Annotated in this window: 48 protein-coding genes, 2 pseudogenes and 1 CRISPR repeat array; of the genes and pseudogenes, 36 read left to right on the top strand and 14 right to left on the bottom strand. The window is 45.8% G+C overall.

All coding sequences use genetic code 11. The annotated features are described in order from the left end of the window. Positions 1-89: 89 nt before the first annotated feature. The gene (locus PMG25_RS06975) at positions 90-1,034 is read right to left on the bottom strand and encodes a hypothetical protein (RefSeq protein WP_283766180.1); all 945 of its coding nucleotides are present in this window, start codon (positions 1,032-1,034) and stop codon (positions 90-92) included. 112 nt (positions 1,035-1,146) lie between these two features. Here PMG25_RS06975 and PMG25_RS06970 point away from each other — a divergent pair, with 112 nt between their 5' ends. From PMG25_RS06970 to PMG25_RS24610, 4 genes and pseudogenes are all read left to right on the top strand, one after another. Further along, complete coding sequence (locus PMG25_RS06970) at positions 1,147-2,175, top strand: cysteine hydrolase family protein (protein WP_283766179.1); 1,029 nt, start codon at positions 1,147-1,149, stop codon at positions 2,173-2,175. A gap of 210 nt (positions 2,176-2,385) precedes the next feature. Continuing rightward, a CRISPR array of direct repeats spans positions 2,386-2,715; the repeat unit is 37 nt; unit sequence GTTGAAACACCCTTAAATCCCTATTAGGGATTGAAAC. Between the two features lie 47 nt (positions 2,716-2,762). Then, the gene (locus tag PMG25_RS06965) at positions 2,763-3,050 is read left to right on the top strand and encodes a DUF2470 domain-containing protein (RefSeq protein WP_283766178.1); all 288 of its coding nucleotides are present in this window, start codon (positions 2,763-2,765) and stop codon (positions 3,048-3,050) included. 119 nt (positions 3,051-3,169) lie between these two features. Beyond that, a complete protein-coding gene (locus tag PMG25_RS06960; protein ID WP_283766177.1) occupies positions 3,170-4,642 on the top strand; it encodes a carotenoid oxygenase family protein in 1,473 nt (490 codons plus the stop codon). Between the two features lie 82 nt (positions 4,643-4,724). After that, positions 4,725-5,618, top strand: a pseudogene (locus tag PMG25_RS24610) (glycosyltransferase family 2 protein); the annotation flags it as partial. Positions 5,619-6,169: 551 nt separating this feature from the next. Here PMG25_RS24610 and PMG25_RS06950 read toward each other — a convergent pair. After that, positions 6,170-6,493 (bottom strand): hypothetical protein, encoded by a 324-nt coding sequence (locus tag PMG25_RS06950; RefSeq protein ID WP_283766175.1) that lies wholly within the window; start codon positions 6,491-6,493, stop codon positions 6,170-6,172. Between the two features lie 120 nt (positions 6,494-6,613). Between PMG25_RS06950 and PMG25_RS06945 the strand changes: the two genes are divergently transcribed. The 13 genes from PMG25_RS06945 to PMG25_RS06885 all read left to right on the top strand — a co-directional run bounded on the left by PMG25_RS06945 (position 6,614) and on the right by PMG25_RS06885 (position 16,591). Then, positions 6,614-7,996 carry a D-alanyl-D-alanine carboxypeptidase gene (locus tag PMG25_RS06945; protein ID WP_283766174.1) on the top strand — a complete coding sequence of 461 codons (1,383 nt, stop codon included), beginning with the start codon at positions 6,614-6,616 and terminating at the stop codon, positions 7,994-7,996. A gap of 119 nt (positions 7,997-8,115) precedes the next feature. Then, positions 8,116-10,893 carry a PAS domain S-box protein gene (locus PMG25_RS06940; RefSeq protein WP_283766173.1) on the top strand — a complete coding sequence of 926 codons (2,778 nt, stop codon included), beginning with the start codon at positions 8,116-8,118 and terminating at the stop codon, positions 10,891-10,893. Between the two features lie 132 nt (positions 10,894-11,025). Further along, entirely contained in the window at positions 11,026-11,619 is a 594-nt protein-coding gene (gene hisB, locus PMG25_RS06935; protein WP_283766172.1) for an imidazoleglycerol-phosphate dehydratase HisB, read from the top strand. 102 nt (positions 11,620-11,721) lie between these two features. Further along, positions 11,722-11,985 (top strand): hypothetical protein, encoded by a 264-nt coding sequence (locus tag PMG25_RS06930; RefSeq protein ID WP_283766171.1) that lies wholly within the window; start codon positions 11,722-11,724, stop codon positions 11,983-11,985. 8 nt (positions 11,986-11,993) lie between these two features. Next, complete coding sequence (locus tag PMG25_RS06925; protein ID WP_283766170.1) at positions 11,994-12,224, top strand: hypothetical protein; 231 nt, start codon at positions 11,994-11,996, stop codon at positions 12,222-12,224. A gap of 36 nt (positions 12,225-12,260) precedes the next feature. Next, a complete protein-coding gene (locus PMG25_RS06920) occupies positions 12,261-12,527 on the top strand; it encodes a hypothetical protein (protein WP_283766169.1) in 267 nt (88 codons plus the stop codon). After that, positions 12,528-12,992 carry a type II toxin-antitoxin system VapC family toxin gene (locus tag PMG25_RS06915; protein ID WP_283766168.1) on the top strand — a complete coding sequence of 155 codons (465 nt, stop codon included), beginning with the start codon at positions 12,528-12,530 and terminating at the stop codon, positions 12,990-12,992. Positions 12,993-13,090: 98 nt separating this feature from the next. Then, entirely contained in the window at positions 13,091-13,354 is a 264-nt protein-coding gene (locus PMG25_RS06910; RefSeq protein ID WP_283766167.1) for a hypothetical protein, read from the top strand. Positions 13,355-13,362: 8 nt separating this feature from the next. Beyond that, a complete protein-coding gene (gene mltA / locus PMG25_RS06905) occupies positions 13,363-14,526 on the top strand; it encodes a murein transglycosylase A (protein ID WP_283766166.1) in 1,164 nt (387 codons plus the stop codon). Between the two features lie 53 nt (positions 14,527-14,579). Then, complete coding sequence (petG, locus tag PMG25_RS06900) at positions 14,580-14,690, top strand: cytochrome b6-f complex subunit V (protein ID WP_283752269.1); 111 nt, start codon at positions 14,580-14,582, stop codon at positions 14,688-14,690. A gap of 94 nt (positions 14,691-14,784) precedes the next feature. Further along, positions 14,785-15,378 carry a class I SAM-dependent methyltransferase gene (locus tag PMG25_RS06895; RefSeq protein WP_283766165.1) on the top strand — a complete coding sequence of 198 codons (594 nt, stop codon included), beginning with the start codon at positions 14,785-14,787 and terminating at the stop codon, positions 15,376-15,378. Positions 15,379-15,401: 23 nt separating this feature from the next. Next, positions 15,402-15,989, top strand: a complete 588-nt coding sequence (locus tag PMG25_RS06890) for a Uma2 family endonuclease (protein ID WP_283766164.1) — start codon at positions 15,402-15,404, stop codon at positions 15,987-15,989. Further along, positions 15,986-16,591 (top strand): Uma2 family endonuclease, encoded by a 606-nt coding sequence (locus PMG25_RS06885; RefSeq protein ID WP_283766163.1) that lies wholly within the window; start codon positions 15,986-15,988, stop codon positions 16,589-16,591. Before PMG25_RS06890 ends, PMG25_RS06885 begins: the two co-directional genes overlap by 4 nt. Before the next feature lie 336 nt (positions 16,592-16,927). On the opposite strand, the gene PMG25_RS06880 is transcribed toward PMG25_RS06885, so the two are convergent. Beyond that, positions 16,928-17,551: a hypothetical protein gene (locus PMG25_RS06880; protein ID WP_283766162.1), complete on the bottom strand. Its 624-nt coding sequence runs from the start codon at positions 17,549-17,551 to the stop codon at positions 16,928-16,930. Positions 17,552-17,571: 20 nt separating this feature from the next. Then, positions 17,572-19,725 carry a S8 family serine peptidase gene (locus PMG25_RS06875; RefSeq protein WP_283766161.1) on the bottom strand — a complete coding sequence of 718 codons (2,154 nt, stop codon included), beginning with the start codon at positions 19,723-19,725 and terminating at the stop codon, positions 17,572-17,574. 128 nt (positions 19,726-19,853) lie between these two features. Between PMG25_RS06875 and PMG25_RS06870 the strand changes: the two genes are divergently transcribed. The 3 genes from PMG25_RS06870 (at position 19,854) to grxD (ending at position 21,228) form a co-directional block, all read left to right on the top strand. Further along, entirely contained in the window at positions 19,854-20,468 is a 615-nt protein-coding gene (locus tag PMG25_RS06870; RefSeq protein ID WP_283766160.1) for a hypothetical protein, read from the top strand. 106 nt (positions 20,469-20,574) lie between these two features. Further along, positions 20,575-20,826: a BolA family protein gene (locus PMG25_RS06865; protein ID WP_283761424.1), complete on the top strand. Its 252-nt coding sequence runs from the start codon at positions 20,575-20,577 to the stop codon at positions 20,824-20,826. A gap of 78 nt (positions 20,827-20,904) precedes the next feature. After that, positions 20,905-21,228, top strand: a complete 324-nt coding sequence (gene grxD / locus PMG25_RS06860; protein ID WP_283766159.1) for a Grx4 family monothiol glutaredoxin — start codon at positions 20,905-20,907, stop codon at positions 21,226-21,228. A gap of 130 nt (positions 21,229-21,358) precedes the next feature. On the opposite strand, the gene PMG25_RS06855 is transcribed toward grxD, so the two are convergent. Further along, positions 21,359-21,607, bottom strand: a complete 249-nt coding sequence (locus PMG25_RS06855) for a DUF6761 family protein (RefSeq protein WP_347178764.1) — start codon at positions 21,605-21,607, stop codon at positions 21,359-21,361. A 337-nt stretch (positions 21,608-21,944) separates the two neighbouring features. On the opposite strand from PMG25_RS06855, the gene PMG25_RS06850 reads away from it, so the two are divergent. Then, a complete protein-coding gene (locus tag PMG25_RS06850) occupies positions 21,945-22,712 on the top strand; it encodes a response regulator transcription factor (protein WP_283766157.1) in 768 nt (255 codons plus the stop codon). Positions 22,713-22,774: 62 nt separating this feature from the next. Here the strand turns inward: PMG25_RS06850 and PMG25_RS06845 are convergent, their stop codons facing one another. The 3 genes from PMG25_RS06845 to PMG25_RS06835 all read right to left on the bottom strand — a co-directional run bounded on the left by PMG25_RS06845 (position 22,775) and on the right by PMG25_RS06835 (position 24,230). Beyond that, positions 22,775-23,338, bottom strand: coding sequence for a hypothetical protein (locus PMG25_RS06845; RefSeq protein WP_283766156.1), 564 nt, complete (start codon positions 23,336-23,338; stop codon positions 22,775-22,777). 16 nt (positions 23,339-23,354) lie between these two features. Then, positions 23,355-23,792, bottom strand: coding sequence for a DUF4079 domain-containing protein (locus PMG25_RS06840; RefSeq protein ID WP_283766155.1), 438 nt, complete (start codon positions 23,790-23,792; stop codon positions 23,355-23,357). A gap of 75 nt (positions 23,793-23,867) precedes the next feature. Then, entirely contained in the window at positions 23,868-24,230 is a 363-nt protein-coding gene (locus PMG25_RS06835) for a DUF1830 domain-containing protein (RefSeq protein WP_283766154.1), read from the bottom strand. A 320-nt stretch (positions 24,231-24,550) separates the two neighbouring features. On the opposite strand from PMG25_RS06835, the gene PMG25_RS06830 reads away from it, so the two are divergent. From PMG25_RS06830 to PMG25_RS06795, 8 genes are all read left to right on the top strand, one after another. Next, positions 24,551-26,152: a photosystem II high light acclimation radical SAM protein gene (locus tag PMG25_RS06830; RefSeq protein ID WP_283766153.1), complete on the top strand. Its 1,602-nt coding sequence runs from the start codon at positions 24,551-24,553 to the stop codon at positions 26,150-26,152. A gap of 168 nt (positions 26,153-26,320) precedes the next feature. Next, a complete protein-coding gene (locus PMG25_RS06825) occupies positions 26,321-27,682 on the top strand; it encodes a DICT sensory domain-containing protein (RefSeq protein WP_283766152.1) in 1,362 nt (453 codons plus the stop codon). A 67-nt stretch (positions 27,683-27,749) separates the two neighbouring features. Further along, the gene (locus tag PMG25_RS06820) at positions 27,750-28,391 is read left to right on the top strand and encodes a pentapeptide repeat-containing protein (protein ID WP_283766151.1); all 642 of its coding nucleotides are present in this window, start codon (positions 27,750-27,752) and stop codon (positions 28,389-28,391) included. A 124-nt stretch (positions 28,392-28,515) separates the two neighbouring features. Then, complete coding sequence (locus PMG25_RS06815) at positions 28,516-29,706, top strand: response regulator (RefSeq protein ID WP_283766150.1); 1,191 nt, start codon at positions 28,516-28,518, stop codon at positions 29,704-29,706. A gap of 38 nt (positions 29,707-29,744) precedes the next feature. Continuing rightward, a complete protein-coding gene (locus PMG25_RS06810) occupies positions 29,745-30,266 on the top strand; it encodes an RDD family protein (RefSeq protein WP_283766149.1) in 522 nt (173 codons plus the stop codon). 50 nt (positions 30,267-30,316) lie between these two features. Beyond that, on the top strand, positions 30,317-30,511 hold the full coding sequence (gene rpmG / locus PMG25_RS06805; RefSeq protein WP_283766148.1) for a 50S ribosomal protein L33: 195 nt from the start codon (positions 30,317-30,319) through the stop codon (positions 30,509-30,511). 38 nt (positions 30,512-30,549) lie between these two features. Further along, the gene (rpsR, locus tag PMG25_RS06800) at positions 30,550-30,768 is read left to right on the top strand and encodes a 30S ribosomal protein S18 (RefSeq protein WP_283761796.1); all 219 of its coding nucleotides are present in this window, start codon (positions 30,550-30,552) and stop codon (positions 30,766-30,768) included. Positions 30,769-30,911: 143 nt separating this feature from the next. Further along, positions 30,912-32,933 (top strand): ribonuclease catalytic domain-containing protein, encoded by a 2,022-nt coding sequence (locus PMG25_RS06795; protein ID WP_283766147.1) that lies wholly within the window; start codon positions 30,912-30,914, stop codon positions 32,931-32,933. Between the two features lie 126 nt (positions 32,934-33,059). On the opposite strand, the gene PMG25_RS06790 is transcribed toward PMG25_RS06795, so the two are convergent. Beyond that, a complete protein-coding gene (locus PMG25_RS06790) occupies positions 33,060-33,407 on the bottom strand; it encodes a hypothetical protein (RefSeq protein WP_283766146.1) in 348 nt (115 codons plus the stop codon). A gap of 286 nt (positions 33,408-33,693) precedes the next feature. Further along, entirely contained in the window at positions 33,694-35,067 is a 1,374-nt protein-coding gene (gene tftA, locus PMG25_RS06785; protein ID WP_283766145.1) for a hormogonium tapered terminus morphoprotein TftA, read from the bottom strand. Between the two features lie 68 nt (positions 35,068-35,135). Here tftA and dnaG point away from each other — a divergent pair, with 68 nt between their 5' ends. From dnaG to PMG25_RS06765, 4 genes are all read left to right on the top strand, one after another. After that, positions 35,136-37,061: a DNA primase gene (gene dnaG / locus PMG25_RS06780; protein WP_283766144.1), complete on the top strand. Its 1,926-nt coding sequence runs from the start codon at positions 35,136-35,138 to the stop codon at positions 37,059-37,061. 106 nt (positions 37,062-37,167) lie between these two features. Then, positions 37,168-37,563, top strand: coding sequence for a DNA sulfur modification protein DndE (gene dndE / locus PMG25_RS06775; RefSeq protein WP_283766143.1), 396 nt, complete (start codon positions 37,168-37,170; stop codon positions 37,561-37,563). Between the two features lie 290 nt (positions 37,564-37,853). Further along, entirely contained in the window at positions 37,854-38,915 is a 1,062-nt protein-coding gene (locus PMG25_RS06770) for a Fe(3+) ABC transporter substrate-binding protein (protein WP_283766142.1), read from the top strand. Between the two features lie 173 nt (positions 38,916-39,088). Beyond that, on the top strand, positions 39,089-39,709 hold the full coding sequence (locus PMG25_RS06765; RefSeq protein ID WP_430540952.1) for a GIY-YIG nuclease family protein: 621 nt from the start codon (positions 39,089-39,091) through the stop codon (positions 39,707-39,709). Here the strand turns inward: PMG25_RS06765 and PMG25_RS06760 are convergent. From PMG25_RS06760 to PMG25_RS06745, 4 genes and pseudogenes are all read right to left on the bottom strand, one after another. Beyond that, positions 39,690-39,857, bottom strand: a pseudogene (locus PMG25_RS06760) (toxin-antitoxin system HicB family antitoxin); the annotation flags it as partial. The gene PMG25_RS06765 and the pseudogene PMG25_RS06760 sit on opposite strands and share 20 nt — an antisense overlap. Positions 39,858-39,868: 11 nt before the next feature. Continuing rightward, positions 39,869-40,375 (bottom strand): PIN domain-containing protein, encoded by a 507-nt coding sequence (locus tag PMG25_RS06755; protein WP_283766139.1) that lies wholly within the window; start codon positions 40,373-40,375, stop codon positions 39,869-39,871. After that, positions 40,372-40,650: a hypothetical protein gene (locus PMG25_RS06750; protein WP_283766138.1), complete on the bottom strand. Its 279-nt coding sequence runs from the start codon at positions 40,648-40,650 to the stop codon at positions 40,372-40,374. The genes PMG25_RS06755 and PMG25_RS06750 overlap by 4 nt, the downstream gene beginning before the upstream one ends. A gap of 89 nt (positions 40,651-40,739) precedes the next feature. Then, the gene (locus PMG25_RS06745; protein ID WP_283766137.1) at positions 40,740-41,189 is read right to left on the bottom strand and encodes a GNAT family N-acetyltransferase; all 450 of its coding nucleotides are present in this window, start codon (positions 41,187-41,189) and stop codon (positions 40,740-40,742) included. Positions 41,190-41,317: 128 nt separating this feature from the next. On the opposite strand from PMG25_RS06745, the gene PMG25_RS06740 reads away from it, so the two are divergent. Genes PMG25_RS06740 through pbpC form a run of 3 tightly spaced genes read left to right on the top strand, consistent with a single transcriptional unit; the run spans position 41,318 to position 46,104 of the window. Continuing rightward, entirely contained in the window at positions 41,318-42,754 is a 1,437-nt protein-coding gene (locus PMG25_RS06740) for a DNA methyltransferase (protein ID WP_283766136.1), read from the top strand. After that, entirely contained in the window at positions 42,755-43,714 is a 960-nt protein-coding gene (locus PMG25_RS06735) for an AvaI/BsoBI family type II restriction endonuclease (RefSeq protein WP_283766135.1), read from the top strand. A gap of 20 nt (positions 43,715-43,734) precedes the next feature. Beyond that, positions 43,735-46,104, top strand: coding sequence for a penicillin-binding protein 1C (gene pbpC / locus PMG25_RS06730; RefSeq protein ID WP_283766134.1), 2,370 nt, complete (start codon positions 43,735-43,737; stop codon positions 46,102-46,104). Positions 46,105-46,337 lie beyond the last annotated feature (233 nt).

The following is a 46,337-nucleotide window of genomic DNA, read 5'->3' as shown; positions in this document are numbered from 1 at the left end:
TGGAATAAATTACAGCGATCGCGTTGCCCACAAAATTAAGCTTGCCAAGCCACTAGGAGGGGGATTGATGGCTGTTGCGCTGTAAAATCCTAATAATTGATCTTGCGAGGGGGAGCGGCGATCGCCCGCCCCTTGACGGGAGCAGAAGTAGAAGGGGGGAGTTGCGATCGCACCCAAGTCTTAATCTGATACTGAATCCGGTTGAGTAACACTTTCCACGCTGGATCAGTAGAAGGGGCGGGAGAAAGTAGGGGTAAAGAGGGTTGATGAGGTTTGATATAGGCGCGAATATGAATGCCGAAATAGATGCTCGGATCGCTACAGCGCGGACATTCCAGCCCTTCAAACACCACTCGACCCTGTTTTTGTGCCAGTTTTTCCGATCCAGTGAGATAGGCAAATAAATCTTGAGGGGGGAGGTGTTGAAGGGGACGTTTACACCCACTACACCAAAATCGAGGATGCGATCGCAGCCGTTTCATCACCACGGTGGAAAAGGGAATGCTGATTAATGCACCAGACATAAATGCTGCTAATGTGGCTAACCCGGAGGGGCCGGTTATCGATTGTACTAAAATAAAGACTAACGGCAAAGCGACTAAACTGGTAGACCACAGCACGACTTCTGCTAAATCGGAACTTAAGAGGACAAAACTAATAAAGGTGACGATACAACCGATCATCACTAGGATCGCCACCCCCACATAGGCCGTGGGAGAAACGGCGGCTACCAGTAACATGAGGGAAGAAACTAAGCAAAACGACCCCCAATAGACCTGTTGATAGGCTTGACGATATTTCGGTGTGCCTTTATACGGATACCAGAAAAAATCGATGGGCTTTTGGGAACGACCTTGGGGTTTAATCAGTACCGGGACTTGACCTATGCGATAGGCTTTAAAGTACATGAGTGCAGAGAGAACAAATCCTAAACTGGCCACTAGGCTAATCATCCCCAGTTCCAGGGGAACGGTGGCCATGAGGTGGGGCAAATTTTGAAGTCTGAATAATCCAGTGAAACTGAAATCGGTCATAGGAGGATTCTGGTATGGGGATCTGTTGGGGCCGTAGATGAATTTTAGGAGGATTTGGGAATCTGTGGCAAATTTTTAATCGAATTGATGTTGATTTTTAGGAATTTTAATTATGGTTGAATATCCTCTTCCAACTTTTTTTAACCCTGATAAAGTGTCTGAAGTTTGGCGAGTGCCTTATCAGGAACGGGCCGAGCAAGCCAGAAAGTGGGCGCAAGATCAGGGAATTGTGCCTGCGTTGGACGATCGCCTGCGGGTTTGCCTCTTGGCGATCGATGTGCAGAATACTTTTTGTTTACCAGGGTTTGAGTTGTTTGTGGGGGGTGCATCGGGACGGGGAGCGGTGGAGGATAACCAACGCTTGTGTGAGTTTATTTATCGTAACTTGGGAACCCTGACGGCGATCGCTCCCACCCTCGATACCCACACCGCGATGCAAATTTTCCATCCTCTGTTTTGGATCAATGAGGCTGGAGAGCATCCTACCCCTGCGGTGACTAACATTACGTTAGAAGCGGTTCAGGAGGGTTTATGGAGAGCGAATCCTGCTGTAGCCCAGTCTATCATGGGTGGCGATCGCGAGGCCCTACAAGCTTATGCCTTGCATTATGTGCAAACTCTCAGCGATGAAGGAAAATATCCGCTCACAGTTTGGCCCTATCATTCCATGTTGGGAGGTATTGGCCATGCTTTGGTTTCTTCTGTAGAAGAGGCGATATTTTTCCATAATTTGGCCCGCTATAGCCAAACCTTGTTTGATGTTAAAGGCAGTCATCCGTTAACGGAGAATTATTCAGCCTTGCGTGCGGAGGTGTTAACGGGAGCCAATGGAGAGAAAATCGCTTCTAAAAATGAGTCCTTTCTCAATACCTTACTCAGTTTCGATCGCCTGATTATTGCCGGTCAAGCTAAAAGTCATTGTGTGGCTTGGACAGTTTCTGACCTGCTGACGGAAATTTTAGACCGCGATCCTCAGTGGGCGCAAAGAGTCTATCTACTGGAAGATTGTACATCACCCGTGGTTGTCCCTGGAGCCGTAGATTTTACAGAACAAGCGGATGCCGCGTTTGCACGCTTTGCGGCTGCGGGAATGCATCGAGTCAAGTCTACTGAACCGGTGGAAAGTTGGCCCCAGTGGTGAGGAGATGAGAGGATGGGGAGGATGGGGAAGATTCCCTATTCCCTATTCCCCATTCCCTATTCCCTATTCCCTATTCCCCATTCCCCATTCCCTATTCCCCTAAAATCCGACGCTAGGGGGGTGTGAAAATCACTGTTGAGTCCAAAAACGCTGTATCGCTTACCCAGCCTCCCTTGCAGCGTTTTTTGTTTTCAAAGTAGCGTCGGACTAGTTGAAACACCCTTAAATCCCTATTAGGGATTGAAACTCTTCTTCTATTTGCACCATGCCCATTGCTAGGAGGGTTGAAACACCCTTAAATCCCTATTAGGGATTGAAACCACCTTCTCCGACAATCCCTGATATTTTTGAGGATGAGTTGAAACACCCTTAAATCCCTATTAGGGATTGAAACTCTTAAATATCTTGGTTGGTTCTTGTTCACCCAATATGTTGAAACACCCTTAAATCCCTATTAGGGATTGAAACCTGCATATCATAGCGCTGCCTATCCGCCATAGACAGTTGAAACACCCTTAAATCCCTATTAGGGATTGAAACAAAACGAAACGAAACTAGAATAGGTGAGGAAGTTTCGAGGGAATCTGATGTCTGATGTCATTACAGCTCAAGTGAGCGATCGCATATGTAAGCATATGAATGAAGACCATGCGGAGGCGATCGCCCTATATGCCCAAACCTTTGGGCAAATGCCTTTAACCAGTAGCGCTAAAATGGAGGCGATCGACCCTGACGGTATGGATCTTACCGCTCAAATTGAAGGAAAATCGGTTTCCTTACGAATTGCCTTCGATCATCAATTGGTGGACTCTGAAGACGCTCACCAAACTTTAATCGCTATGGTGAAACAAGCCAGGCAAAAGGCTTCGGCTTAAGCGTTGGCGCGATCAATCGGGTTCGGTGGGCAGGGTTTCTGGGTAGAATTTGAATGATATCGCCTATACTTCTGCCCACCCTACGATATCTATGATATCCATTGTTAATTGATATAATTATGCGACTCGATTCTAGCCCATCCTTATCCTACGATCTGCACCAGTGGAGTCAAGGATACCAATCTCAACCCCATGAATACGATTATTGGATCGAAGATATAGAAGGGGAAATTCCCCAAGATTTAGATGGAACCCTGCTACGCAATGGCCCCGGATTGTTAGATATTGGCGGCTATCCGATCGCCCATCCCTTTGATGGAGACGGGATGGTGAGTGCGATCGCCTTTAGGGAAGGTCGGGCCCACTATCGTAATCGTTTTGTGCGTACCCACGGATATGTAGAGGAACAAAAAGCCGGTAAACCTCTCTATCGCGGCGTATTTGGCACTCAAAAACCGGGGGGATGGTTAGCTAATCTCTTTGACCTGCGGATGAAGAATTTAGCTAATACCCATATCATTTATTGGGGCGATCGCCTTTTAGCGCTTTGGGAAGGAGCAGAACCCCACCGTCTCGATCCGCAAACCTTAGACACCTTGGGATTAGACCATCTTGACGGCCTCTTAAAACCCGGTCAAGCCTTTTCTGCCCATCCCAAAATCGACCCGTATGGCGATCGAGGTAACCCCTGTTTAGTCAACTTCTCCATTCAACCTGGCTTAAACAGTCAACTCACCATCTGGGAATTGAACCTTAAAGGTCAACCCCTACGCCAAAGTACCCATGAAATTCCTGGATTCTGCTTTATCCACGATTTCGCCATTACGCCTCACTATTATCTGTTTTTGCAAAATCCAGTATCCTTTAATCCCCTTCCCTTCTTCTTCGGACTGCGCGGCCCGGGAGAATGTATTGACTTCGATCGCCAAAGTTTAACAAAAGTTTGGGTAATTCCCCGCCAAGGAAATCAACCGATCAAAAAGATAGAAATTGAATCTGGATTTGTGTTTCACCATGTGAATGCCTTTGAAGCAGAAAACCAAATTATTTTAGATTCAATCGGTTACAACTCTTTTCCGGAAGTCGAACCGGGCAGTGATTTTCGTTACACAGATTTTAATCAACTTGCACCTAGCCAATTATGGCGTTTTCGACTAGACTTAACTCACCTAAGAGGCGATTGCCAACTTATAGAATCCCGATGTTGTGAGTTTCCCCAGATTCATCCTCAATGGGTGGGAAAAGACCACCGTTATGTCTATTTAGGAGCCGCTCATCACCATCAGGGTAGCGCTCCCCTACAAGGGATTCTCAAGCGGGATAACCAGTCTGGAGAATCCCAATTTTGGAGTGCTGCACCCCATGGTTTTGTCAGTGAACCCGTTTTTATTCCTCAACCGGGATCGGAGGGTGAAGATAGGGGTTGGCTCATCTCTATTGTTTACGAAAGCCAAAAGCATCGCTCTGATATTATTATCTTAGATGCCCAACACCTAGAACGGGGGCCTACCGCACGACTCCATCTGCAACATCATATTCCCTATGGATTACATGGGAGCTGGAGTCCTAAGCAACAACTGGGAATTGGTTGATCGGGGGTGCAAGTTAAGTATTAAATTAAGGTGTATTTAGGCGATCGCTCTTAATTGCTCTCCTTGAAACCCAGAACTACTGATGAAATTTAGCATCGTCATTTCTACATACAACCGTTTATCCTTGCTCAAGCGGGCGATCGATTCTGCTTTGAATCAAACTGTACCCTGTGAAGTGGTTGTCGCTGATGACTGTTCTCCAGACGATACTCAAGCTTATGTGGAAAGTCTAGGAGAGCAAGTCATTTACCATCGAAATTCAGTCAATAGTGGCCACTCAGCCACCGTCAATGCTGGAGTCGAAGCTGCATCGGGAGAATGGATTAAATTTGTTGATGATGATGATTATCTTGCACCCAATTGTATCGAAGAAATGATCGAGGCGATCGCCCTTCATCCTGAAGCCGTCATTTGTTCCTGTCAAGCAGCCCAAGTTAACCTGGAGGAAAAAGTATTAAGTATTACTCGAAAATCTGGCCCCGGTAAAGTCTTCTATATTCCTCAAGAAGATATTCATTATGGCATGTTACTTGAATTAGTCCCCTTTGGCACTCCCATTCAAGTGGCTTGTAAACGGGATGCTTTTATCCAATCTCAAGGCTGGGATTCGAGTTTAGATGCCAATTGCGATGATATTAATTCTTGGGTCAAGATTTCCCAATTTGGAGATGCCTTATTTATTAATGAAATGTTAGCTTACCGGACAGTTTGGCCCGGTGCTTATAATAAAAAAATCTCCCTGACCAAACGCTTAGAAACGAATCTTTTAATCAAAAGCCAAATTTATCAACGAGTTACGGCAAAACACCAACAAGAAATTCCTAACATGGAGCAAGTTGAATCTTATCTAAGTATTCATTGGGGATTGTCGGCCCTGAAACAGAAAAAAATAGGGGATGCCATGAACATGATAGTTCCCAATATTTTATCTTTTTTAGGTTGGAAATTGTTTGTTCAAGCTCAATTCCATCGTCGTCATCCCGATAAATTTACACCCCCCATTGAAAAGCAGGGGGTGAATACTATTCAGTCTTCTTCCTTGAAAACTGATGGACGTGAAACCCTTAAGCTTTTGCAAGCAAAAATTAAAATTCGAGCCAGTCGATTAGCTTGGCAGCAAGGAAAATTTATCATGGGAACTCAACTGATATTACCCATTCTTGCTCAACCCCGATTTTGGTATTTATTGAATGAAGATGAAACCTTAAATAAAAGTTTTAAGTTTTCTTTAGATCGACCCGAAAAAGATAATGATGCTTCAGTTTATCTTAAACAAAAAATTTATAAAGTTCTGCAAATACATCAGCGATCGCCTATTCCTGAACTGGCAGAAGTTCAAGATTACCTAAGACTGCACTGGGGAATCGTCGCCTTAAAAGAAAGACAGCTTAAGGAAGCCTATTCATTGATCCGTCCGAGTCTATTGTCTCCAGCCGCTTGGACAATTTTTTTGAATGCGTTTAGAGATCGGTTAGGACTCTCGAATAATGGAAAAGTTCGCAAAATTGTCTTGGTCAAATCGTCAATTTAAGCTCGATCTTCCTGAAGTTCTCCCTTCAGCAGTTCTAACAAACCCACCGTACCTACAAAAAAGGTATAAAGCGCTGTTTTTAGGGGCGGTTGCTGGTGGGAGGGGGCAAAATAGGCCGCAGCGATCGCCTCTACAATATGGACGATCACAGCCAGACGCTCTAAAATAATCAATCCAACGATCGCCGTCGGTGCAGACCAATCGATAAACGGGTGAATCAGATTATAGGATTCTAAAGCGATCGCCCCACTCATCAGCAGGGTCGCTCCAACTTTAATAGCTCCGATCGCAGCCGGAGGTAGGCCAAGAGGTTTACTCATCAGTCGATTTAACTCAATGGGTTCAAGCTTAACAAGTTCGGAGGAACTCAAGCAAGAACAGGGAATTCTATCCACTTTATGATAATGTTTTAAGGGGATATTGGAGAGGGTGTTGATTATATGATATTGCGTGTCGTTGCTCGTGCAAGTGCTTTAACCCTTTTACCGGCGATCGCCGCATTTGGGCTGATCGGCTGCGAATCAGAGGATGCCTTTATCCCTCCAGCGCCACCCCCCGATGTTTCTCAACCCGATGTTCCCCCAACTCCAGAGGTCGTCACACCCAGTCCCTCACCCAGTCCCACACCAGTCGCTCAACCCACAACTCAACTCGCAGCGCCAGAAAATCCCGATCCCCAGGTAAATGCCCAAGTCCAGCAAACCCTAGATACCATGGCGAACAAGGGTTATCCCAAAGCCAGTCAAGGGGTATGGATGCAGTCGGGAGAAACCTTACTCGCCAACCATCAAGGTACAACCCCATTACCAGCCGCCTCCTTAACCAAAATCGCCACCACCTTAGCCGTATTAGACACTTTCGGCCCCAAACATCAATTTGTCACCCAAATTGGCCATACCGGCACTCTGGAGAATGGAGTGATTAACGGTGATTTAGTGATTATCGGCGATCGCGACCCATTTTTTGTTTGGGAAGATGCGATCGCCCTCGGTAACGCCCTCACCAATCTGGGAATCAAACAAGTAACCGGAGATTTAGTCATTGTCGGTTCATTTTACATGAACTATGAAGACAACCCCAAAACCTCCGGCGCACTATTACGCCAAGGTCTAAACGTCCAACTTTGGCCCAACCAAGCCTATCTGCAATACGAAACCCTACCCGACGACACCCCCCAACCGGAAGTGAGCGCCAGTGGTTTAATCAAAACCGTCACCACAGCACCCGCGAACCTTAAACCCCTGCTGCGCTATTCCTCCCTCCCCGTAGCCGAATTGCTCAAAAAAATGAACCAATACAGCAACAATCCCATGGCAGAAATGTTTGCCAATATGGTCGGAGGAGCAGGACTCGTTTCCCAAAAAGCCGCCACTGTTGCCGGTATCCCCCCCGCCGAGATTAAACTGATTAATGGGTCAGGATTAGGCGAAGAAAACCAAATGTCCCCACGAGCAGCAGTCGGTTTATTCCTAGGCATACAAAAAATTTTGCAACCCCATCAAATGAATGTTGCTGATGTCGTTGCCATTGTCGGACAAGACGAAGGCATCTTAAGATCTCGCCCCTTACCCAAATTTGCCGTCGTCAAATCCGGCAGTCTCTACGTCGTCAGCACCCTTGCCGGAGCCTTACCCACCGCCCAAAACGATATCGTCTGGTTTGCCCTCTTGAATGGCGGTAGCTATTACGAAGATTTCCGTGAAGAGCAAGAAACCTTCCTCAACCAACTCGTCAGCCAATGGGGAGCCGTATCGAGCCTACCGGAAGACTTACAACCGGGCTTATCCCCAACTTCTGGCTCTCGCATTGAAAATGTGCAATAAGCCGATTAAAAAGATGGGGATTTCGCTATTCCTCAATTTTGTTAAATTGGATCGGGGTGATGGGGTGCAACGTACTGTAAGTTTCAATCAGTCAATGAGTTGGAGCAGGACAATACACCATGACTCATATTATCTCTTGGATTCAATCTAAAAAAGCATGGCGATTACCGATCGCGTTTTTCATGTTTATCGCCCCTATTGCTACGATTACCACTGTTATCTATATTCAAGAAGTCAAGCAAGCGAAAACCTTGTTAAAAATCCAAGCAACCCATAGCCTTAAAGGGCAAACCGATCGAATTTCCAGAGAATTTGAATTAATTGTATCCGATTTAAATATTTTAGCTGAACTGAACGATCTACAAATGTATCTTACGGAAGCAACAGTTCAGCAACAGAATGCTGTAGCCCTTGAATTCTTTCACTTTTCTGTCCATAAACAACTCTACGATCAGATTCGGTTTTTAGATGAAACAGGGCTGGAAAATGTTCGAGTTAATTTTAATGCCGGTCAACCCTCGATTGTGGATGTAGAACAACTCCAAAATAAAGGAAATCGTTATTACTTTCAAGATACCTGGGTACTTTCTGCTGGAGAAATTTTTATTTCTCCCTTTGATTTGAACATGGAAAACGGCACAATTGAACAGCCCTTAAAACCCATGATTCGGTTTGGGATGCCGGTGTTCGATCGGCAAGGAGATAAACGAGGCATCCTGTTACTGAATTATCTGGGAAATCAACTCTTAACGGAGTTAAAAAAGGATGCGATCCATGCTCCAGGCAATCTAATGTTATTAAATGGGGAAGGGTTTTGGTTGACCGGAGCTTCACCATCGCAGTTATGGGGGTTTATGTATCGCGATCGCCCCACTGACCTCCCGCAAACCTTCGCCGAACAGTTTCCCCAGGAATGGCAACGCATTAGTCAAGATAGTCAAGGTCAATTTTATACAGATAACGGCTTATTTACGTTTGTCACCCTCTATCCCTTAGTGGAGGGACAACGATCCAGCACCGGTGCTTCAGATGCCTTTAGTCCCAGTGAATTGGAGATCGGTGCATCGGAGTATTATTGGAAAGTGGTGTCCTATGTACCCCCGGAAGAGATTCAGGCAATTCTACTCCCCATTCAGAAAAAAATTACACTACCGTTTCTCCTGTTAGCAGCGATCATTTTAATCCTTGCTAGATGGTTAACGGATGCACAAGTTAAACATAGGGAAGCAGAAGTTAAGCTTGTGCAACAAAATGATTTTTTAAATAATGTTATTAACTCTCTAGCCGATTCTTTTTATGTCATTGATGTCACCAATCATAAAATTATTACAGCTAATACTGCGGCGAAACAAATGGGGACTTTTAAAAATACAACCTGTTATACGTTGACCCATAAACGGAACAGTCCTTGTAGTGACGACAGGGATCAGGCTCATCCTTGTCCGTTAGAAATACTGCGAAAAACGAAAGAGCCAACTGTGGTTGAACATATTCATTTTGATGCCCAAGGTAACCCACTTATTGTAGAAGTTCATGCCTATCCTATTTTGGATATTCAAGGAAACTTGGTACAAATGATTGAGTATAGTTTAGATATTACAGCTCGCCGCAAGGCAGAAGAGCAAGTGCGTAAACTCTCCCAAGCCGTTGAACAAAGTGCCAATGGAATTCTAATTACTGATTTAAAAGGGAGAATTGAATATGTTAATTCCCAGTTTACTGAAATGACCGGGTATACTGTGCAAGAAGTTCTAGGAAAAACACCGCGAATCTTAAATTCGGGAGAACAGAGCAAGGAATATTATCAGGAATTATGGCAAACGATTCAATCAGGAAATGAATGGCGGGGTGAGTTTCATAACCAACGCAAAGATGGTTCTCTGTATTGGGCCCATGCGACTATTTCTCCTATCTTCAATGCCGATCAAAAAATAACTCATTTTTTAGGAATTCAAGAAAATATAACGGCTCGTAAACAGGCAGAATCTGACTTGCGAGAGTCTGAATATAAATTAAGACAGCAAACTCAAGAGCTGGAGAAAACTTTAGCCGAATTACGTCAGGCTCAATCCCAACTTATCCAAACTGAGAAAATGTCGAGTTTGGGGCAATTGGTTGCCGGAATTGCCCATGAAATCAATAATCCTGTTAGTTTTATCTATGGAAATTTGGGCTATGCTGAAAGTTATATCAAAGACTTGATGAGTGTGATTGAAGCTTATCAGAACTCCTATCCAAATCCTGAGCAACAGGTTTCTGAAACTATCGAAGAAATAGATTTTGAATTTTTAGTGGAAGACCTAGCAAAAATTTTGCAATCGATGAAGGAAGGGGCAAATCGAATTGATGCGATTGTTTCTTCTTTGCGTACCTTTTCTCATATCGATCAGGTAGGGATTAAAGCGGTAGATATTCATCAAGGATTGGACAGTACGTTAACGTTATTACAATGTCGATTACAAGGAGATGAAAATCGTCGAGAGATTCAGCTCAAAAAACAATATGGTAAGTTACCCTTGGTAGAATGTTATCCCGATCAATTGCATCAGGTGTTTATGAATTTAATCATGAATGCCATTGATGCCATTGAAGAGCGCGATCGCTCCTCGGACAACGTTCAATCCTATCTAGGGGAAATCAGCATTATCACTCGAACGATCGGCGATCGCTCAGTGCAAATCAGTATTATTGATAATGGTATCGGTATTAAAGAGTCCATAAAACCTCGATTATTTGATCCATTTTTTACAACTAAAGATGTGGGTCAAGGAACAGGGTTAGGACTCTCCATTAGCTATCAAATTATTACAGAGCAGCATCAGGGAACCATTGAATGTTTGAGCAAAGTATCTGAAGGGATAGAGTGGGTCATAACATTACCGGTTCAGATGATCTAATACAGCGCTTCGCGTGGTAACGAGGTAATAGGTTCTCTTAAAAGTCCCCCTGAAGAAGTATAAATGCTATATCCAGCCACAAATCGCTGTATCATAAACTGATGTAATAAAGACAATCAGAGAACAATGGAAATGGGTGAGCGCACAGCTTCAGTTCATCGCGTAACCGGGGAAACCGATGTTACCGTATTCTTAAATTTGGATGGCCAGGGAAAATGTAGCGCCAAAACAGGCATTCCCTTTCTTGACCATATGCTCCATCAAATTTCATCCCATGGACTGATTGACCTGGAAGTAGAAGCACAGGGAGATTGGGAAATTGATGACCATCATACCAATGAGGATGTGGGGATTACTCTCGGTCAAGCATTAGCCAAAGCATTAGGCGATCGCAAAGGCATATTCCGCTTTGGCCATTTTATTGCCCCCCTAGATGAAGCGCTAGTGCAAGTGGCCCTCGACTTCTCTGGACGGCCCCATCTGAGTTACGGGTTAACTCTTCCCACGGAACGAGTGGGAACCTATGACACCCAATTGGTACGCGAGTTCTTTGTAGCAGTGGTGAACCATTCCCAAATGACCCTCCATATCCGTCAACTTGATGGGATCAACTCCCATCATATTATCGAAGCCACCTTCAAAGCCTTTGCCCGTTCCATGAGAATGGCCCTAGAAATCGATCCCCGTCGAGCCAGTGCTATTCCTAGCTCTAAGGGCGTATTGTAGTTGAAGACAACTAATTATCCATTCACCGATCGCCAAATCGTGATTTTAGTGCGATCGCGTCCCATAATAGTGTCTGGTGAGTTATTTTGAAATCCTACAATCATGCCTAGAACTCCAGATGAATATGCCGTCCATTTACTCATGAGTGGAGGACACCGAGAAATTGTACGCTTTCCGACCATCAAAGACTTTCAGAAGTGGTACGCGGCTGAGGTGGTGCAGAAAAAAGATAGTGACGACTTTGTAAGCGTCCCCATGAAAACCACTGAAGGGGAATACATGGTCATTCGCCCCAATAGTATACTGGCTATCCGGGTAGAACCAGTGTATACCAGCAGTATAGATCGAACTCCCATGGATGATTAGCACACTCTATGAAACCCCTCCTCACCTCCCTGATTTTAACGGTTGGACTCACTTGGATGCCTCCAGTTTGGGGGCAGACTCCTTCACCTTCTCCTGCGGTGGATGCGCTGGAAGTCACCCAGAGAGGGGAGGGGGATCTGGGTTGGGGCGATCGCCTGTTTGGCCCTTCTGGAGATAAGCGATCGCTCTTAAGGGCCATTGATTGTAGTTTGCAGTATTTCCCGATTAAGTCATGTTAGCATAATTGCAGAGGCTCTCAGCAAAATAGTCACACTATGACAGAAATTACTTTACCCCAAATCCTGGAACGATTGCAGACTTTAGAGATTGAAGATCTCTATCAGATCGAAGGAGCTGTTGCCAAGTCGATTGCCCAAAAAAAACCGAGTTCTGATCATCGAGCGGCTTTTCATCAATCTTTGCTTGATGCGGGTTTAGTTAAGCAAATAAAACAACCAAGCGTAATATCTACAAATGAACGATCGCTGATTCCAGTCAAAGGAAAGCCTGTTTCGGAAACCATTATCGAAGAACGGCGCTAGATGACGATTTACTTTCTAGATAGCAGCGCTCTAGTTAAACGTTACCTTAATGAGATCGGCTCGACTTGGGTGGTTAGATTATGTGATCGCAGTCTTAATCATGAACTGTTTGTTGTGGCAATTACGGCAGTAGAAGTGATCGCAGCCATAACCCGGCGATCGCGCGGTGGCAGTATCAGTATATCGGACGCTACCTTAGCTCGCGATCAATTTAGATTTGATTTACACAATCAATATCAAGTAATTGAAATTACAGAAATAATTATTAATTCGGCAATGACGCTATCAGAAACTTACGGATTGCGAGGTTATGATGCCATTCAACTTGCGGCTGGCTGCGCTGTTCATTCTGCCTGTATTACCAATCAATTGCCTGCATTGATTTTTGTTTCGGCCGATCATGAATTGAATCTTGCAGCCGCTAGTGAAGGCTTAAGGGTTGAAAATCCTAATGCTTATCCCTAATGATTTTCCTATTACCCATTACCCATCACCCAATCGTGATTTTAGTGCGATCGCGTCCCATAATAGTGTCTGGTGAGTTATTTTGAAATCCGACAATCATGCCTAGAACTCCAGATGAATATGCCGTCCATTTGCTCATGAATGGCGGACACCGAGAAGTAGTACGCTTTCCCACCATTAAAGACTTTCAGAAATGGTACGCGGCTGAGGTGGTACAGAAAAAAGACAGTGACGACTTTGTAAGCGTACCCATAAAAACCACAGAAGGGGAATATATGGTCATTCGTCCGATCAGTATCCTGGCGATCCGGGTCGAACCGGTGTATACCAGCAGTATCGATCGAACTCCTATGGATGATTAGCACACTCTATGAAACCCCTCCTCACCTCCCTGATTTTAACCCTTGGACTCAGTTGGATGCCTCTAGTTTGGGGGCAGACTCCCTTACCTTCTCCTGCGGTAGATGCCCTAGAAGTCACCCAGAGAGGGGAGGGGGATCTGGGTTGGGACGATCGCCTGTTTGGCCCTTCTGGAGATAAAAGATCGCTCTTAAGGGCCATTGATTATAGTTTGCAATATTTGCAAACGCCCAAGGCGATCGAAGACTACACCGAATTAAACCATCCAGAGATTACCCGCGATCGCGTCCGTCGGTCATTAATTCGCTTTCGCCAGATCCTCGTTTCTTCCCGCAGTGCCGCCGAACTCCAGAGAGCCGTGCAGCGAGAATTTACCTGGTATCAGTCCGTCGGAAACGATGGGCAAGGAACCGTCGGGTTTACCGGCTATTTTGAACCCACCTATGCCGGAAGTCGCACCCGAACCGCCCAATATCGCTATCCCCTCTATGCTCGTCCCGCAGACTTCGAGGACTGGGAGACACCCCATCCCACCCGTCGCCAACTGGAAGGGGAAGATGGACTAGGGTGGCAAAGTCCCCTACGAGGAACCGAAATCGTTTGGCTGGGCGATCGCCTAGAAGCCTTTCTCGTCCATGTCCAAGGTTCTGCCCAGATCCAACTTCCCAATGGCCAGGTGATGACTGTTGGATATGCGGGGAAAACCGATCATCCTTATACCAGCATTGGTAAAGAACTGGTGAACGCGGGCATCTTTCCCCTAGAGTCCTTAACCTTACCCAAACTCATCGACTATTTTCATCAGTTCCCCGAACAGATGAACGAGTATTTACCCCGCAATCAAAGTTTTATCTTTTTTAAGGAAACCCAGGGACAACCCGCCACCGGGAATTTAAGCGTACCCGTCACTGCGGGGCGCTCCATTGCCACCGATAAATCCCTCATGCCTCCAGGCGCTCTGGCTCTCATTCAGGCTCCCCTTCCCGAACGCAATGCACGGGGGCAGCTCGAACCCACTTGGGTAAGTCGGTTTGTCCTCGATCAAGATACCGGAAGCGCCATCAAAGGAGCGGGACGGGTGGATGTCTTTATGGGAACTGGACAAGAAGCGGGCGATCGCGCAGGGTTAACCCACTCCAACGGAGAGCTTTATTACCTGCTCCTGAAGCGATAGGATAGAAAACACACCGTTATCATCACACCAATTCAAAAGGAGAACCTAAACCCATGGTAGAACCCCTAGTTTCCGGCATCGTACTCGGCTTAATTCCCATTACCCTCGCTGGCTTGTTTGTAGCTGCCTATCTCCAGTACAAACGAGGCAATCAACTCGGTTAGATCTCCCTAGGAGCAATCAGTAGGTTGGAGGACGCAACCGGCGAACCCAACCTGCTGGCCAACGCATCAAGATCAATAACCTTACAGAAAAACCATGTCTAATAAAATTTCAGCCGAGCAGTTTTACGACAAGTTTGCACCTAAATATGACGAAACCTTAAAAGATCCAGATTGCAATGCTCAACAAGTGCTTGAAGCTCACAAAATCTTTCAAAAATATTATGGGACTCAAGCCACAGGCAAAATTCTCGATATCGGTTATGGAACCGGTTTCCTAAGTCAGCTTCTGGAAGGAGATTTTCAGTATACAGGAATTGATATTTCTGGCAAAATGCTAGAAATTGCCGCCCAAAGAGGCTACCAAGTCATTCACCAGCCGATTGAAACTGCTCTAGCAAGTGTTGCAAGTAAGTCTTACGATTTTGTCTTTTGCTTAAGTTCTTTATTGTTTGTTGAAGATATTGAAGCGGCTTTGAAGGAAATTCATCGAATCGCTCGCAAAGCAGTTTTTATCAGTCTTGATGAGACAACAGAAGAATATATCAAAAATTTTGCTTGTACCGTTTACAACCACTGCCAAACTCCTTTCCCCAATGCAAAAGAAGATTATTGGATTCTGGGATGGAAGTCTCCCACTCTGGGCATTTCCATTCAGACTCGGATGATTTACGAGCCATTAGTACCCTAAACATTAAACTCGACTAAGCAGTTATGACTCTGACGACCCAAAAAATAAGCTTTGAGGAATATCTAACCTATGAGGATGGCACAGATACTCGCTACGAACTGGTCAATGGAGAATTAGTAGCGATGAGTTTAGGAACAGGAAAACATGGGGCAATTATTCGTTTTTTACTGCTGCAATTTGAGCAGACTTTAGCCACATCCAAAGAACCCTTAACCGTCCTACCCGGTTTAGTTGCCGTTCGCTCCCCTCGTGGAGGTCGTTGGGATACCTGCCGCATTCCCGATATTACCCTCTTATCTCAAGAACAATGGGAAGACATGGCCGAACGGGAAGCCGTCATTAACCTGAATGAACCGCCCCCATTGCTCGTAGTTGAAGTTGTCAGTCCCTCCACCAAAATGGATGACTATCGCTCTAAACAATCTGAATATAGTGTGCTAAATATTCCTGAATATTGGATTGTAGACCCTCTGGAACAAAAAGTAACCCTTGGTCAATTAGATCATGGATTGTATAATCTAACCGAATTTCAAGGCGAACAACTCATCAACTCCCCCACATTCCCACAACTTCAGCTAACCGCCAGTCAAATTTTAGCTTCTAAATTATGATTTACACTTCGACTAAATTACTAACCTTTGAGCAATTCGTTGCTGAATACGGCGATGATTTTCGTTATGAATTAGCCGATGGAGAATTAGTCGATATGGAACCCACTGGCCCCCATGAAACGGTAAGTGGTAAACTAGCAACTAAAATTGGGATTGCGATTACCCATGCTCAACATCCCTGGTTCATTCCCCGCACCTGCTTAATTCAACCGTTTGCCGATATCGCTACAGCGCGTCGTCCTGATGTTCTGGTTTTAGATGAAACTCTATTAGACCGTGAACCCCTATGGCAAAGAGAACCGATTATTACCTTGGGGCGCTCGATTAAGCTGGTGGTAGAAGTGGTCAGTTCTAACTGGGAAAATGACTATGCTCGCAAAGTGGAAGAATATGCGCTGTTGGGAATTCCTGAATATTGGATTGTAGACTTTAGGGGATTGGGGGGAACGGCATTTATTGGGAAACCAAAGCAACCCACATTTACGGTTTGTCAATTAGAGGGAGAGGAGTATAATCAGCAGCAATATCGGTTAAGAGAATCGATTGTTTCTCCGATATTTCCCGATATACAGTTGCAATTAGAGGATGTTTTAACCCGATAATGTAGCATACAGCGCAAAGAGCTGTAGTGGGGGAATGGGGGGAGTGAAAAACAGGCTCAATCTGGCTTTGAGCTATTGTGGCTATCTTGAAAAACCGCAATTAATGTGCCACATAACAGCGAAAAATGCTGTATTTTTAAGGATTTGATATAAAGTGCCCTGCGCTGTCGCTAACGCACCCTACTGCCGTGACACAGCTAAAAATGTGCATTAGCGTAGGGTGGGTTAGGCGGCTAAAACCTAGACTCTGACAGCAATCTATCAATCCGCCGTAACCCACCATTTTAGGGTTGTCACGGCACTACGCTAATGCCCTATTTTAGTTGAAACAGTCCACTACGCGCTCTCATGATTCAGAGTTTGAACTAAAATGCGTAGGAGGTCTTCTAGATCGGCGGGGACACGGTAAAGATTAAGGTCTTGAGTGACTTGACGAGAGTGGCGATCGAATTGAGCGAATTGCCAGATATTGCCGGTGGAAATTGCTCCCTGGAGGAGGGTTTGATCGGACTCGATCCATTGATCGAGGGCAATGAGTTCGATCGCCAGTTGCACAAAACCCCGTTCTAGATCTTCATTTTTAGCTTCAATGACGAGGAAAACCCCATCATTTTGCAGCAGATAATCGAGGGAACCTTTGAGTTGATGGCTCACGACAACGGGATATTCAACATTGAGGGTGGCTTGGGTATAGTGGAGCAAGTCGGTTAAAACGGGGGCGATTAAAAATTCTCGCCGTGCCATTTCGCTGGTGAGGCTAAGACGGGGGAGACTCTCTTCAATGCGGGTTTTGAGGTTGAGTAGGCGATCGAGAGGGCCAGTATACTGGGGAAAGTGTAGCGATCGCCGTTGCAACGAAACCTGAAAATAGGCCAGAATATCTTGCGGGGCAAAGTTGAGTTTAAAGTAATCCGCAAAAGTATAGGATTGCTCTGGCTTGATAATGGTCAATCGAGACATCGTTAGTTACAGCCCTTGCTTTAAATTCCTAATGTCAATACCCAACCTCTTAATGTGCCCGTATTACCTAAAGCATGGTCAATGACTTGTAACTTCCAAACTCCGCGAACCGAGAGATTAACTAATCTTTTTAATAAGGGACGTTGGGCAGAGGTATAGGTATGCTGAAGTCGGGTTTGTCTCGCTAATGTCCGGTTTTGTAGCAAAATCGTTTGATTATTGGGAGCAATTAGACTCACTTGAATATCGCCTAAGAAACTGTGATCGATATCGACGGTAACTTGGATATCCCGTAATGCATTGCTTTCAGAAATATACATCGAGCTGCTAATGCCACGACTATCATAATCGCGAATGGCGACGCTGGCATAATTTTGGCGTTGAATCCAGCGACTGACAGTGGGAGGAGTAGGACGCGATCGCGCAGCAGCCGAAACTGCTTTATAGGCATTCACTTTACCATAGCCAAACCACTCAGAATGGCCGCTACTATCATAAGTGCCCTTACGAAAGCCAAACTGAGGATCGGGGTCTAGATCCGTAATTTTATCGGTATTGGAGATTAAAATTTGCTTGACCTGGGCGGCTGTTAAATTAGGATTTGCCGATAAGACAAGCGCCGCCACTCCAGCCACAATGGGACAAGCACTAGAGGTTCCCCCAAACGTGCCGGTAAAATCTCCGGTTCCATAGCCTGCCCCCCCGACTCGATCAGTAGTAAATACCCCTAACCCTGGGGTGGCACTGGTGACAGCCGGAGGGGTTTGGATAAAGCCGGTTTGTTGCAGCCAAATCCCTGGAGGGGCATTATTGGAAGGGGCACAAACGGCGATTTCTTTCCCCCAGTTGCTGTAAATGGCTTTTTTGCTCAGACTGGAACAGGCAGAGACAGCAATCACATTGGGATGGATAGGAAACCCGGCTAACCATCGGGTATTGCCAGAAATGACATTATTGGGCCAGCCTTGCTCATAAACCGTGTCGTTGATGGGGCGGTTGGCATTACCAGAGGCAAAAACAATCACACAGCCTTTCCCCTGTCGGCCTTGGGTGGCGGCTTTGGTGAGGGCAGCATTTTGGCGCAGGGAGAGGGGAAAGTTAACGGCGGCTGGCCCCCAACTACAGGAAATGACGGCAGCGCCGCGATTAACACACCAATCAAAGAGTTGTTCGATGGAATTATCATCCAGGAAGCCGGTGGTGCGGACGGGCATCAGGGAGCATCCGGGGGCGACTCCGACGATCCCGGAGCCGTTTTCTTCGGCAATGGCAACTCCGGCACAGGAGGTTCCATGGTTTTCTACCAGTCCTTCGGGTTGGGGGATAAAGTCTTGGCCTTTGAAGTCTTTGGGGGCGACAATTTTGCCAAGTCCTTGGAAGTCGGGATGGTTGAGATCCATGGCATCATCGGCGACAGCGACGACAATGGAGCGATCGCCCCTAGTCATATCCCAAGCTCGTTCGGCATCGATGTGAGAGCCGGTGGCCAGAGTATTGCCCCCATTATGATTGAGATACCATTGTTGACTATAAAACCCATCTGTGGGGCGATACATGGGTTGGCTGGGGATAATTAAATTAGGTTCAGCCGCAACTACGGCGGGAGAAGCCATCAGACGGTTAGCAATTTTAATCGGATTTTCGGTCGAGTTTTCCGTCAGTTGATAGACCCAGGTATCTGGAAGGGTGTCCACGGGTTTGATCTCCCGCAAGCCATACTGTTGAATCAGGCCGTTGCGGGTTGGTTTATCGCTCGGTTCTGACCATTGAATGGTGATCTCGTTGGACAAATAGGTGTAGGTTCCCGGCGCATCTTTGATCTGATAGACATGGCTGGCAAAGGCCACATCTTGGGAACTGCGAGCGGAGGTAATGGCTGTTTCTAAGCTTTGGGGATCGACGGTTAATTCGGAGAAATGGGCGGAAATGGGGCGAGTGGCTAAGGAGGGCAGATCCCTGTGCCAATCATCGGGAGAGGTCTGGGACTTGACGGCCACCGTGAGCCGATCCGGGGCTTTTTCTAAAAGCCATTGTTCGCCCCCCCGTTGCAGTACCAAGCCGATGTCTGACTCTGGGATCGGAGATTTTGCCTGGACGGGAGCGGAGGACTGATCTGGGGGAGAACTGGGTTCACTCCCCAGAAAGCGCCGCAACTGCTCAAAAAAATTAACCATCTTCACCACTTCTTTGCGATCGTTTGTCTATTGCTCTGGATTGGAACAGATGAAAGGGGGAACTGTCTGCTAAATTAATGTTTAGATTTGTTTTATATTGTTAGTCTTCACCCTAGCTCTTACAACTCATGGTATCCTTAAAACCCTCTCGAATCTTACAAGCGACGACTTTAGCCGTTTGTACGTCTGCGATCGCCTTGACTAACGTTGCCGTTGGGCAATCTACCAACCAGCAACTTGCAGCGCAAGACGCTCAAACCACCGCCGAAGAAGGCAGTGCCAACGAATTTCGCCCCTTGAACCAAGAAAACAGCTTACTGAGCATGGTCGGGGCCGAGCGCCTCATGGGAGAAGCGGCTGAAGCTGTCGGCAATGAAAATTATGCCCTAGCGCAGCAAAAACTCCAAGATGCTCGTCAGGTGTTTAACCAACTCTCTAATTTTTATCAAGAGTTGGCTGCTAGTTTTTCGGGGATTGATAACCGCATTGCCAATAGTCAACGGGATCTAGCTGTGGAAACGGCGCAAAAACGGGATGAAGCCACCTATCAGCTTGCCCTGGTTCATCGCGCTCAAAATGAAGCCGACTTAGCGGTTCCCCTGCTGGTACAGGTAATTCGCTCTCAAAACCCGACTACGGAAATGGGGAAAAAGGCCTATCAACAGCTTTTTGAATTGGGCTTTGTGGAGTCTCCTTATCCCAAACCTAATGATAGTGAACCGACCTCTGGGACTCCTCAATAGAACCCATAAGGGTATCGAGTGGTTTATCCCCTTGAGTCTCTCAAGAGCGATCGCTACAATAAAGAATTGAGAACGATTGATCGTAACTAATCATAAGGAGTCTTGCATGGTTCGTCCAGCCGAAGTGGAAGCAATGATTAAAGCCAAGCTTCCCGATGCCCAAATTCAACTTAAGGATATGACGGGAGGGGGCGATCACTATGAGGCGATCGTCGTCTCCCGTGAGTTTGAAGGCAAAAGACCGGTACAACAACATCAGTTGGTTTATGCGGCCGTTCAGGAAGCTATGGCTAGTAATGCTATTCATGCCTTGGGTTTAAAAACCTATACCCCAGAACAATTTGAAACTTCCCAGTAAAATTCTTAAAAATCAGTTAAGATCGATTCTCTGAAGCCGATTTTAAGGTTGTTGTCCTACTATCCTCACGAAATCACTATGACTCCAGAACTGAAAGCAAACTTTGATAATGTCATTCAACAGAACAAGATTGTTGTGTTTATGAAGGGCAATAAAATGATGCCCCAATGTGGATTTTCCAATAATGTGGTGCAGATCCTGAATCATCTGGCAGTTCCCTATGAAACCATAGATGTATTGCAAAACGATCAGATTCGCCAGGGGATTAAAGAGTATTCTAACTGGCCAACCATTCCCCAGGTTTATGTTAACGGGGAATTTATTGGCGGCTGTGACATTATGATTGAGTTATTCCAAAGTGGAGAACTGGCTCAGATGCTGGAAGTAGCTTTAGCCTCCTAGACAAGTGACCCCATCGATCAGTAATCCCCCGGTAGTTATTCGAGGATCGAGCAGATCTCAAAACTACCGGGGGATAGATTTTTGTTTTGAAACAACCTAAAAACCAGCGATCGCCCATTGTCTCAATGGGCTAGTAAAATTTGGTCTCCGGTTCCGGTAAGGGCATTTCAAAATTGGATCGATCGCGTAAATATCGATAGGCTTCTTCTTCCAGGCGATGGACTAAATAGGTTTCAATACAGTTAGAATGTCTTAATGCCGCCAGATAGCCCTCTAAATACATACGCAAATCGTCATAGCGGTATCCTCGATTCCAGAGGTCTACAAGAGCATCAGTAATTTTTTGGTAAAAACGAATGGTTTGAGTATCCTGAAGCATCATAGGGGTTGTCTCCTGAGCATAAACTGAACTTCACCGTTGGGTATCTTAAGGGTCGATCCTTTGGTCTGTTCACTTCCCGATAGGCAAAATCCGGATCGGTCAATCGAAGAATCGCATTGATATTCTTATTTTAACGAATCTCCAGACAAAATCCAGATAGGAAATTAGCTAGAGTTTCTTAAACTTAGCATACCCAAACCCCCCAAATTCTGTAGCGATCCTGAAAAATTAGCCCATAGAATACTCGGTATCCACAACTACAAAAACCTTTATCAAGCTTTGTTAAGGTAGGGGGAGTCAATGCTGCATAGTGTGATAAGGAAATTTAACCGAAGTGGTCTCGATCGGTATTCAGATTATAGAAAGTAACCCCCATCTGCGATCGCTTCTCGGTTGGCACTTACAGCAAGCTGGCTATGGTGTTTATCAATCCGCCGATAGTGCCAGCGCCCGCCATGTCTACATGGTACGAGAACCGACTTTAGTGGTTTTAGATAGTAGTATTTCTGGAGGACAAGGGTTAGAGCTTTGTCAGTGGATTTACAATCAACAGAAATCCTGGATTTTAATGCTCTCCGCTCGCGATGCGGAGACAGATGTCGTCGCTGGACTGCAAGCGGGTGCAGATGATTATCTGACCAAACCTTTCGGAATGCAGGAGTTTATGGCACGGGTGCAAGCCCTCATTCGCCGACAGCAAAAACTTACACCTCCGGCCTATCTGAACTATGGTGACCTGAAGATTGATTTGGTGCAACGGCGGGTTTCTCTTAAGGGAGCAACTATCGATTTAACTCCCCAAGAATTCAGTCTCCTTTATGCCCTCGCTCAAGTGGGAGGACAACCTCTCAGCCGCTCCCAGTTGCTGCAAAGAGCTTGGCCCGATGAGATTGATAACCCTCGGACGGTGGATACCCATGTCCTGTCGTTACGCAAGAAAATTGAGATCGATCCCCGCCAACCCCATGTGATTCAAACGGTGCGTAAGGTGGGTTATCGGTTTAATCAGGATGCCCTAGCCCAGCAGAGGCGATCGCCTTATCCCACTCGTTCCCCTTCTCTGTCTGCCCAGTATACGTTACCGATGAAACAATCGGATTAAGAGGCAAAAGGCAAGAGGCAAGAGGCAAGAAGGAAAATCAGGTTTTACCCTTGCCTTGTATCTCATGAGAGTGGAACTTGGTGTAGGGCCGTGGAGATCGTCCAAACATCCATTCCTAGGAGCATAAGACTAAAGCCTAATAAAAGGGCATACATCCAGGGTTGGGCTAGAGGTTTGACGTTGCTGGTGTCAATTTCGGTTTTTTCTTGCACGTGCCGCACCAGTTGGGCAAATCCGGCAATTCGCATGGGGAGTAAGTAGGCATCCCCCGATTTAGCCAGGAAATAATAGACTAATCCTCCTTGTCCTGTTGTTCTGGGTTTCAAGGACTGGATCTCTGACCAGGGTAAAGACCAATGGCGGTTTTTGGCCCAAAAGACCCAGGAAGCATAGTTAACTTGAATTTGGCGATCGTCTACTGTGACTCTTTCACTGAGCGATCCCCAGAGAATGATAGCTCCTAGGGCAAGGGCCAACCACAGAAGGGTGGGAGAAATTTCGGAGGAGGTTACCCTAGCCAAAATCGGTAAGGGTACAGTGAGGGCAATATAGAGGGTGAATAGGGGGATACGGATGAGGGGGGAAATTCTAAACTGGGATGAGGGTTGCTGGGGGCGATCGCGCATAATTGGGTTGATTGATTCAGGGTAGATATTTTTGTACCACACTCCATCCGGTAAGGGAAACCCAGCTAAACCCAATAAACAGGATCGTGTTAGTAATCAGATGGAGGGGCCGGGCCCAAGGTCTTTGGGAACTGATTTGGGTGGCACTGGTGGCAGAAATGAGGACTAAAGCCACCACTAACAGACCGGCAAATAGGTGGGAGGAATGGCCCAGACTACCGTAATGACCTAGGGTTCCTACAATTCCGATCGCCAGCAGTAACAGTACCAGAAACACCAAAATTGAACCGAGGAGATAGTGGAGCGATCGCCACCACTCAGGTAAGGATTGGCGATTTTGTCGGCTCCACCAGATTCCGGTTCCTGTCATGGCTAATAAGCCATAGGAAAATAGGGCCAGACCCATTGACCAAGCCGCTATTTTCCAGAGCCATAAAAATGAAGGAAGATCCACAAATGCAAACAGTATTTATTAAAGGTAACTATCTAAAATTGAGATTTTAACCCAGATTAACTCACCATCTTTCCCTTAATCAATAGAAGTTAGAACCGGTGATTTAGTGGGAGTTAAAGTGTTGATCACTTTAGGTAGCACTTTAGATTCTTTGAGGATATGACCTTGCTCTTCTGTGCCTAACTCTTGGAGTTTTAAGCGATCGCAAGGAATTTTATCCGATAAAATTGCGCTGGCCATCATCCCTGAGTGTATTTCCAATAGGGCTTCTGGAACCGATTCAAAGACTAAACGCTGTCCGGGAAAGACCACCCGTTCAAAGTACCAATTTTGAATATTACAGATCCGAGCAATTTGCACTTTACTGGTGGCATTTACATAGCAGCAAAGAATACGATAAGACTGCTCTGGGGGTAGGGGATCGAGAATTTGTGCCATATTCTATGAAAAGATCAAAAACAATGCATATTAGCTTACTTAGATACTCTAACACTTCCGATCCCAACAGGTTGTAAACGCGACTACCATTAACCGTTTTTTAATCTCTATTTTTGGCCTCTCAATCTCAGTCCTACAGACTTTCATAAGGTTTTTCTGGGGAGTGATTCATGATCATTTCTAATGCTGATGATTAGTAAATCTAATCGAAGTCCCCGCTCCCTAGGTAAAAATTCCCTCCGACAGATCCCAAAACCAATGTTATCGTAAAGTTATGTGAAAAAATCTCACAAACCCAGCTTGAGAACAGGAAACGCCCTATGCACGCTACCTCCATTACTGGCGATCGCCTTCTGTACGTCCGCCTTCCCTGCAATCCCATCTTTCCCATCGGTGTCGTCTATCTGGCCGATCACATCCACAAGCAGTTCCCCTCAGTAGAACAACAGATCTTCGACCTGGGAACCATCCCCCCTCTAGACTATAAACAAGCCCTAGACGAGGCGATCGATCGGTTTCGCCCCAACTTACTGATCTTCTCCTGGCGAGATATTCAAATCTATGCCCCCGTAGGCGGAAGAAGCGGCAACCCCCTACAAAATGCCTTTGAATTTTACTACAGCCTCAATCCCTTCATTAAACTGCGAGGCGCTTTCGGTGGTTTGCGATTAGCCACCGCCTACTATGGGGAACTCTGGCGCAATCTCAGCCTGATTAAGCGCGGTTTAAAGCGAGCTAGACAGTATAACCCCCATACCCGCTTAGTCGTCGGAGGCGGCGCGGTGAGTGTCTTTTATCAACAACTCGGTCGCTCCCTTCCCCCAGGAACCGTTATTTCCGTTGGCGAAGGAGAAACCCTATTAGAGAAACTCTTAAAGGATGAAGACATCAGTAACGAGCGTTGTTATGTTGTGGGTCAGAGTGTACCCCGCGATCGCCTCATCCACGAACCCCCCACCCCCCTAGAAAAAACCGCCTGCGACTACACTTACATCGAACACATTTGGCCCGCCTTCACCTACTACCTGCAAGATCCAGACTTTTACCTCGGCGTACAAACCAAACGGGGTTGTCCCCATAACTGTTGCTACTGTATCTATACCGTTGTTGAAGGCAAAAAAGTCCGCATTAACCCCGCCGATGAAGTCGTCAACGAAATGCGCCAACTCTATGACCGGGGAGTGAAGAACTTCTGGTTTACCGATGCCCAATTTATTCCCGCTCGGAAATTCATCCCCGATGCGATCGAACTCTTGCAAAAAATCCTCGATGCTGGTTTAACCGACATTCACTGGGCTTCCTATATTCGTGCCGATAACCTCACCCCCGAACTATGCGATCTCATGGTCAAAACCGGCATGAACTACTTTGAAATCGGCATTACCAGTGGCTCCCAAGAATTAGTCCGCAAAATGCGAATGGGCTATAATCTGCGGGTGGTCTTAGAAAACTGTCGGGACTTAAAAGCAGCCGGATTTAACGATCTCGTATCCGTCAATTATTCCTTCAATGTGATTGACGAAACCTATGACACCATTCGACAAACGATCGCCTATCATCGCGCCCTAGAAGAAATTTTCGGAGCCGATAAAGTCGAACCCGCTATCTTTTTTATCGGGTTACAACCCCATACTCACCTGGAACAATATGCCTTTGACCAAGGCATACTCAAACCTGACTACGATCCCATGAGCATGATGCCCTGGACTGCTCGCAAATTACTCTGGAATCCAGAACCGTTAGGATCATTTTTTGGTCAAGTTTGTTTAGCCGCATGGCAACGCAATCCCAATGACTTTGGCCGGGAAGTGATGCAAATTTTAGAAGAACGGCTCGGTCGCGCCAGTCTCAATGAAGCCCTCAGCGCTCCCCTTACCCCTAAAGTAGAAAGCGGTAAGCAGTTAACCGGCGTTGGCTCTTAAAAAAGCTCCATATCCCCTTAGATAGGTACTTTTACGGGAAAAACCGTTTTTCCTATTCCCTATTTCCTATTCCCTTGAAAACAACCTGGTTTTTCTTAAAGCCAGGTTTTACAATGTAAAGCACGAATTGAAGATGAGTATTTCATAACTGACTGATAAGATAAACCAATGTTAACTGGCTCAATCCTGCAAAAACTGCATACAGCTCACCAAAATACCCAACCCCTTAACTTTGGGGTCTACTATAAAAATACGTTGGTTGCTCTGTGCCATGCCTTAGAAGATTTTATTCTGCAATGTGACGATCGCCCCCTGCTGATTGCAGCCTTCCAGCAGGGTAAATGGTATGAGCAAGAAGCAGAACGCTATCGAGCCTTAGCCCAGCAGGCCTCAGAAGTGGCGATCTTAGCGACGGAAGATACGGGATTTACCCAACATCCGACCAGTCAATTACCCAATGTGCAATTGGTCGGCTTACAAAGTAACGATCCGGTTTGTCAGGAATGGCACTTGATTATCCTTTCGCCCAATTATACGGCTATGGTTCTCTGTCAAGAATTATCTGCCGCCGACTATGGGGTGAAAGGATGTCCAGATCATGACTATGAACGGAAATTTTATGGGTTTTGGACGTTTGAACCCCACTTAGTCAAGGAAACAGTCAGCTTAGTAGCCGAGCATCTACACAGCTACGATCGCCAGTTAGCCCAACGGTTGAGCGATCGCCTACAGAACCTCACCCCTAAACCCCCAGATGCCGATATGCTCAATGCGGTGGTTTCCTCCGTTGTCGATTATCTGCAAACCTGCCAAAACCAACTCACTCCCTACGCCAGTAACTCTCCTTTATATCAGTTTCAAGACCTGACAGATAACTTGCGCTCGAATAAAGTTCAAGCCTTGTTGCGTATGGCTCAGGTGACAGATCAAGCGGAGTTGAGCAACCCTAATGCAGCGACGGAAGTGGCTGCCCTGTCAGAGGTGATGGGACAATTGCTGGATTTACCTGTCTGGCAAGTGAAACGCTTACGGTTAGCAGCGCTCTTGCATCGACTGCCGAGTTTACAAGGTATACCCGAAAGCCTCGATCCTTATCAAAGTAAACGGCAACAAGAACTTCAGGAGAAGGCCTCCGAGTTACCTAAGCCTTCAATTTTGCGGATAATGCCCCAACTTCAGGCGATCGCCCATATCATTAGCCATCAAACGGAACATTGGGATGGTTCGGGAAAACCGGAAGGTCTGAGCTACGATCAAATCCCGATTGAATCTCGGATTTTGAGTCTTATTGTCACCTTTGAAAACCAGATCCAGGATCGACAGGTGGAGGACTCGGCGATCGCCGCCCTAGAATACTGCCAATCCCTAGCGGGAACCCAATTCGATCCCAAATTAGTGGAAACATTAACGTTGTTAGTACGTGGAATCCAGCAAGGATTGCAGGTCTCCAGCATGACTCCTAAAATTGCGTCAGGCATTTGGTTACTGGATGAACATCAAGCCCCCGTTTCTTCCCTGGAATCACTCTAAACTGATCGAGAAGTTAACATAAGTCAAGCTAATGATTAATCTGATGAATACTAATCTGATGAATACTATGGAATTAGATCTGGTCAACCTTCGTGCTGGAAATCTCAAACACCTTGCAGGAGTAAACTTAGAAGATGAAGATCTCCAGGAGGCTGAACTCTCACAAGCCAACTTAGCAGGTGCTAACTTAGTAGGGACAACGCTCTCCTATGCTAATCTCAAAGGAGCAAGACTCGATGGAGCCAATCTGATGGGGGCCAAACTGATCGGGGCCGATCTTCGGGGTAATTTACTGGGATCGAACCTGATGCAAGCCGATCTCACTCAAGCTGACTTACGAGGCAGTAACCTGAGAGGGGCAAATTTGATGGGAGCAATCTTAACTCAAGCCTCTTTAGCAGGCGCTTTCTTGAGTGGAGTCAACCTGATGGGGGTTAACCTCCAAGGGGCAGATCTTCGAGGTAGCGACTTGCGAGGGGCGAACTTAAATAACGCTAACCTCAAAGGGGTCGATTTAAGCTATGCCGATCTTCAAGGAGCCAGTTTAACTCAAGCCGATCTAGAAGAAGCTGACTTACGCGGAGCTAATTTGATCGGAGCTAATTTGAGAGAAGCCCATTTACTCTGTGCAGAATTAGAGGGCGCAAATCTAACCGGAATCAATTGGGATGGTGCTTGTTTAGTGGGAACGAGCCAGAATCCTGGATAAGTCTGGGTGTAGGATGGATGCTCAAAGGTTCAGTTGTGCGATCGCCTCTAGTTGGTCTTCAAATACGCTTTAGGAATGCCATAAAAGATTCCATGGAGTCATCGCATTGTGAGTGAAGAGTTCTATGCAGCATATTCAGTTTGAGCCATCAGAATTTACCATCCTTGTGGTTGAAGACAATGCCAGCAACATGCGCTTGCTGATTGAACTCTTGCTTGATGAGGGTTATGAAGTCGAAGCTGCTGTGAATGGTCTGGAAGCTCTGTACAAAGCAGAACAGATGCACCCAGACTTGATTCTTCTTGATGTGATGATGCCAGGGATCAATGGCTATGAAGTGTGTGAAAAACTCCAGGGTAATCCTCAAACTCAGGGAATTCCAGTGATCTTTGTGACAGCAATGGCGCAAGTGGGGGATAAGATCAAAGCCTTTGAACTCGGAGCCGTTGACTATATTACTAAGCCATTCAACACCAAAGAAGTGATGGTTCGGCTGGAGAAGCATTTGATCCGGCGATCGTACTATAAATATTTAGAAGAAAAAGTAAACACTCTCGAACAAACCTTATTCGCCTGTTGTCCAGAGGGAATTGAGTCTTCATCAGCTCCTCCGAGTCCCTGGTTAGAACAATTAGTTCATGATATTCATCAACTGAAAAATACAGAAGAAGCTTTACTCCAACGTGAAGAACCCAGCAAAGAACAATGGCAACTAGCACTTTGGAGTAATAATGATGGCATTTGGGATTGGGATGTTACCCGGAACCAAGTGTTTTATTCTCCCAAATGGAAATCCATGCTCGGTTATGCCGAGGATGACATTTCTAATCATCCCGATGAATGGAAACAGCGAATTCACCCTGACGATCTGGCCCCGATCATGACTACGCTCAAAGAACATTTAGATGGGGCCGTTTCTGAATATGTTGGCGAGCATCGTTTGCGCTGTAAGGATGGCAGTTATAAATGGATTTTGGGGAGAGGAAAAGCGATCTGGGATGAACAAGACCGTTTGGTGAGAATGGTGGGATCGAATACGGATATTAGTGACTTGAAAGAACGGGAACAACGACTTCAGGAAGCGAAGGAAGTCGCGGAAAGAGCGAATCAGGAAAAAATCGATTTTTTGACGAGAATCAGCCATGAACTGCAAACACCATTGAATGCCATTTTGGGATTGAGTCAACTTCTGCTCAAAGATTTGAGCTGTTCTACACAATTGCGTCCTAAAGATTTAGAACATCTGCAAACTATTCATAGGAGTGGTAAAAAAATGTTAACAATTCTCAATGATATCCGGGAATTTCTCCCTTAGACTATCAGTATTAAGCTTGTTGTTTCTGGTGACTGTTCATGTTCAGTGCGCCCCCCGATCGCTATTTTCCCAGAGCGCCTCTGTCGCGACGGACAGCGGCCTTTGCTATGGATTTAACGCTGATCTGGCTCTTTTGTGCGATCGCCGGTAGAAGTTTGTTTTTACCCGCTTTTGTCTTCGCTTGGTTTACCGCTCGCATCTTTGTGGTTCTCAAAAATAAGGGCCAAAGTCTGGGACGCTACGCCTTCGATCTGCGCGTGGTAGACTCAACGGGGCGCACCCCCTTGTTTTCTGACCTCTTGAAACGGGAAGCGATCCTGGGCGTTAGCTCGATGTTAGCTCTAGGAGGGTTGAATGCCCTCAATCCGGCCAATGCTTGGTCACTCCTGCTGATGTTACCCCTCGGAGTCGATTGTGGCTGGGCTTTTGCTGAAACCAACTGGCGACAAGCCTTTCATGACCAAGTGGGGGGGACATTGATGGTTCAAAGTCGTCGCGGGTATTCCTTAGATTTGAAATTGAAACAGATAGTTGCACAATTACAGAAACGTATGAGATAATAGTAAATTGTGTTTAATTAACGCTAAAAACTTCTAGCACCCATAAAGCCATGGCTAAGAATAAAGGTGTTCGCATCACTGTGACCCTAGAATGCACAGAGTGTCGGAGCAACCTGGCGAAGCGATCGCCGGGAGTCTCTCGGTATACGACCAAAAAGAATCGCCGGAATACCACGGCGCGGTTAGAGCTGAAAAAGTTCTGCCCCCACTGTAACTCCCATACCATTCACAAGGAAATTAAATAACCCTTATTGTTCCCTAACGATCAACCGAGAGGAAAACTATGGCAAATTACTACAAAAAACGGGTTTCCCCCATTCAACCCAAAGAGCAAATAGATTACAAAGATGTGGATTTACTCCGTAAATACATCACTGAAAGAGGTAAGATTCTACCCCGTCGTATTACAGGTTTAACCTGTAAGCAGCAACGTGCCCTAACCACAGCCATAAAGCGGGCAAGGCTTCTAGCCCTATTACCTTTTGTCAATCAAGAAGGTTAAGCAGTCGAAGCAGATGGGTAACGATAAGCACATCTAATGAGGAAAACGTTGGCGAGAAGATCCTCCCCCCAGGGAAGTCAACTCTGCCAAAGGCTGGTACATTAAGGCTGTGATATTTGTAAATCAATGCCTAGGATAGTGCTGTGGAGAAGGGAAGGCTAATCGAATTTAGACTCAGTGGGGAACGGCGACTGGCAGTAGCCGATCGCCCAGAAGGAAAGAAAAATTGGGTAGTGATCGATCAAGACGCTCATAGTCATACGATTAAGCGTCAGCAGGTTACCTATGAAGTCGCAGGAGAAAGCTATACCCCCTCCGACATTCCCCAATTCCTCAACGAAGTAAACCCCTACCTTGACCCATCCAATTTAGAAGTAGCCTGGGAGTTGTTGGTCGAAGCGGGGGAAGCCGTAACCCCCGAAGACCTAGCCCAACTCATCTATAGCGATCAAACTCCAACCCAATGTTATGCAGCCCATTGCTTATTGGTCGAAGATAAGATTTACTTTAAGCAGAAAGGTGATCGCTATGAACCCCGCTCTAGTAGTTTAGTGGCGGAAATCCAGCATCAACAGGAAGTTCAACAACAACGACAACAAGAAGCTCTAGATTTTCTCAATCGCATCAATCAGGCCCTATCCGGTGAAGTGGTAGAGTGGACGAATAGCGATCGCAGCCGTTTAGAGGCGATCGAAAAATATGCTATCCATGGTAACAGCACCGAAGGCTTCAAACCCTCTGCGATCGTTCTAGAAACCCTGACAGCGCTCAATCGTCCAGATACCCCCCAAGCTTGCTTTGATCTCTTAGTAGCATTGGGTCTATGGAGTCCCCATGAAAACCTATTTCTGCGGCGGAGTCAAATTCCAACACAATTTTCAACAAAGGTACTCGATGTGGCTCAAGGTTGTCTTCACAATCCCCCAGATGACCCAGACTCCAACCGCCTAGACCTCACTCATCTTAAGGTCTATACCATTGATGATGAAAGTACCAAAGAAATCGATGATGGACTCAGTATCGAATATCTAGAAGACAATCAAATTCGAGTCTGGATTCATATTGCCGACCCCACACGCTGGCTCACCCCTGGGGATGAACTAGACCTAGAAGCCAGACGCAGGGGAACCACCATTTATACCCCCACCGGCATGATTTCCATGTTTCCCTCAGAATTGGCCACCGGCCCCATGAGCTTAATTCAAGGGAAAGAATGCTGTGCCCTCAGTTTTGGCGTAATATTAGACTCAGAAGGGGCGATCGCCGACTACACCATCCACGCCAGCCTGATCAAGCCCACCTATCGTCTCACCTACGACGATGTAGAAGAAATGCTCCATCTCGGCGTACCCGCCGAACCCGAAATCGCCACCCTTGCCCAACTGGCCAAGCTCCGGCAAACCTGGCGCACGGCCCAAGGCGCGATCAACATCTCCATGCCCGAAGCCTCCATCAAAGTCAAAAACGACGAAGTAACCATCACTCTCCTCGAAGATGCCATCTCCCGGCAACTGGTCGCCGAAATGATGATCCTCGCTGGAGAAGTTACCGGACGCTATGGTTCTAGCCATCAACTCCCCTTTCCCTTCCGTTCCCAACCCCAACCCGAACTCCCCCCCGCCGAAGAACTCATGCAACTGCCAGCCGGCCCTGTGCTATCCTGCGCCCTGCGTCGATGTATGCCCCGCAGTGAAATGAGTATTACCCCCGCCCGTCATGCCAGTCTCGGCCTCGACTTTTACACTCAAGTCACCTCCCCCATTCGCCGCTACATGGACTTACTCACCCACTTCCAACTCAAAGCCCATCTGCGGGGTGACCCCCTACCCTTCTCTGAAGCCAAGCTGCAAGAACTCATGGCTGCCATTGCTCCAAGCACCCAAGAAGCCAACTGGGTCGAGCGCCAAACCAACCGCTATTGGGGATTAGAATTTCTACGCCGCCATCCCGATCAAGTCTGGCAAGGGTTAGTGCTGCGCTGGTTACGGGAAAATGACAATTTAGCCCTAGTGTTATTAGAAGAACTGGGTCTAGAAATGGCCATCCGCTTTACCAATCCAGTTTCCCTGGGCGATTATATCGAGCTTAAGGTTACTTATGCCGATCCCAGGGAAGATGTGGTGCATTTTCAGCATGTTCTAGAACCCGCCGCCATGGAATCTTAAGAAAATAGGAATGTGTATCATTTCTGTTTAAGATTGCCCTGTTCCTAAATATAGAAACGTTTCCCGCGATCCCTGTCCCGATCGCAGGAAACTTGCTGCCTTGATTAGAGCTTGGAGTTACTCCACTTAGGCAACCGAAGATTTCTTCGATTGAACCTCTTGGGCTTCTATATTTACTGCTTTACTTTTCTGTCCTTGATGGCGATAGGAATAATACCCATGGAATGCTGAATTAATCATTTCTCGTTGCTCTGAAAGAGATAATTCAGCCGATTGAGCAGAAAATTGCTTAAACCACTCTAAAAGTTCTCGTTCGTCTTCAGTGATCCGACCATCATCATGTAAGCAAGCCATGTAGAGCAAGGTCGTATCTGGACTGAGTAAGCTGTCGATCATCATGTGATAGGGCGCTTTCGACGCTTTGAACTTGCGGCCGAGAACTTCTAGTCTTTGTTTATCATCAGCACTTAACATAGCCACACCTCATTGAGTTCTGTTACTTGAGTTCTGTTAGACCTTGGATTGAATTAGATTGAGCAACCTTACATATTGTTAACTTTTGTATGATTATAGCAATTTAACTTTGTAAAAGTTGTGTTCAACACTACGATTTTACTCAAGTGTTATCATTTCTTGAATTCTTCAATTATGGTTAACAATGGCAGTTTAACCCAGTTTGTTCATTCATTCTTAACGATCCTGAAAATTTTGTGAAATTCCCTAAAAAATGCCTGTGATTAAATTGATTTTTGCCTGTGATTTAAATCAATCCTGCTGACTCATATAACCGACGCAAAATCGCTAGAATTCGCTGTCCATATTGAGAATCGGCTGACCAACGGCCACTCAGTTGACCGACTAAAGGGGCAATTCCACGGGTGACAAATCGAAATCGAGGAGCAACCAATTCTTGAACTAAGGGTTCTGTACTTGCATAGGCTTTAAGTTGTTGAATTTGTGCCCGTACTCCAATGCGAGCGCTGGGAAAGGATGCACCGGCTGCATTTCCACCCACATCTCCTAAACCAGAAAAATTATTCTGATTGGGTTGAATTTCTCCGCCAAATCTTAAGAAACCGGTTTCTAAACACATTTGGGCAAAGGCAATATCATAATTGACCCCTTCAATGGCTCCTTCTTCGCGGTAAAGACGAGGCAAGTCGGGAAATTGCTGGAGTCCTTTTTCATGATTGGCCTTGAGGAACATCATCAGTTGGACTTCAGTGGTTTTTCCATGGCCCATAATCCGGTCTAGCTCTCCGGGACAGAGTTTCAAAATCGATCGCAAGACTACAGTACGAGTGGCGTTTTCCCAACCGACAGAAATGTTATAGTCTCGTAGCTCGATCGCCTTCACATAAACAATGTTGCGATAATTAATCCGGCGCACATTGGGATCTTGGGTTAAATCAATGCCTAATTGGTCAACTAAATCAATGGGGATATAAGAATTTCCGTTAACAATCATGCCTTCTTCCCCGTAAATTTGACCATTGATATTAATATTTATGGGAGGATAAATGGGGATCGAAGGAGTGGGTGAAGGACTCGGAGATGGACTCGGAGACGGATTAACACTACGGTTCCACGCCGATAGTCCATCGGCGATGCCCAAGGCCATATCCCGGCGACGATTTTGGATGAGGGATCGGTCTTCTGGGTTGGTAATTAATCCGACTTCCATGAACAGGGAGGGAATATAAATGTTCCGAATAAAAACGAGTCTACCGAGACCACTATTACTATCGGGTTTAGCACCTCTGGTGGGCAGTTGGGGAACTCGACGCAGCAGAGCTAAGAGCATTAATTCGGCATGGGCCCGACGTTCATCATTGTTGGCGATGTAAAAGACGCTGGCTCCGCGCAGGGAAGGGTTATAAAAGGCGTTAGCATGGAGTTCGAGGGCGATATCTCCAGAGCGAGCGCGACTGTTGATCCAGGTGATGGTTTGGGCTTCGCTGAGGTCGTCGGGAACGCTGAGAACTTCGATATTGCGCGATCGCAACTCGGCCACCACTAAATCCCGCAGTTGGATCATCTCCTTGGCTTCCGTGGTTCCTCCGGCGATCGCCCCTGGATCGCGCATTCCGTTTTCAAATCCTCCATGACCCGCAGATAGAAAGATCCTGCCCATAATCTTTTAAGTTCTCTATTGTCTACAAACTGTATAAACTGTGAATATTATCCTTGGTTTTGCCAGCCATGAGTACCCCAAGACTCCATCCAGATACCATCGAAGAGATTAAGCAACGGGTTGATATTGTCGAGGTGATCTCGGAACGGGTGGTGCTGAAGAAACGGGGACGGGAGTTTGTGGGGTTATGTCCGTTCCATGAGGAAAAAAGCCCTAGTTTTACGGTGAGTCCGACGAAGCAGATGTTTTACTGCTTTGGCTGTGGGACGGGGGGCAATGCGATTAGTTTTCTCAAACAGTTGGATAGTCGCTCCTTCGGGGAGGTGGTTCTAGATCTGGCGCGGCGCTATGAAGTGCCGATCCGCACGTTGGATGTGGAAGAACGAGAAGAGTTTCAGCGCCAGTTATCGCTTCAAGAACAATTATATGAGGTGGTGGCGATCGCCGCCAGTTTTTTCCAACATGCCCTGCATCAACCGGAAGCAGAGGAGGCGATGGCCTACTTAAAGGGGCAGCGAGGCTTATCTGAGGAGACGATCCAGGGGTTCGGGTTGGGGTATTCACCGAGCGGATGGCAGACCTTATATCGCTATTTGGTGGAGGTGAAGGGCTATTCGGTGAAGGTGGTGGAGCAAGCGGGGTTAGCGATCGAGCGCAAGTCGGGAGCGAGTTATTATGACCGGTTTCGCGATCGCCTGATGATTCCCATTCGCGATGCTCAGGGACGGGTGGTTGGGTTCGGGGGGCGATCGCTCGGTGACGCGCAACCGAAGTATCTCAATTCTCCAGAAACGCCGATTTTCGATAAGGGAAATCTGTTATTTGGCTTAGATCGGGCTAAGAAAGCGATTTCTAAACAGGATCGGGCTATTGTAGTGGAGGGCTATTTTGATGCGATCGCTCTCCATGCAGCCGGTATTTCTGAAGTAGTCGCCTCTTTGGGGACGGCGTTAAGGGCCTCTCAGGTAAAAAAGCTGCTGCGTTATACGCCCTCAAAATCGATTATCCTCAATTTTGATGCCGACCAAGCGGGAACGACTGCCACGGAACGAGCCATTTCTGAAGTTGCCGATCTCGTCTATCAAGGGCAAATTCAACTGCGAATTCTGAATCTTCCCCAAGGTAAAGATGCGGATGAGTTTCTGAAGTCAGCCGGGAGTCCAGAACCTTATCTAGACTTAGTACAAAACGCTCCCTTATGGCTCGACTGGAAAATTGAACAAACCTTAAAGGGTAAAGATCTCCGAGCTGCCGATCGCTTCCAACAGGTGGCGCAAACCTGGGTGAAACTCCTGAGCAAAATTGAAGATCCGACGACGCGCACCTACTATATTAATGTCTGTGCTGAACATCTGAGCCAAGGAAATGGCGATCGCCTCAAGTTCATCGCTGAAGATTTAGTCACACAAGTACAACGCCTGCGCCGCATCCCCAAAACCAAGCGTAATCCCAAAGTTCCTAAAATTGAGGTCAAGACTACCGCAGAAGACCGGTTGCTGTTCGAGACTGAAGCCTTGATTTTACGCATTTATCTCCATGCACCGGAAGCGAGAGCCTATTTTTTGCAGATTATGGGCGATCGCCATCTCATGTTCCAATGCGCTCCTCATCGTTTTCTTTGGTCACAGATTGAAAGCTTACGGGAAACCTTACCTGTAGATTCTCCCAATTTAGTTTCTAAGCTGCAAGATGAGGTCGGGCATTTCCCAAACTATAGCCAGCAATTTCATCCCTTATTATATTTGCAAGAAAAACATTTTTCCGATATTCAAAAGCCCATTTTATCTATTGACAAAGCAGCTTTAACCTTAGAGCAAATTTTATGCCGCAAACGCAGCCGCTATGCGGCCGAACGCTTGTCTACTATCGATCCTAAGTTCGATCCCGACGGTTATGACTATTTCACCAAGCAGTTGGTTTACAATAAACAACGAGAAAAAGAATGTGAACGGCTACGCAGTACCACAGTTTCCGAATTAGTGGGTAGCCTTTAAGTCCTAGAACTTGGTGCTGCACTGAGGCAAGGATTCTAATGACTTCTTACCTATGATCTAAGGCGAAGCGCTATACTTCTTACTCATTACTGATTATTTCTCTTCCATGGATGCACCTCTAGAACGGATTCAATTGTCGCAGACGGCCAAGGATCAACTGACGAAACTGAAACGGTATACGAAAATTGAACAGTGGAATATTCTGTGTCGTTGGGCCTTTTGTCGTTCTTTGGCGGAACCGTCGATCCCGTCTCCAGTTCCGATTCCCCGTGATAGTAATGTGGAACTGTCTTGGCGGGTGTTTGGGGGGGAATTGGCGGATGTTTTGGCGATCGCCCTCAAACAACGCTGTATTAATGATGGACTCGACACCGATCCGGAAACCCTGGCCCTTCAATGTCGCCGCCATATCCATCGCGGAATTGGCTATTTGGCGGGCGATCCAGCTCTGAAGAGGATTGAAGATTTAATCCGGTTGTCCGATCGCTCTGACGTTGAGTGAGCGATCTCTATTGTAGGGGCAAATAAGGGTTGTCCCCTATGGTTTGAGCGCTTATTGATAATAGTTCTGGATTAGTTTCGGTTATTGAGTTGCAAAGATTAAGAGATTGTTCTGATTAATGAATGGCTTGACAAAAGAGTTTTGATGCTGTAAAGCCCTTAAGATCTAGGTTATAGCCTAAAAGTTACAAAACTTAAAGTGTAATTTAATTGGGAATTCCTTGCATTAGCGGTAGAATGACTTGTGGATAATTTTTAGTAACTTTTCTCAAAGGAAACAACAGGACAACCATGAGATTGAATCGACGACACTTTATTCTGGCTGCGGGAACAGGGATGGTAGCGGTTGCCAGTAAGAATCTAATCAGTAGAGGGCCGGCGATCGCCCAACGGACGGCTGTAAACCTCTATTCCTCCCGTCACTACGACACCGATGATGAACTCTACGACAGCTTTTCGCGAGCCACCGGGGTAAGAGTCAACCTAATCGAAGGGGATGCCGAACAACTGATCGAACGGGTGAAAAGCGAAGGAGCTAATACCAGAGCCGATATTCTGTTAACTGTTGATGGTGGCAACCTGTGGCGAGCCAAACAGGATGGCATCCTACAACCAGTTAGCTCTTCCACCCTGAATCAGAAAATCCCCAGTAACCTCCGAGACCCCCAAGGCCATTGGTTTGCCTTCTCGAAACGGGCTAGGGTGATTATGTACAACAAGAATAAGGTGAGTAAGTCCCAACTCTCTACCTATGAAGATTTAGCCGATCCCAAATGGAAAGGGAAAATTCTGATTAGAAGTTCAAGCAATATTTACAACCAATCCCTGGTCGGTTCCCTGTTGGCGGCCCATGGTGCAGAGAAGACCCTAGGTTGGGCCAGGGGTGTGGTTTCTAATTTTGCGCGATCGCCAGAAGGAAATGATACCGCCCAAATTAAAGCTTGTGCTGCTGGAATTGGAGATATCGCCATTGCTAACAGCTATTATCTGGCTCGTTTAGGTAAATCTCGCACCCGGGAAGATCAACAGGTCTTTAATACCGTAGGCATCTTTTTCCCCAACCAAACGGGCCCCAACGGTCGCGGAACCCATGTCAACATCAGTGGGGGCGGTGTGGTTAAGCACGCCAAAAATAGGCAGGCGGCGATCGAGTTTTTAGAACATCTGGCAGAGCGTGAAGCTCAACAGTTTTTCGCCGAAGGGAATAACGAGTATCCAGTGGTCTCTGGAGTGCCTCTCGATCCCGTGCTGCAAGGATTTGGCAGTTTTAAGGCCGATCCGCTTAACCCAGATGTCTTCGGTAAGAATAATGCAGAAGCCTTAAAAATTATGGATCGAGCTGGTTGGAAATAAGCCACAAGTTCTAGCCAGTTAATGGGTTAAAAAGCGGGCAAGATGCCCGCACTCCTGGAATTCTTGGATATAGCTGGAGTGGGAGCATCTTGCTCCCTGGATTTTTAATTAGGGTATTTAATCGGACTTGATAGAATCGGAGAATAGAGTTATGATTGATACAAAACAGACCCATGAAAGGCGATCGCCATCTTCTCCAACTCCCCCATATCCCCCTACAAACCAAAGAGCTGCTTCCAGAGTCCTCCGGGATTTATTACGTTCTCGATCAAGCTCACAAGGTGTGGTACATTGGCCAAGCCAAAAACATCTGCAAACGCTGGCAAGGCAAAACCCATCATCGCATCGCTCAACTCGAAGCACAGAAGAAAACACACTTTACCATTTACTATGAGTTGGTGAGCAAAGATCAACTTGATGAAGTTGAGAAGCAGCGCATTGAAAAATATCATCCCCACTTAAACGAAAGTCCCGTCCAAGCGAAAAAAGTATTACCCAGCGAAACCCTCTTACGAGAAACCCTAGTCGCCATTTCCGATTTTGCCTTCATTCTCGGTATTGAACCTCCCCGCGAAGATATTGTCGATTTAGATTATGATTATTGGTTGTTTCACAAGAAGTTGCTATCCCTAGAGATCATTCACATTTCTCTAGATCAAACTGCCTTCAAAGAAAAATATAATTTCAGTCTTGGGTATACAAAAGAAAGCCCATTTATCAAGGCATCATTGAATTATCGTAAAGCCTATGCTTCCAATTGGGAATCAGTACGTTCTCTTCATGCCTATCGTTAGTAGGTATTGCTTGAACTGTATACGCCATAGTAACTTGGCGCGTGAGTGCATAAACGATATATTGGTTTAACGAAACACCTTCATTCTCCGCTAACTGGGTTAACTGTTGGTGGAGTGTTTCTGGTAATTGGAGTTCTACTTGGCTCATCTTTAACTTCATTACTTTAATAATCCTCGAATATTATTAAAATTAATCGTATCTATATTTTGTGAAAATAAATAACCCGCCAACTTAAAATCATCAGTTAAAACCAAATATCGACCTTGGCAAACTTCCATAATTCCACAATCTGTTAAGCCAAACTTATAAAATTGATTATTCTGCATAATTTGGGAACTTTCTCGATATTCCTCATGAACTTTATCGGAATTTTGTAGGGCTTCACCTAAGATTTGTAGGCCAGTAGAGCGTTCTGGTTCTCCCAATGTATTCATCAGGCTATTGACTTCTGTCAGAATATGGGGAGTAGTAACGACTCTGCTAAAATAATCAAGGAGTTGTGATAATATATCATAGTCATTGGGCGTAAACGTTTTGGTTCGATTAAATCGAGAAATCCGTTCTCGGTTGACTGTACCTACGACCCAGAGAATCAGAATATTCGTATCAATCAAAATTCCTTTGTGTCGATATTGTTTATAAAATTCGGCAATTTCATCGATCATAATTCTCGGATTTTCATCGATTCAACTTCATTCGTTCTTGAGTTAATTGTAAATATCTTATAGACTCGTTCATATTGCCGGTTATCGGTAACAGGCAATAGGGGATTCGGCTTGATTTTAGTTGGGCGGGTATATCCCAAAGTAATCAGCCATTTATCTTCAGAAAGTTCGACTTCTTCGAGTCTCAAGTCTTCAATCCCTTCCCCTAACTCAGGTAAGAGTTTTTCAAAGTAAAGTCGCGCTTGGCGTACTGCTTGTTCAACTTGTCGTGCCATAAATCATTAACCTCTAGATTGCCTTCAATATTATACTGTAAATTCTACTTGCTATAGTAACACAGCTTAGGATGTGAACTGCGCCCGATCTAATTATCTAATATTTTCGTCATCAAAAAACGATTATGGCGTTGATATCCAACTCGGTGATAAAGACGTTGTGCATTAGGATTTTCAAAATCAACTTCTAGATGCAGCGCTTGTATTCCCAACTCTTGACAGGTCTTCTCGACAAATGATAAAGTTTGAGTCCCGATGCCCTGTTGACGGTACTGGGGTCTCAGATAAAATTCATCGATAAATGCATCTCTGCCTCGGAATTCCAGACTATAACCCCAAGCTACAATAACATAGCCAATGATTTCATCGTCTTGTTGAATCAGCAACAGTTTCCCTAAAGATGAATCGCTGATTAACTCTTCTAAAGCCTGAGCATCGAGTTTTTCATCAAACCCTAGTTTTTCACTGTGATGAAATTCTTGCACCAGTTGTAAAATGATCTGTAAATCAGTTTGCTCTGCTACTCTGTAATGAATCATGATAATACGCTCCCTCTGAACGTCAATACTTTATGGGTCAATTTTAGCAAAAGCTTGGCGATCGATCGCCAAGGGAGTAAAATAAGTTATAATTCTTTAAATAAAGCAACTCAAATACACCATCCCACATGCCTCCACATAAGCTCAAATCTGACATTGACACTAATGATTATTTATCTAAAATTGAATTACTGGATCGAGAACTTTATCAGCATTTTTATCCAGTCATTATGCTTAACCCAGCTTTGAACAGAAAGCATATTAGTTTTCAAGCCAATAAAGACCGCTCATATTATAGACTCTATAAGTATAAAGAAGCCTTTTCTGCTGACTTAGTAGAATATTTATTCCAGCAATATTCAGTTCTAGAAGGTAAAATCCTCGATCCTTTCGCCGGTTCCGGGACAGCTTTATTTGCCTGCTCCTCTTTAGGTTACGATGCTGATGGGATTGAACTCTTACCTGTGGGACAAAAAATCATAGAAGCTAATCTAATTGCTAGAAGGGGAAACAGAAACAAACTGTTATCGAGACTAGAATATTGGTTGGTCGAACAACCTTGGAATAGAGAGGGAAAAACCCAAGAATTGAATACATTACGAATTACTGATGGTGCATATCCCCAAATCGCTCAAACTCAAATAGGACGTTATCTGTATGAGATCCAGAATGAAGATATAGAGACTCAAGAAATCTTATTATTTGCCTTATTATCTATCTTAGAATCGATTAGTTATACCAGAAAAGATGGGCAGTATTTGCGATGGGATCACAGGGCTGATCGTAAGCAAGGTTCTAAGACATTTAAAAAGGGTAAAATATTATCATTTGATCAAGCCATTGATCGGCAGATGAATCAAATCAAAGAAGATTTAATCCATCACGATCAACCCCATGATTTATTGTCCTTACTTCAAGGAGAGTTGAAACCAGGAAAAATCAATTTAATCAAAGGGTCTTGTTTAGATATTTTACCTCAATTAAAATCTGAACACTATTCAGGAATTATGACTTCCCCCCCTTACTGCAACCGTTATGACTATACACGAACTTATGCCTTAGAACATGCAGTGCTGGGAGTTAATGAAATTGAATTAGTGCGTTTGCGTCAGGCTATGTTGACTTGCACAGTAGAAAACAAGTTTAAAGATCTAATTACTTTCAATCAATCATGGAAAACTGCTATTGATATTTGTAACCAGATGCCGTTATTACAACAAATTTTCAATGACCTCGATCATCAAAGACAGAACAAGCAATTGAATAATCCAGGAATTGTGCGTATGGTGAAAGGGTATTTTTATGAAATGGCTTGTGTGATCCAAGACTGTTATCGTGTTTTACAGAAAGATGGCAGAATGTTTATGGTCAATGATAATGTTAGATATGCGGGAATATCGATATCAGTAGATCTCCTTCTCTCAAAGATAGCTGAAGAGATAGGATTTAGAATTGAAAATATTATGGTTCTCCCTCAAGGAAAAGGGAATAGCTCTCAACAAATGGGTAAACATGGACGGCAGCCTTTAAGAAAATGTATTTATGTTTGGAAGAAGGAAAGCTAAATGTCATTTGATCAACACTTAAGGCTTTATCAGGACTTGATCACTCCTTACGATCAGATTCGCTCAGGATTTATATCTTTAGCCTTAGAGAAAAACAAGAAAGCTACTCCTTTCATCGAAGAAGCAAAAGCCCTTAAGGTGTTGGCATCAAGAGCTAAAGATCCTAGTGACTTGTTGATGATTGATAACATCAATGATGCGTTACTTACAGCAGCCGGTATTTCTGGTAAGGCTAAAAATTACTTACGAGAATCAGATAAACAAGAAGCGATTAGAAATTTGCTAGAAAATTTTTTGGAGCCATCGGGAACTGCATTTATTGATGAGTTAGTCTATCGCTTTCTGCTGACTAGAGGGGACGCTCTTGGGGGTAGTATTCGGAATTTAGCGGGTGCATTAGGTTTGTGGGGCTTTACGAGAGTTTTTATCTCGACTTGCTCAATTCGTGGACTGGATTTGCAGTATCTGGATGTTAAAAGTAAAAATTGGATAGCTTACAATTTTGAACCAGAAATTGAGAAACAGGTTAAAGGGTTACATTGGAGATTGGATCGCAATCAACGAACTTTAATATATAACTTGACTGTCCCAACCGTCAAAAAGAATGTAGATCTTTGCCTATTGAATGCTTCCCCCCAGGAGATTATATTGGGTAAAAATAAGGATTCAGCACATCATCAGCCGGAAAATTATCTTGCTCTGGGAGAACTTAAAGGAGGAATTGATCCAGCCGGAGCAGATGAGCATTGGAAAACGGCAAATTCAGCACTTGGACGGATCAGAAAAGCGTTCTCCGATCAAAATTGCTATCCTGAAACGTTTTTTATTGGTGCAGCGATCGCCGATCATATGGCTCAAGAAATCTATCAGCAACTGAACGATCGCCGTTTAACCAATGCAGCAAATTTAACTAATGAAGAGCAAGTCGTTTCATTATGTGATTGGCTATTGAACTTATGAAGAGCTTCTACTCAAGGATTATGCAATACTTCCGTAAATTATGGCATGGAAAATATAAACTCTCCCTCCGCATCCTCGTCGGTGTAATTTTACTCTGCTTAACTCTCCGCTCTGTACCCTATCTCATCCCCATTCGCGCCCAAGATATCGCCCAAACCGATGGCGCACTCACCTTTGAAGACCGCCATGGACTGCCCTTGGGAACCTTGCTCACCCGCGACCAAGACCATACCATGGTGGTTCCCCTGGATGAGATGTCCCCCTACTTTATTCAAGCGATTATTGCGGCGGAAGATAAGCGCTATTATCAACATGGTTCGGTGGATTTTATTGCGGTTTCTCGTGCTATTTTAGAAGCGCTTCAAGCGAGAGAAATTGTGAGCGGAGCTTCTACTATTACGATGCAACTGGCGCGGATGCTCCATCCTACTCCCCGCACTCTCCCCCATAAAGTGGGTGAAATTTGGACATCTTGGCGCTTAAGTGCGGGAATGGATAAGGATACAGTTCTAGCGGCTTATATTAACCGCTTGCCCATGGGGAGTAATCTTTATGGGGTGGAAGCGGCGGCTCGGAGCTATTTTGGGCTTCCGGCTGCGGAGTTAAATCTGGCACAGGCGACCCTACTTGCATCCCTGCCGAATGACCCCATCGACCTCGACCCCTACCACCATTGGCAAGCGCTGAAAACTCGGCAGCGTTATGTTTTAGACCGGATGGTGGCGGATAAAATGATTACGGAATTAGACGCAGAACGGGCTTATAGTGAACAAGTTTATCTGCGATCGCGACAACAGGGAATTCTCGCCGCTCCCCATTTCCTCTTCTGGGTTGCCCAGCAGCTCCCCAGCACCCAGGGGGGAACCATCCGCACCACCCTCGATAGCTCCCTCCAGCAGTTTGTCGCCACCCAAGTGCAGCAAGTGGTTGACGCTCTTGCCCCCCAACAAGTCCACCATGCAGCCGCCCTAGTCATCGATAATCATACCGGGGAAGTCCTCGCCTATGTGGGGTCTCCCAACTACTTTAACGACAGCCAACAGGGGCAAAATGATGGGGTGCAAGCCTTGCGCCAACCGGGTTCAACCCTGAAGCCCTTCCTCTACCAACTGGCGCTAGAACAACAGCTTATCCGTCCCCAAACCATCTTGGCGGACGTGCCCACTACTTACGCTATTCCTGGAGCGAAACTATACAAACCGGTGGACTATAGCGAAACCTTTTTAGGGCCGGTGCGGGTGCGTTTAGCTCTGGCTAATTCTCTGAATGTGCCTGCCGTGCGCGTCCTGGAAGAAGTGGGGGTTCCCGTGTTCCTCAATCACTTGCGGGAACTGGGATTTACCCATCTGACCCATGAGCCAGAATACTATGGTTTAGGCTTAACTTTGGGCAGTGGGGAGGTCAGTTTGTGGGAGTTGGCGAGGGCTTATTTGCGATTGGCCCATCATGGTAAAGCTGTGCCTTTAGTCACCTATTTTGGCGAAGAAACAGAAGCAGGAGAAACGCCCACAGAGACCACTTCTTGGGAACTGGTGCGGGAGATGCTCGGCGATCGCCATGCCCGTGCCACCAGTTTTGGGGTAGACTCTGTATTAAACTTGCCCTTTCCTGCGGCCGTCAAAACCGGCACATCCTCCGACTATCGCGATACCTGGACAGTCGGCTTTAGCACCGATTATACCGTCGCCACCTGGGTGGGCAACTTCGACGGAACCGCCATGCAGCAAGTCTCCGGAGTCATGGGTGCAGCTCCCCTCTGGCATCGAATTATGCAACAGTTACACGAAAGCAGAGAACCCGCCGATTTTGCCCCCCCATCGGGTTTAGTTCAGCACCCCATTTGTGCCGTTACCGGACAAATTATTGGGGATAATTTATCCCAATTTCAACCCGATGTAGGGGCAGGTTCACCAGCCATTTTGTTGAGAGACGAAAATGTAAATAAACCCGCCCCTATCTGTCCTTCTGCTATCGTTTTAGAATATCTTTATCCTCAAGACATCCAAAAATCACATTCCCAAAACCAGCCCCTAGAACTACCTCCAGAATATAATGAATGGCTCTCCCAACAGCCCCAAAACCAATGGCAAGGAAACCTAAGAATTGTCTTTCCTGCAAACGATGATTATTTCTTGCTTGCTCCCCAAGCAGAACAGGACAATCGCCTAGAATTCAAACTAGCCGGTAAACTCGAAGAACCGGTAGAATGGTGGTTAAATGGGGATAAAATCGCCACAACTACAACCAATTCCTTATTTTGGCAGATGAAACTGGGCAGTTGGGAACTAGAGGTAAAAACAGCAGGAGGGGAAGAGCGCGATCGGATCATTTTCCAAGTGCAGGAAGCACCCCAAAAACGAACCCGTCGAGGATTTTCCATTGCCGATTAAACAAACTCTAAACCTTCGTGTTCCTTCGTGTCTTTGTGGTTAAAACTCTATAGCTAGTCTAAATGAGTTGTGCAATTGGAAATGCCCTCTCCCTATATCCCTCTCCCACTGGGAGAGGGACTTTACCCCCTTCTCCCTTCGGCTTCGCTCCCTTCGGCTACGCTCAGGGCAAGCAGGGCAGCGCCTGCGGGAGAAGGGGGCAGGGGGATGAGGGGCAGCCATTACACAACTCA

The organism is Roseofilum capinflatum BLCC-M114, from assembly GCF_030068505.1.
Taxonomy (GTDB): domain Bacteria; phylum Cyanobacteriota; class Cyanobacteriia; order Cyanobacteriales; family Desertifilaceae; genus Roseofilum; species Roseofilum capinflatum.
Note: the sequence above shows the minus strand (reverse complement) of the source record. Positions and strands in the feature narration are given on the sequence as shown.

Bases quoted from the DNA above. Each gene is read 5' to 3' on its own strand.
- PMG25_RS06975 (WP_283766180.1), bottom strand. From the start codon at position 1,034: ATGACCGATTTCAGTTTCACTGGATTATTCAGACTTCAAAATTTGCCC.
- PMG25_RS06970 (WP_283766179.1), top strand. From the start codon at position 1,147: ATGGTTGAATATCCTCTTCCAACTTTTTTTAACCCTGATAAAGTGTCT.
- PMG25_RS06965 (WP_283766178.1), top strand. From the start codon at position 2,763: ATGTCTGATGTCATTACAGCTCAAGTGAGCGATCGCATATGTAAGCAT.
- PMG25_RS06960 (WP_283766177.1), top strand. From the start codon at position 3,170: ATGCGACTCGATTCTAGCCCATCCTTATCCTACGATCTGCACCAGTGG.
- PMG25_RS06950 (WP_283766175.1), bottom strand. From the start codon at position 6,493: ATGAGTAAACCTCTTGGCCTACCTCCGGCTGCGATCGGAGCTATTAAA.
- PMG25_RS06945 (WP_283766174.1), top strand. From the start codon at position 6,614: ATGATATTGCGTGTCGTTGCTCGTGCAAGTGCTTTAACCCTTTTACCG.
- PMG25_RS06940 (WP_283766173.1), top strand. From the start codon at position 8,116: ATGACTCATATTATCTCTTGGATTCAATCTAAAAAAGCATGGCGATTA.
- hisB (WP_283766172.1), top strand. From the start codon at position 11,026: ATGGGTGAGCGCACAGCTTCAGTTCATCGCGTAACCGGGGAAACCGAT.
- PMG25_RS06930 (WP_283766171.1), top strand. From the start codon at position 11,722: ATGCCTAGAACTCCAGATGAATATGCCGTCCATTTACTCATGAGTGGA.
- PMG25_RS06925 (WP_283766170.1), top strand. From the start codon at position 11,994: ATGAAACCCCTCCTCACCTCCCTGATTTTAACGGTTGGACTCACTTGG.
- PMG25_RS06920 (WP_283766169.1), top strand. From the start codon at position 12,261: ATGACAGAAATTACTTTACCCCAAATCCTGGAACGATTGCAGACTTTA.
- PMG25_RS06915 (WP_283766168.1), top strand. From the start codon at position 12,528: ATGACGATTTACTTTCTAGATAGCAGCGCTCTAGTTAAACGTTACCTT.
- PMG25_RS06910 (WP_283766167.1), top strand. From the start codon at position 13,091: ATGCCTAGAACTCCAGATGAATATGCCGTCCATTTGCTCATGAATGGC.
- mltA (WP_283766166.1), top strand. From the start codon at position 13,363: ATGAAACCCCTCCTCACCTCCCTGATTTTAACCCTTGGACTCAGTTGG.
- petG (WP_283752269.1), top strand. From the start codon at position 14,580: ATGGTAGAACCCCTAGTTTCCGGCATCGTACTCGGCTTAATTCCCATT.
- PMG25_RS06895 (WP_283766165.1), top strand. From the start codon at position 14,785: ATGTCTAATAAAATTTCAGCCGAGCAGTTTTACGACAAGTTTGCACCT.
- PMG25_RS06890 (WP_283766164.1), top strand. From the start codon at position 15,402: ATGACTCTGACGACCCAAAAAATAAGCTTTGAGGAATATCTAACCTAT.
- PMG25_RS06885 (WP_283766163.1), top strand. From the start codon at position 15,986: ATGATTTACACTTCGACTAAATTACTAACCTTTGAGCAATTCGTTGCT.
- PMG25_RS06880 (WP_283766162.1), bottom strand. From the start codon at position 17,551: ATGTCTCGATTGACCATTATCAAGCCAGAGCAATCCTATACTTTTGCG.
- PMG25_RS06875 (WP_283766161.1), bottom strand. From the start codon at position 19,725: ATGGTTAATTTTTTTGAGCAGTTGCGGCGCTTTCTGGGGAGTGAACCC.
- PMG25_RS06870 (WP_283766160.1), top strand. From the start codon at position 19,854: ATGGTATCCTTAAAACCCTCTCGAATCTTACAAGCGACGACTTTAGCC.
- PMG25_RS06865 (WP_283761424.1), top strand. From the start codon at position 20,575: ATGGTTCGTCCAGCCGAAGTGGAAGCAATGATTAAAGCCAAGCTTCCC.
- grxD (WP_283766159.1), top strand. From the start codon at position 20,905: ATGACTCCAGAACTGAAAGCAAACTTTGATAATGTCATTCAACAGAAC.
- PMG25_RS06855 (WP_347178764.1), bottom strand. From the start codon at position 21,607: ATGCTTCAGGATACTCAAACCATTCGTTTTTACCAAAAAATTACTGAT.
- PMG25_RS06845 (WP_283766156.1), bottom strand. From the start codon at position 23,338: ATGCGCGATCGCCCCCAGCAACCCTCATCCCAGTTTAGAATTTCCCCC.
- PMG25_RS06835 (WP_283766154.1), bottom strand. From the start codon at position 24,230: ATGGCACAAATTCTCGATCCCCTACCCCCAGAGCAGTCTTATCGTATT.
- PMG25_RS06830 (WP_283766153.1), top strand. From the start codon at position 24,551: ATGCACGCTACCTCCATTACTGGCGATCGCCTTCTGTACGTCCGCCTT.
- PMG25_RS06825 (WP_283766152.1), top strand. From the start codon at position 26,321: ATGTTAACTGGCTCAATCCTGCAAAAACTGCATACAGCTCACCAAAAT.
- PMG25_RS06820 (WP_283766151.1), top strand. From the start codon at position 27,750: ATGGAATTAGATCTGGTCAACCTTCGTGCTGGAAATCTCAAACACCTT.
- PMG25_RS06815 (WP_283766150.1), top strand. From the start codon at position 28,516: ATGCAGCATATTCAGTTTGAGCCATCAGAATTTACCATCCTTGTGGTT.
- PMG25_RS06810 (WP_283766149.1), top strand. From the start codon at position 29,745: ATGTTCAGTGCGCCCCCCGATCGCTATTTTCCCAGAGCGCCTCTGTCG.
- rpmG (WP_283766148.1), top strand. From the start codon at position 30,317: ATGGCTAAGAATAAAGGTGTTCGCATCACTGTGACCCTAGAATGCACA.
- rpsR (WP_283761796.1), top strand. From the start codon at position 30,550: ATGGCAAATTACTACAAAAAACGGGTTTCCCCCATTCAACCCAAAGAG.
- PMG25_RS06790 (WP_283766146.1), bottom strand. From the start codon at position 33,407: ATGTTAAGTGCTGATGATAAACAAAGACTAGAAGTTCTCGGCCGCAAG.
- tftA (WP_283766145.1), bottom strand. From the start codon at position 35,067: ATGGGCAGGATCTTTCTATCTGCGGGTCATGGAGGATTTGAAAACGGA.
- dnaG (WP_283766144.1), top strand. From the start codon at position 35,136: ATGAGTACCCCAAGACTCCATCCAGATACCATCGAAGAGATTAAGCAA.
- dndE (WP_283766143.1), top strand. From the start codon at position 37,168: ATGGATGCACCTCTAGAACGGATTCAATTGTCGCAGACGGCCAAGGAT.
- PMG25_RS06770 (WP_283766142.1), top strand. From the start codon at position 37,854: ATGAGATTGAATCGACGACACTTTATTCTGGCTGCGGGAACAGGGATG.
- PMG25_RS06765 (WP_430540952.1), top strand. From the start codon at position 39,089: ATGAAAGGCGATCGCCATCTTCTCCAACTCCCCCATATCCCCCTACAA.
- PMG25_RS06755 (WP_283766139.1), bottom strand. From the start codon at position 40,375: ATGATCGATGAAATTGCCGAATTTTATAAACAATATCGACACAAAGGA.
- PMG25_RS06750 (WP_283766138.1), bottom strand. From the start codon at position 40,650: ATGGCACGACAAGTTGAACAAGCAGTACGCCAAGCGCGACTTTACTTT.
- PMG25_RS06745 (WP_283766137.1), bottom strand. From the start codon at position 41,189: ATGATTCATTACAGAGTAGCAGAGCAAACTGATTTACAGATCATTTTA.
- PMG25_RS06740 (WP_283766136.1), top strand. From the start codon at position 41,318: ATGCCTCCACATAAGCTCAAATCTGACATTGACACTAATGATTATTTA.
- PMG25_RS06735 (WP_283766135.1), top strand. From the start codon at position 42,755: ATGTCATTTGATCAACACTTAAGGCTTTATCAGGACTTGATCACTCCT.
- pbpC (WP_283766134.1), top strand. From the start codon at position 43,735: ATGCAATACTTCCGTAAATTATGGCATGGAAAATATAAACTCTCCCTC.